The organism is Kitasatospora sp. NPDC001175 (genome assembly GCF_053598215.1).
Map to the genome: position 1 here is coordinate 1 of NZ_JBSFJU010000053.1, position 56,944 is coordinate 56,944.

At 72.5% G+C, this 56,944-nt stretch carries 47 protein-coding genes, 1 tRNA gene, 1 other RNA gene and 1 pseudogene (1 of these 50 cut by a window edge); 26 read left to right on the top strand and 24 right to left on the bottom strand.

Annotation, left to right across the window (positions count from 1 at the left end):
* Positions 1-147: 147 nt before the first annotated feature.
* The gene (locus ACWDAK_RS29615) at positions 148-2,193 is read right to left on the bottom strand and encodes a phosphocholine-specific phospholipase C (RefSeq protein ID WP_344636881.1); all 2,046 of its coding nucleotides are present in this window, start codon (positions 2,191-2,193) and stop codon (positions 148-150) included.
* Between the two features lie 301 nt (positions 2,194-2,494).
* Between ACWDAK_RS29615 and ACWDAK_RS29620 the strand changes: the two genes are divergently transcribed.
* A complete protein-coding gene (locus ACWDAK_RS29620; protein ID WP_344636880.1) occupies positions 2,495-3,838 on the top strand; it encodes an alpha/beta hydrolase family protein in 1,344 nt (447 codons plus the stop codon).
* Between the two features lie 563 nt (positions 3,839-4,401).
* Here the strand turns inward: ACWDAK_RS29620 and ACWDAK_RS29625 are convergent.
* Together ACWDAK_RS29625 and ACWDAK_RS29630 are read right to left on the bottom strand one after the other, a co-directional pair.
* Complete coding sequence (locus ACWDAK_RS29625; RefSeq protein ID WP_344636879.1) at positions 4,402-4,698, bottom strand: DUF1330 domain-containing protein; 297 nt, start codon at positions 4,696-4,698, stop codon at positions 4,402-4,404.
* A gap of 99 nt (positions 4,699-4,797) precedes the next feature.
* Complete coding sequence (locus ACWDAK_RS29630) at positions 4,798-6,081, bottom strand: tryptophan 2,3-dioxygenase (protein ID WP_344636878.1); 1,284 nt, start codon at positions 6,079-6,081, stop codon at positions 4,798-4,800.
* A 121-nt stretch (positions 6,082-6,202) separates the two neighbouring features.
* Between ACWDAK_RS29630 and ACWDAK_RS29635 the strand changes: the two genes are divergently transcribed.
* Positions 6,203-7,750 (top strand): preATP grasp domain-containing protein, encoded by a 1,548-nt coding sequence (locus ACWDAK_RS29635; RefSeq protein ID WP_344636877.1) that lies wholly within the window; start codon positions 6,203-6,205, stop codon positions 7,748-7,750.
* Here ACWDAK_RS29635 and ACWDAK_RS29640 read toward each other — a convergent pair.
* A complete protein-coding gene (locus ACWDAK_RS29640) occupies positions 7,716-10,700 on the bottom strand; it encodes a helix-turn-helix transcriptional regulator (RefSeq protein ID WP_427394548.1) in 2,985 nt (994 codons plus the stop codon). The genes ACWDAK_RS29635 and ACWDAK_RS29640 overlap by 35 nt on opposite strands.
* Positions 10,701-10,875: 175 nt before the next feature.
* Between ACWDAK_RS29640 and ACWDAK_RS29645 the strand changes: the two genes are divergently transcribed.
* Together ACWDAK_RS29645 and ACWDAK_RS29650 are read left to right on the top strand one after the other, a co-directional pair.
* Positions 10,876-11,238, top strand: coding sequence for a nuclear transport factor 2 family protein (locus ACWDAK_RS29645; RefSeq protein WP_344636875.1), 363 nt, complete (start codon positions 10,876-10,878; stop codon positions 11,236-11,238).
* Positions 11,239-11,417: 179 nt separating this feature from the next.
* Complete coding sequence (locus ACWDAK_RS29650; protein WP_344636874.1) at positions 11,418-13,304, top strand: S9 family peptidase; 1,887 nt, start codon at positions 11,418-11,420, stop codon at positions 13,302-13,304.
* An 81-nt stretch (positions 13,305-13,385) separates the two neighbouring features.
* Here ACWDAK_RS29650 and ACWDAK_RS29655 read toward each other — a convergent pair whose 3' ends face one another.
* The 10 genes from ACWDAK_RS29655 to ffs form a co-directional block, all read right to left on the bottom strand.
* Positions 13,386-14,195, bottom strand: a complete 810-nt coding sequence (locus ACWDAK_RS29655) for an SURF1 family protein (RefSeq protein WP_344636873.1) — start codon at positions 14,193-14,195, stop codon at positions 13,386-13,388.
* A gap of 126 nt (positions 14,196-14,321) precedes the next feature.
* The gene (locus ACWDAK_RS29660) at positions 14,322-15,602 is read right to left on the bottom strand and encodes a hypothetical protein (protein ID WP_427394549.1); all 1,281 of its coding nucleotides are present in this window, start codon (positions 15,600-15,602) and stop codon (positions 14,322-14,324) included.
* Positions 15,595-16,221, bottom strand: coding sequence for a SigE family RNA polymerase sigma factor (locus ACWDAK_RS29665; RefSeq protein ID WP_344636871.1), 627 nt, complete (start codon positions 16,219-16,221; stop codon positions 15,595-15,597). Before ACWDAK_RS29665 ends, ACWDAK_RS29660 begins: the two co-directional genes overlap by 8 nt.
* Positions 16,222-16,491: 270 nt before the next feature.
* Positions 16,492-17,544 (bottom strand): aspartate-semialdehyde dehydrogenase, encoded by a 1,053-nt coding sequence (locus tag ACWDAK_RS29670; RefSeq protein WP_344636870.1) that lies wholly within the window; start codon positions 17,542-17,544, stop codon positions 16,492-16,494.
* On the bottom strand, positions 17,541-18,821 hold the full coding sequence (locus ACWDAK_RS29675; protein WP_344636937.1) for an aspartate kinase: 1,281 nt from the start codon (positions 18,819-18,821) through the stop codon (positions 17,541-17,543). The genes ACWDAK_RS29670 and ACWDAK_RS29675 overlap by 4 nt, the downstream gene beginning before the upstream one ends.
* Positions 18,822-19,114: 293 nt before the next feature.
* A complete protein-coding gene (locus tag ACWDAK_RS29680) occupies positions 19,115-19,786 on the bottom strand; it encodes a DUF5063 domain-containing protein (RefSeq protein ID WP_344636869.1) in 672 nt (223 codons plus the stop codon).
* Positions 19,779-20,378 (bottom strand): recombination mediator RecR, encoded by a 600-nt coding sequence (gene recR / locus ACWDAK_RS29685; RefSeq protein ID WP_427394550.1) that lies wholly within the window; start codon positions 20,376-20,378, stop codon positions 19,779-19,781. Before recR ends, ACWDAK_RS29680 begins: the two co-directional genes overlap by 8 nt.
* A gap of 310 nt (positions 20,379-20,688) precedes the next feature.
* Positions 20,689-21,000 carry a YbaB/EbfC family nucleoid-associated protein gene (locus ACWDAK_RS29690; protein WP_425557625.1) on the bottom strand — a complete coding sequence of 104 codons (312 nt, stop codon included), beginning with the start codon at positions 20,998-21,000 and terminating at the stop codon, positions 20,689-20,691.
* Positions 21,001-21,098: 98 nt separating this feature from the next.
* Positions 21,099-23,246 (bottom strand): DNA polymerase III subunit gamma and tau, encoded by a 2,148-nt coding sequence (locus ACWDAK_RS29695; protein ID WP_344636866.1) that lies wholly within the window; start codon positions 23,244-23,246, stop codon positions 21,099-21,101.
* Positions 23,247-23,306: 60 nt separating this feature from the next.
* Positions 23,307-23,403, bottom strand: an RNA gene (gene ffs / locus ACWDAK_RS29700) — signal recognition particle sRNA small type.
* 129 nt (positions 23,404-23,532) lie between these two features.
* On the opposite strand from ffs, the gene ACWDAK_RS29705 reads away from it, so the two are divergent.
* From ACWDAK_RS29705 to ACWDAK_RS29725, 5 genes are all read left to right on the top strand, one after another.
* A tRNA-Ser gene (locus ACWDAK_RS29705) sits at positions 23,533-23,617 on the top strand.
* An 854-nt stretch (positions 23,618-24,471) separates the two neighbouring features.
* On the top strand, positions 24,472-25,242 hold the full coding sequence (locus tag ACWDAK_RS29710; RefSeq protein ID WP_344636865.1) for an SDR family oxidoreductase: 771 nt from the start codon (positions 24,472-24,474) through the stop codon (positions 25,240-25,242).
* Positions 25,243-25,267: 25 nt separating this feature from the next.
* Complete coding sequence (locus tag ACWDAK_RS29715) at positions 25,268-28,165, top strand: BTAD domain-containing putative transcriptional regulator (RefSeq protein WP_427394551.1); 2,898 nt, start codon at positions 25,268-25,270, stop codon at positions 28,163-28,165.
* Between the two features lie 35 nt (positions 28,166-28,200).
* A complete protein-coding gene (locus ACWDAK_RS29720) occupies positions 28,201-29,433 on the top strand; it encodes an FAD-dependent monooxygenase (RefSeq protein ID WP_344636863.1) in 1,233 nt (410 codons plus the stop codon).
* Between the two features lie 370 nt (positions 29,434-29,803).
* Entirely contained in the window at positions 29,804-30,931 is a 1,128-nt protein-coding gene (locus ACWDAK_RS29725) for an NADH:flavin oxidoreductase (protein ID WP_344636862.1), read from the top strand.
* A 124-nt stretch (positions 30,932-31,055) separates the two neighbouring features.
* On the opposite strand, the pseudogene ACWDAK_RS29730 reads toward ACWDAK_RS29725, so the two are convergent.
* Positions 31,056-31,277 (bottom strand): annotated as a pseudogene (locus tag ACWDAK_RS29730) (hypothetical protein); the annotation flags it as partial.
* Positions 31,278-31,280: 3 nt separating this feature from the next.
* Positions 31,281-32,363 carry an alpha/beta fold hydrolase gene (locus ACWDAK_RS29735; protein WP_344636861.1) on the bottom strand — a complete coding sequence of 361 codons (1,083 nt, stop codon included), beginning with the start codon at positions 32,361-32,363 and terminating at the stop codon, positions 31,281-31,283.
* Positions 32,364-32,472: 109 nt separating this feature from the next.
* Here ACWDAK_RS29735 and ACWDAK_RS29740 point away from each other — a divergent pair, with 109 nt between their 5' ends.
* From ACWDAK_RS29740 to ACWDAK_RS29750, 3 genes are all read left to right on the top strand, one after another.
* The gene (locus tag ACWDAK_RS29740) at positions 32,473-33,198 is read left to right on the top strand and encodes a TetR/AcrR family transcriptional regulator (RefSeq protein ID WP_344636860.1); all 726 of its coding nucleotides are present in this window, start codon (positions 32,473-32,475) and stop codon (positions 33,196-33,198) included.
* 172 nt (positions 33,199-33,370) lie between these two features.
* A complete protein-coding gene (locus ACWDAK_RS29745) occupies positions 33,371-34,378 on the top strand; it encodes an LpqB family beta-propeller domain-containing protein (RefSeq protein ID WP_427394552.1) in 1,008 nt (335 codons plus the stop codon).
* A 368-nt stretch (positions 34,379-34,746) separates the two neighbouring features.
* The gene (locus ACWDAK_RS29750; protein WP_427394553.1) at positions 34,747-36,756 is read left to right on the top strand and encodes a glycoside hydrolase; all 2,010 of its coding nucleotides are present in this window, start codon (positions 34,747-34,749) and stop codon (positions 36,754-36,756) included.
* 59 nt (positions 36,757-36,815) lie between these two features.
* On the opposite strand, the gene ACWDAK_RS29755 is transcribed toward ACWDAK_RS29750, so the two are convergent.
* Positions 36,816-38,021 (bottom strand): glycosyltransferase, encoded by a 1,206-nt coding sequence (locus tag ACWDAK_RS29755; RefSeq protein ID WP_427394554.1) that lies wholly within the window; start codon positions 38,019-38,021, stop codon positions 36,816-36,818.
* 33 nt (positions 38,022-38,054) lie between these two features.
* Positions 38,055-38,876: a MerR family transcriptional regulator gene (locus ACWDAK_RS29760; protein ID WP_427394555.1), complete on the bottom strand. Its 822-nt coding sequence runs from the start codon at positions 38,874-38,876 to the stop codon at positions 38,055-38,057.
* A gap of 330 nt (positions 38,877-39,206) precedes the next feature.
* Between ACWDAK_RS29760 and ACWDAK_RS29765 the strand changes: the two genes are divergently transcribed.
* Both ACWDAK_RS29765 and ACWDAK_RS29770 read left to right on the top strand, forming a co-directional pair.
* Entirely contained in the window at positions 39,207-39,905 is a 699-nt protein-coding gene (locus tag ACWDAK_RS29765) for a hypothetical protein (RefSeq protein WP_427394556.1), read from the top strand.
* Between the two features lie 187 nt (positions 39,906-40,092).
* A complete protein-coding gene (locus ACWDAK_RS29770; protein ID WP_344636854.1) occupies positions 40,093-41,007 on the top strand; it encodes a TolB family protein in 915 nt (304 codons plus the stop codon).
* 59 nt (positions 41,008-41,066) lie between these two features.
* Here ACWDAK_RS29770 and ACWDAK_RS29775 read toward each other — a convergent pair whose 3' ends face one another.
* On the bottom strand, positions 41,067-41,633 hold the full coding sequence (locus tag ACWDAK_RS29775; RefSeq protein ID WP_427394557.1) for a hypothetical protein: 567 nt from the start codon (positions 41,631-41,633) through the stop codon (positions 41,067-41,069).
* Between the two features lie 159 nt (positions 41,634-41,792).
* Here ACWDAK_RS29775 and ACWDAK_RS29780 point away from each other — a divergent pair, with 159 nt between their 5' ends.
* Complete coding sequence (locus ACWDAK_RS29780) at positions 41,793-43,115, top strand: hypothetical protein (protein ID WP_427394558.1); 1,323 nt, start codon at positions 41,793-41,795, stop codon at positions 43,113-43,115.
* A 137-nt stretch (positions 43,116-43,252) separates the two neighbouring features.
* Here the strand turns inward: ACWDAK_RS29780 and ACWDAK_RS29785 are convergent, their stop codons facing one another.
* Positions 43,253-44,092 carry an SDR family oxidoreductase gene (locus ACWDAK_RS29785; RefSeq protein WP_344636851.1) on the bottom strand — a complete coding sequence of 280 codons (840 nt, stop codon included), beginning with the start codon at positions 44,090-44,092 and terminating at the stop codon, positions 43,253-43,255.
* Between the two features lie 93 nt (positions 44,093-44,185).
* Here ACWDAK_RS29785 and ACWDAK_RS29790 point away from each other — a divergent pair, with 93 nt between their 5' ends.
* The 4 genes from ACWDAK_RS29790 (at position 44,186) to ACWDAK_RS29805 (ending at position 48,020) form a co-directional block, all read left to right on the top strand.
* Complete coding sequence (locus ACWDAK_RS29790) at positions 44,186-44,557, top strand: winged helix-turn-helix transcriptional regulator (RefSeq protein WP_344636850.1); 372 nt, start codon at positions 44,186-44,188, stop codon at positions 44,555-44,557.
* A 242-nt stretch (positions 44,558-44,799) separates the two neighbouring features.
* Entirely contained in the window at positions 44,800-45,888 is a 1,089-nt protein-coding gene (locus ACWDAK_RS29795; RefSeq protein WP_427394576.1) for a permease, read from the top strand.
* The gene (locus ACWDAK_RS29800; protein ID WP_344636848.1) at positions 45,876-46,637 is read left to right on the top strand and encodes a TIGR03943 family putative permease subunit; all 762 of its coding nucleotides are present in this window, start codon (positions 45,876-45,878) and stop codon (positions 46,635-46,637) included. Before ACWDAK_RS29795 ends, ACWDAK_RS29800 begins: the two co-directional genes overlap by 13 nt.
* A 138-nt stretch (positions 46,638-46,775) precedes the next feature.
* On the top strand, positions 46,776-48,020 hold the full coding sequence (locus ACWDAK_RS29805) for a hypothetical protein (RefSeq protein WP_344636847.1): 1,245 nt from the start codon (positions 46,776-46,778) through the stop codon (positions 48,018-48,020).
* Between the two features lie 55 nt (positions 48,021-48,075).
* On the opposite strand, the gene ACWDAK_RS29810 is transcribed toward ACWDAK_RS29805, so the two are convergent.
* Positions 48,076-50,094 (bottom strand): transglycosylase domain-containing protein, encoded by a 2,019-nt coding sequence (locus ACWDAK_RS29810; RefSeq protein WP_344636846.1) that lies wholly within the window; start codon positions 50,092-50,094, stop codon positions 48,076-48,078.
* A gap of 179 nt (positions 50,095-50,273) precedes the next feature.
* On the opposite strand from ACWDAK_RS29810, the gene ACWDAK_RS29815 reads away from it, so the two are divergent.
* Complete coding sequence (locus tag ACWDAK_RS29815; protein WP_344636845.1) at positions 50,274-50,891, top strand: HhH-GPD-type base excision DNA repair protein; 618 nt, start codon at positions 50,274-50,276, stop codon at positions 50,889-50,891.
* 10 nt (positions 50,892-50,901) lie between these two features.
* Here ACWDAK_RS29815 and ACWDAK_RS29820 read toward each other — a convergent pair whose 3' ends face one another.
* Positions 50,902-51,114, bottom strand: a complete 213-nt coding sequence (locus tag ACWDAK_RS29820; RefSeq protein WP_427394559.1) for a KTSC domain-containing protein — start codon at positions 51,112-51,114, stop codon at positions 50,902-50,904.
* 38 nt (positions 51,115-51,152) lie between these two features.
* Here ACWDAK_RS29820 and ACWDAK_RS29825 point away from each other — a divergent pair, with 38 nt between their 5' ends.
* Positions 51,153-51,833 carry a nucleotidyl transferase AbiEii/AbiGii toxin family protein gene (locus ACWDAK_RS29825; RefSeq protein ID WP_344636843.1) on the top strand — a complete coding sequence of 227 codons (681 nt, stop codon included), beginning with the start codon at positions 51,153-51,155 and terminating at the stop codon, positions 51,831-51,833.
* Between the two features lie 47 nt (positions 51,834-51,880).
* Here ACWDAK_RS29825 and pyrB read toward each other — a convergent pair whose 3' ends face one another.
* Together pyrB and ACWDAK_RS29835 are read right to left on the bottom strand one after the other, a co-directional pair.
* Positions 51,881-52,918: an aspartate carbamoyltransferase gene (gene pyrB / locus ACWDAK_RS29830; RefSeq protein ID WP_344636842.1), complete on the bottom strand. Its 1,038-nt coding sequence runs from the start codon at positions 52,916-52,918 to the stop codon at positions 51,881-51,883.
* A gap of 185 nt (positions 52,919-53,103) precedes the next feature.
* Positions 53,104-53,625 (bottom strand): YbhB/YbcL family Raf kinase inhibitor-like protein, encoded by a 522-nt coding sequence (locus ACWDAK_RS29835; RefSeq protein WP_427394560.1) that lies wholly within the window; start codon positions 53,623-53,625, stop codon positions 53,104-53,106.
* Positions 53,626-53,700: 75 nt separating this feature from the next.
* On the opposite strand from ACWDAK_RS29835, the gene ACWDAK_RS29840 reads away from it, so the two are divergent.
* The 5 genes from ACWDAK_RS29840 to ACWDAK_RS29860 form a co-directional block, all read left to right on the top strand.
* Entirely contained in the window at positions 53,701-54,405 is a 705-nt protein-coding gene (locus tag ACWDAK_RS29840) for a rhomboid family intramembrane serine protease (protein ID WP_427394561.1), read from the top strand.
* Between the two features lie 91 nt (positions 54,406-54,496).
* Positions 54,497-55,198: a hypothetical protein gene (locus ACWDAK_RS29845; protein WP_427394562.1), complete on the top strand. Its 702-nt coding sequence runs from the start codon at positions 54,497-54,499 to the stop codon at positions 55,196-55,198.
* Between the two features lie 99 nt (positions 55,199-55,297).
* Positions 55,298-55,798 carry a hypothetical protein gene (locus tag ACWDAK_RS29850; RefSeq protein ID WP_344636838.1) on the top strand — a complete coding sequence of 167 codons (501 nt, stop codon included), beginning with the start codon at positions 55,298-55,300 and terminating at the stop codon, positions 55,796-55,798.
* A 230-nt stretch (positions 55,799-56,028) separates the two neighbouring features.
* On the top strand, positions 56,029-56,325 hold the full coding sequence (locus tag ACWDAK_RS29855; protein ID WP_344636837.1) for a type II toxin-antitoxin system VapB family antitoxin: 297 nt from the start codon (positions 56,029-56,031) through the stop codon (positions 56,323-56,325).
* 244 nt (positions 56,326-56,569) lie between these two features.
* Positions 56,570-56,944, top strand: partial view of a LytR C-terminal domain-containing protein gene (locus ACWDAK_RS29860; RefSeq protein WP_344636936.1) — the 5' portion only. 369 nt of this gene lie beyond the right edge of the window; 375 of the gene's 744 nt are visible here — the first part of the coding sequence; its start codon is at positions 56,570-56,572; the stop codon falls past the right edge of the window.

Here is a 56,944-nt window from a genome sequence, read left to right on the forward strand (position 1 = left end):
TCGGGGTGAAGCGCAACTGCCTGGAGGCCGACGAGCTGATCCGCGCGGTGCACATCCCGGTCGCCGACGGCCCGCAGCAGTTCTCGAAGATCGCCGCTCGACCGCCCCACCGGGCTGCGGCTTCGGACGACGGCCCGAGAGCGCCGGTCAGTCGGCGACGATCGCCGGGTCGCTGGTGCTGGGCCGCCCGTTCTCGAGGTGTCCGGCCAGCCGGCGCAGGAAGGTCACGTCCTGGTCGGAGTGGACCGTGAGGTCGTACCAGCCGTGACCGCGGCTGGAGTTGGCGGTGTGCACCGTGTGCGCGCCCGGGCGGAGCCGGTGCTCGGACCGGCGGTCGCTGCCGTAGGCGTCCGTGACGGTGATCCGTACCGTCGCCGGGCCGTTGTTGGTGAGCACCAGCTGGAGCTGGCCGTCCCCGCCGCGCCGGGTGGTCAGTTCCACGCCCGCGCTGCCGGCCTGGCCCTTGAACTGGCGCAGGAAGCCGTTCGGCCCGTGCACCGAGTAGTCGTAGGCACCCTTGACGTCCCAGTCGCCGACGAGCCCCCGACCGGCCTCGACGGTGTACGTCCAGGGGCCGTTGCCGTCGGTCACCGAGGTCACGTGGAAGGTCGCCCCGGCGGCGCCGTGGCTGGCGAACTCGACGGACAGCCGGCCTGGCCGGACGACGGCGTCGGCGGTGAGGTCGTACGGCAGCGGGCGGGCCGGGCGCAGTCCGCGCTCCTGCTTGGGCAGCGCGGGGTGGGCCGGCGGGGTCGGGACGTAGTCCGGGTGGCGGCCACGGTCCGGCGGGAGGTAACCGCCGGTGTCCGGCAGTTCCGGTACCCGGGCGTCACCGTGGGAGAAGTCGAAGGCCGCGGTCAGGTCGCCGCAGACGGCCCGGCGCCAGGGCGAGATGTTCGGCTCGTGCACGCCGAAGCGCCGCTCGATGAACTGGATGATCGAGGTGTGGTCGAAGGTCTGCGAGCAGACGAAGCCGCCCTTGCTCCAGGGCGAGACGACCAGCATCGGCACTCGCTGGCCCAGGCCGTACGGGCCGGTCATCAGCGCACCGTCGGTCGCGTGGTAGATCTCGGTGGTGGTGTCGGCGGTGCTCTGCCCCTGCGCCGGGGAGGCGGCCGGGAACGGCGGGACGACGTGGTCGAAGAAGCCGTCGTTCTCGTCGTAGGTGATCAGCAGCGCGGTCTTGGCCCACACGTCGGGGTCGGCGGTGAGCGCGTCCAGCACCTGGGCGATGTACCAGGCGCCGTAGTTGACCGGCCAGTTGGGGTGCTCGGTGAACGCCTCGGGGGCGACGATCCAGGAGACCTGCGGAAGCCTGCCCGCCAGCACGTCGGCCTTGAGCTGGTCGAAGTAGCCCTCGCCCTTCCTGGCGTCGGTGCCGGTGCGGGCCTTGTCGTAGAGCGGGTCGCCGGGCTTGGCGTTGCGGTAGTTGTCGAAGTAGAGAAGGGCGTTGTCGCCGTAGTTGCCGCGGTAGGCGTCATTGAGCCAGCCCCAGCTGCCGGCCGCGTCCAGGCCGTCGCCGATGTCCTGGTAGATCTTCCAGGAGACCCCGGCCTGCTCCAGCCGCTCGGGGTAGGTGGTCCAGTTGTAGCCGGCCTCGGCGTTGGTGATGACCGGGCCGCCGCCCTTGCCGTCGTTGCCGACGTAGCCCGTCCACATGTAGTAGCGGTTCGGGTCGGTGGGGCCGAGCAGCGAGCAGTGGTAGGCGTCGCAGATGGTGAACGCGTCGGCCAGGGCGTAGTGGAAGGGGATGTCCTCCCGGGTCAGGTAGGCCATGGTGGTGGTGCCCTTGGCCGGGACCCACTTGTCGTACCGGCCCTGGTTCCAGGCGACGTGGCCGCTCTCCCAGTCGTGCGGCAGGTCCTGGAGGAACTGGAGGCCGAGGTTGTCGGCCTCCGGCCGGAACGGCAGCACGTCCTTGGTGCCGTCCGACTGGTACCAGACCGCCTTGCCGTTCGGCAGGTTGACCGGGTGCGGGTCACCGAAGCCGCGCACACCGCGCAGGGTGCCGAAGTAGTGGTCGAAGGAACGATTCTCCTGCATCAGGACGACGATGTGCTCGACGTCCTTCAGGGTGCCGGTCCGACGGTTCGCCGGTATCTCGGCGGCGCGGGCGATGGTGCTCGACAGCGCGGACATCGCGGCGGTGCCGCCCGCCAGCTGCAGGAAACGTCGACGGTTGATCTCGGTCATGTGGGCCGGCCCTCCAGGGTCGTCCGAGGTGCTGGTGCTGCGGGGACAGTGTCATCAAGCGTTCGACAACATCCCACGGCGCCCGGGGGAAACCAAGGGGAAGCCTGGGTTAAGACCGTCGACCTCGGGCGCCCGCAACTGCGGCCGGGGCCGCGGCTGCTGACGAGACGGGAGTGCGCCGTCCGGCAGCGGCCGCCGCACACGCGCTTGTGGTACCACCGCCGCTCTTCGGGATAACCCCACCCCATGACGGTGGCTGCCCGGGGCGACCTCAGGACGCCGGGCTCCTACCGTGGTTGCCATGAACTCGCCGCTCGCGGAAGAGGCCACTCGCACATGTCAACGTCGTTACGGCCCGGGCAAGTTGGTGGCCCTGACGGCCGCCTCCGCTCTCGCCACCGGGGCCTTCGCCGCCGGCGCCAGCTCGGCGGCGGCCGCTCCCGAGGGCACCCCGACCCGCCTGGCCGCCCACCACCGGGGGCAGCTGGTGTCCCACAGCCACCTGCGGTCCCTGACGGCGCGGGAGACCGCCGCCGAGCTGACCGGCACCGGGTTCTCCGGCGCCTTGGCCCGGTACGGGGTGGACACCTACCGGCTGGTGTACCGGACGGTCGACCCGCAGGGCCGTCCGACGACCGCGAGCGGGCTGCTCGTCCTGCCGCACGGCGGAGCGCGCACCCTGCGCACCGTGGTCTTCGAGCACGGCACCACCAGCTACCGGGGCGACGCGCCGTCGAAGCAGCAGCACGACTTCGCCACCTCGCCCGAACTCAGCTACGGCGCGGCCGGGTTCGCCGCGGTGGCGCCCGACTACCTGGGGCTGGGCACCGGGCCGGGGTTCCACCCCTACATGGACCTGCCCTCGGAGACCACGGCCTCGCTGGACATGCTCCGCGCCGCGAGCGACTTCGTGCGCGGCGCCCGCACCGACGCCGGCGGCCGCTCCCGGCGGACGCTGGACCGCGAGGTGCTGGTCACCGGCTTCTCCCAGGGCGCCTCCGCCGCACTGGGACTGGCCAAGGCGCTGGACCGGGGCGCCGATCCGCGGTTCCGCCTCGGCGCCGTCGCCCCGGTCAGCGGCGCGTACGCCCTGCGGGAGGTCGAGCTGCCAGCGCTGACCGGCGGCCGGATCACCGCGAAGATGGGTGTGCTGTACACGGCGTACCTGCTGGTGTCCTGGAACCGGCTGCACCACCTCTACGCCTCGCCCTCCGAGGTGTTCCGCCCGCCGTACGCCGACTCGATCGAGCGGCTCCTCGACGGGAACCACACCGGTGAGCAGCTCATGGCGGGCACCCCCGACACCCTCGACGCGCTCCTCACCCCGCGGGGTCTGAACTTGCTGCGCCACCCGGACGGCCGGCTCCTCGCGGCCCTCCGGACCGCCGACGGCGTGTGCTCCGGCTGGTCGACGCACGCCCCCGTGCGCCTGTTCGCCACCCGCTCCGACAGCGAGGCCGTCGCCGCCAACACCGACCACTGCGCCGCGGCCTTCCACTCCGCCGGTGTGCCGGTCACCGTCACCGACCTGCCCGCCGCCCCCTACCAGAACTCCACCCACCTCGGGTCCAACGTGGTCGCCACGGCCGAGATCGTCCGCTGGTTCAGCTCGCTGCGGCCCGCCGCCGGGGCACCGGCCTCGTAGCCGGCGCCCCGGAGATCAGCCGGCGGCGCGGACGGCCGCGCCGAGGCGCCGGGCGGCCGGCCAGTTCGGCAGGGTCCGCGGCGGCCGCGAAGCCGAGCCGGAGGTGGCCGGCCGGCGGCTCGGCCGGGAAGTAGCGGGTCCCCGTGTCGAGGGACACGCCGTGGGCCCGGGCGAGCTCGGCGACGACGGAGTCGGGCAGGCCCGGCGGCAGCCGGAGCCAGAGGTGGAGGCCGCCGGCGGGTAGCCGGCCGAGGGTCCAGTCCGGGAGTTCGCGGGAGAGTGCCTGGGCCGGGGCCGCGCAGCGCTCCCGCAGGGCGGTGGCGAGGGTCCGCAGGCGGCGGTGATCGGCTGGTCCTCTCCCTGGTGGTCCGGCTGCGGGCGCTGCCCACGGAGCCGGTGGTAGAGCCGGCGCCGGAACCGGCGGCTACCGGTTCCGGCGGCGAGGGCCTGTCCGGCGGCTGGGTCCGACAGGCACGAACGCGGCGGTGAAGGGCGACTCCGTCACCACTGTGCGGCCCGCGCGGCGGCGGGAGCCGTCGGCGAACCGAGTTGCCACTCGCCTCCTACCACTTCTCGTCCCGGACGATGTCCAGGTTGACGAAGCGCGGCTCGCCGTCGCAGAGCCCGCGCATCTCCTCGGCGATGTGCTGGGTCTCCGGCAGGGCGCTGTTGGCCATGGCCCTCTCGTAGCTGGGGAACTCGACGATGTTGACGAAGTGCGACGGCTTGTCCCGGTCCTGGCCGAGCATCTCGTGGGTCGCGGTGCGCTTGCCCTCGGTGGCCTTCAGCCACTCGTCCATCAGATCGTCGACCCGGGCCTTCTGCGTGGTCTCGTACTCGATGAGCTGGAGAAACGTCATCGTGTTCACCTTCTCGGGTGCGCGGACGCCATGTCTTCAGCTTCCCGCTACCGCCGGGCGGCCACCACCCCCTGCGCACCGCTCCCGCCCTGCCCGGGCCTAAGGGCGGCGGGCCGGCTCCCGGGACACGGGCAGGTACCGCTCGCCCAGGCGCCAGAACAGCCGGTTGCCGAGGCAGTCGTCCAGGTACGGGACCCCCGCCGTGTAGCCCGAGCCGGCGGCGTCGCCGATCATCCTGGCGGCGAGCGAGTGGTGCGTCGCCTTCCAGTGCTGGTGGCTGTGCTCCAGCCGGGCCAGTGCGGCATCGAGGGCGGACCACTGCTCCGCGGTGAAGGACTTCGACTCGCGGACCGCGAGATAGGCCAGCGAGATGCTGCCGGGGTCGGCGGCGGCCTGCTCGGCCACCGACGGCACGCTGCCGAACGCGGGCGAGAGCCGGCGCTCCTCGCGCGGGCTGCCGCAGAGCCACTCGAACCGCTTGTACTGCTCGGACTGGATGGCACTCGATCCCTCGGTGTACTGCCTGAACCGCCGGAACCCGCCGATGTCCATCGTGGCCAGCAGGCTGAACAGCAGGCTCGCCCGGTCCAGTTGCCCGGCGGCCTCGGTCAGCGCCGCCACCGCACCGCCGGGCCGCCCCCGGCCGAGCAGGTCGCGGGCCTGGCGGGCGCAGCCCACCAGAGCGGTGAACACCGTCTCGTAGCTCTGCAGGACCCGGAGGAAGAGGTACTCGTCGTGCAGCAGGTAGACCGGCTGCATGCTGAGCGCGATCCGCCGGCCGACCACCGGATCCACCTGCGGTGCCATCGAGTCGAGCACCTTCTCCAGCTCCGGCAGCTCCGACCCCCGGGCGTGGCTGAGCCGGTCGACGTCCGCCTTCTCGCTCCCGGCCGGCGCGTAGCCGCTCAACAGCCGCAGGCCGTACCGCAGCCGCTTGTGCCGGACCGTGGCGTCCGGGCGGCCCTGCGGCAGGGTGGCCGGAGGGTCGCGGTCCGCGGCCAGTTCGTACCGCAGTGCGTCGGCGACGAGCAGGCCGACCAGTTCGGTGCCGGCGACCCGCGGCCGGGGTCCGCGGACCAGGTCCTCCAGCAGGGGCAGGCAGAGGTAACTGCGGTAGCTGTAGCGGCCGTCATGCTTGTCGAGCGCACAGTCCAGGAAGGCCCGCAACACGGACCCCCCGCACGCGTCGCCGGGCACCGCGCCGCTTCGGCAGAGCGCGCGGGCGCCCTCCAGCGCGGTGGCCAGCGGCCCCGGGAGGAAGTGCTTTCCCGTGGTCTGGATCTCGCGCAGGACGGCGTCGAACGGGAACAGCTCGGGCTCGGGATCGCTGAGCCAGCCGTTCACGGCGGTGAGGGCGCTGTCGGACGGGGTGTCACGCATCATCGGCCCCAGACTGTCCGCAGCCCGGACGACCGGCGCGGCGGGCGGGTACGAAAGGGTGACGTCCCCCGCGCCGCCGGGTGGCCGACCGGGTGGCGGCCGTCCGCCGTGCTTGGCTGCGCGCATGCGCGACAGGGCAGGTGGCGACGGCGGGGACGGCACGACCGGTGGCGGCGGGGGCACGGGCGAGGAGAACCGGGGCGGCGGGGCTCCCGGAGGAGGAGGCCGGGGCCGCGGGCCGCTGCTGCTGTTCGCGAACTTCGTCTCCGACGTGGTCTGCGGCCGCCAGGCGGCCGACCTGAACCTGCACGGGATGGCGCAGTCCTCCCGGAAGGTCTGGCTGACGCGTCCCGGGGACGTCCTGGTGACGCAGTTCCCGGTGAGCCGGGACTTCCGGCGGTACGCCTGCGGCCTGCTCGGCATGACACCCGAATCGGTGACCGTGATCAGCACCGACGCCGATCCGACGCTGCCGCTCGCCGAGGCGATCGACCGCACCCCGGGGCTGAGCGGCCGGCTGCGCGCCCTGGTCGCGGAGCGGCCCGGCATCGAACTGCTGCCCATCGTGCTGGACCGGTCGACGGTCCGGCTCGCCGCCGAGCTCGGCCTGCCGGTGTCCGGGTACGGGGACGGGTACCGTCGCCGGGCCCGCGGCGCCGTCCCGGGGGGCGAGGCCGCGGAGGCGGTGCCGGAGAGCGCGCTCGAGGCGGTGGACCGGCTCAACACCAAGAGCGGCTTCCGTCAGGCCGCGCGGAGCCTGGGTATCCGGGTGCCGGCGGGCCGCTCCTGCCGCGACTGGTCCGAGGTCGTCGCCGGCGTGCGCGAGCTGCTCGACCGGTACCCCCGCGTGTTGGTGAAGCCCGCCAGGGCGGCTGGCGGAGACGGCCTGCGGATCCTCACCCGAGCGGACCTCCCACGCCTGGCTCGCCGTCACCCGCCCGGAGAGCGGCGGGCCGAGGGGTGGGTGGTCGAGGAGTACGTCCCCTTCGTCCGCGACGTCAGCGTGCAGATGGAGGTGGGTCCCACCGGCCCGGCCGTCGTCTACACCGGCGAGATGCGCACCCGGGACTGCAGCTACCACGGATTCGCCTCGCCGCTGACCGAGCCGGGGCCCGGCCGCGAAGGCACCGTCGACGACGCTGCGGACTCCGGCGCCGCGGGCTGCGGCGCGCGGGCCGGCGGAGTTCGCCGGGAACTGGAGCGGGCCGGGATGGCCCTCGGCGGCTACCTGGCGGACCGCGACTACCGGGGCAGGTTCAGCGTCGACGCCGGGGTGGCCGAGGACTCGGCGGTGTACGCGGTGGAGAGCAACGTCCGCCGTACCGCCACCACGGCGCGGCAGGCCATGGTGCAACGGCTGGCCTCGGTGAGCGGCCGCTCCGAGCTCGCCTGGCTGACCGACACCAGGCCCGGCCCGCACCCCACCGATCTGGCGGCCGTCCAGGCACTGCTGCGGGACTGTGGCCTCACCTACTCCCACGAGCGGGGTGAGGGCGTGGTGCTGTCCGTCGAGTCCGTCTCCCCCGACGCCGGCTGGCACTACGCGGCCATCGCGGCCGGCCCCGGGCGCGCGGCGGAACTCGAACGCTCCCTGCAGACCGTGCTGGACGCCGCGCTCGACGACCGTTCCGACCGCCTCACGTCCCCGTCAGCACACCGTCCAGATCGCTGAGTTCGGCACGCGAGGCGACCCCCAGCTTCGGGTAGGCCTTGTAGAGGTGGTGGCCGACCGTACGCGGGCTGAGGAACAGCTGCGCGGCTATGTCCCGGTTGGTGAGGCCCTGCGCCGCGAGCCGGACGATCTGCAGCTCCTGCGGGGTGAGGGCGGCGAGCGGACCGGCCGCCTGCCCCGCGGGGGCGGTGGAACCGGTGGCGGTCAGCTCGGCGCGGGCCCGGTCCGCCCAGGGGGCGGCGCCGAGCTGTTCGAAGGACTCCAGCGCGGTGGTGAGCCAGGAGCGGGCCTCGGTCCGGCGCCGCTCCCGGCGCAGCCACTCACCGAAGAGCAGCGCGGTCCGCGCCTGTTCGAAGGGGCGGTGGTCCCGCTGGTGCAGTTCGAGCGCGGACCGGTACGCCGACTCCGCCAACTCGGGGGGCGCGAGCAGCGCCTGGCAGCGCAGCACCAGCGCCTGCGCCCAGGGACGGCCGGTGACCGCGGCCCACCGCGCGAAGCGCTCGTACGGCTCGGCCGCGCGCTCCGGCTCGCCCAGCCGGACCACCGCCTCCACGAGATCGGGCACCGCGCGGGTGGCGGAGACATGGTGCCGGAACCGGCCGCCGGCCAATCGTTCCAGCCGGTCGGCGGCCAGCCCCGCCCGCCCCTGCCCGAGGTCGAGCAGCCCCGACGCCCACTGCGCCCACGGGTACCCGGCCGCCGGTGCGGAGCCCGGCCCGTCCAGCGCCGCCGCGGCCAGCTCCGTGCAGGGGCCGTCGGCACCGGCGAGCGCCGCCAGGTAGGCGAGCAGGCTCCTCAGCTGGCTCACCCACTGGCGCTGCCCGGTGTCTGCCGCCAGCGCCAGGCCCTCGGTCGCGGTGACCTCGGCATCGCGGTGGCGTCCGTGGAAGAGTTCGGCCTCGGCGAGGAAGTACAGCAGGGTCGGCAGCTGCCCGACCGCGCCCTCGGCCCGGGCCTCGGCCACCAGAGCGGCGGCGAGCCGGTAGGTCTCCTCGTCCCGTCCGAGGATCAGGGTGGCCCCGCAGACCTGCACCAGGTCCCTGACGGCGTCCGCGCCCGCCCGCCGGGCCGCCGCCACCGTCTCGTCCACCGGCGGCAGTTCCGGCGCGAGGCCGCCGACCACCGGCAGCGCGGCGGCGAGCAGATACCGGGCCGGCGGCTCGGCCGGATCCCCGATCGGCAGCTCCAGCGCGGCCAACCGGTCCAGTACGGCGGCCAGTTGCTCCTCCCCCAGGTACCAGGCCGCGTGGAACGCCTGGAACAGCATCCGGGCGGTGTGCGTGGCCTCGATCTCGGACGTCGCGGCCGCCATCAGGAGCTCGTACGCGGCCGGGTAGGCGCCGCGCCAGAACTGCGCGGTCGCCCTGATGTGCTCCAGCAGCGCCACCGCGAGCGGCCGCCCCCGTCCGTCGAGGTGGGGCAGGCCGTCCGTACGGGCCAGTGCGCGCTCGGCCAGTGCCGCCGCCCGGTCCAACTCGCCGGCGTCGGTGGCGGATTCGGCGGCCAGCACCAGCCGCCGGACAGCGGTGAACCGGTCCGGGGTCAACCGGGCGGCCCGCTCGTACGCCGAGGCCGCGCCGCTGGGACCGCCCCGGGCTCCGGCTCGCAGGGCCGTACGCTCCAACGCGTCGGCGAGGCCGGCGTCGGGGCCGGTCGCGGCGAGGGCGAGGTGCCAGGTACGGCGGTCGCCCTCGTCCAGCGCCTCGCCGATGGCCCGGTGCGCGGCCAACCGCTGGGTCAGCGGGGCTCGTTGCATGATCGCGGCGCGGATCAGCGGGTGCCGGAACACCAACCGCTCGTCGGCCGACAGCCTGAGCAGCCCCGGCCGCTCCGCCGGCGGCAGGCTCTCGGGGCCTGCACCGAGCGCCGCCGCGGCGGACAGTACGACCCGCAGGTCCCCGGTCTCCTCCGCGGCGGCGACCAGCAGCAGGGTCTGGGTGGCGGCCGGAAGCCTGGACACCTGGCCGTGGAAGGCGAGTTGCAGGCGGCTCGTGAGCGGGACCGCGCCGACGGCGCTGGACTGCTCGGCGGCGAGCGCGGCGGGCAGTTCGGTGAGCGCCAGCGGATTCCCCCGCGCCTCGGCGAGGACCCGCCGGTGGACGGCGGCGATCCTGGCGGTGTCCTGGGCGTCCCCGCTCCCTCTGTCCAGGTCCCGGCCTGGCGGCAGCGCGGCGAGCAGTGCGGACGCGGCGGCCGGGGGCAGTGCCGCCAACGGGAGTTCCGGCAACCCCGGTGCGGGAAAGGAGCCTTCACCGTCACGGGCGGCGAAGAGCAGCACCACGCCCTCGTTGCCGAGGCGCCGGGCGGCCAGCAGCAGCGCCTCCGCCGAGGCCCGGTCGAGCCACTGGGCGTCGTCCACCAGGCACAACAGCGGCCCACTGGCGGCGAGTTCGGCCAGCAGGGCGAGGGTGGCGAGCCCGGCGAGCAGCCGGTCGGCCGCCGGGGCGGCCGGCCCGGACGAGGCTCCCGAGGGGCCCGCCGGTCGGTCGGTCAGCCCGAACGCCGCTTCCAGCGCCCGCCGTTGCGGGGCGGGCAGCGCGGCCAGCCGGTCGAGCCCCGGGGCCAGCAGCAGGCTGAGCCCGGCGAACGGCAGCTCCGCCTCGTACTCGACTCCGGTGGCCCGGACCACCCGGAAGGGCGGCTGCCCGTTCGCCGGCCCCGAGCCGCCGGCCCCGAACTCGTCCTCGTACCAAGGGTCCGGTCCGGCCGCCCCTTCCCCGGCCTCCCCGGGGCCGGGCACACCCGGCCCGGTGGCGCCTGCCGCGCCTCCGTCCGCCCCGCCGGGCCCCGGGCCCGATCCCGCCAGCGCCACGCGCTCCGCGTGGTCCAGCAACGCGCTCTTCCCGATGCCCGGTTCGCCCCGCAGCACCAGGACCCCGCTGCGGCCCGCCCTCGCCCCGTCGAGCAGCCGGCCGATGGCCGCCTGCTCCTCCGCCCTCCCGAACAGCATGGCTTGCACCCTACCTACGCCGGTGCGGATACCGGTCGCCGCGATGACCTATCCGTGACTGATTCGCCGTCACCCCGCCCCGCCGTACCTTCATGCCATCGGAGGAACGCAGCGTCGGGAACACCCCGGCAGGCACCTCGGAAGAGATCACCGAACGAGCCGAAGGAGCAGGAAGATGACCGACCTCCAGCAGGTGGCCGAGCGCTACATCGCCGTCTGGAACGAGACCGACCAGGCCGCCCGCCGCAAGCTGATCGACGAGCTGTGGGCCGAGGACGGCGGCTACACCGACCCGCTGGTGGACGTCCGGGGGCGGGACGCGATCGACGCGACCATCGGCGCGGCCCAGGCCCAGTTCCCCGGCCTGGTCTTCACCCTCGGCCCGGTGGACGCCCACCACCACCTGGCCCGGTTCACCTGGGACCTCGGTCCGGCCGGCGCCGAGGCGCTGGTGGTCGGCTTCGACGTCGTCACCGTGGACGAGGACGGCCGGATCAGCGCGGTGCTCGGCTTCCTCGACAAGGTTCCGGCCGCCTGACCCCGGTCCCCGTCCCGCCCCTGCCCTGCGCCCGCGTCCCTCGCCGCCGTCCCACCGGGCGCTGGCCGGGCTCCTCGGCCGGCGGCGGCCCGGGGACGGCGGCGCCGGGCGGCGTGCCGGGCTCCGGCCCGGTTCCCACGGCATTCCGCTCGGCGCCCGACATCGGGTTGGATGGGGGAATGAGTGAGCAGCAGAGCGCAGCACCTGCGTGGGAGCAGCGGTTCCGGGCGGCGCGGGTAACGCTGCCGGACTGGGCCGAGGACGCCCCCGAGCGGGCGCTGTACGTGTCCAACGCCACCGGCACCTACGAGGTCTACGCCTGGGACCGGTCGACCGACCAGCACCGGCAGGTCACCGACCGCCCGAACGGGACCACGGACGCCGAGCTGAGCCCGGACGGCGAGTGGATCTGGTGGTTCGACGACACCGACGGTGACGAGTTCGGCGTCTGGCGCCGCCGGCCCTTCCCGACCGGCCCGGCGACCGCCGCCACCGGGAGCGACGGCACGCAAGGCGCGGACGGCGCCGGGCGGGCCCGGGGCACCGACGAGGAGGCCGTTCCCGGCGTGCCCGCCGCGTACTCGGCGGGCCTCGCGATCGGCCGCGACGGCGCCGTGGTGGTCGGCACCTCCACGGACGACGACGGCACCGCCGTCTACCTGCGCCGCCCCGGCGGCACCGAGGTCGAGAGGCTGTACCAGCACCCCGAGTACGGCAGCGTCGGCGACCTCTCGTACGACTCCGCGCTGCTGGCCATCGAGCACACCGAGCACGGTGACGCGATGCACTCGGCGCTCCGGGTGGTCCGGGTCTCGGACGGCTCCACCGTCGCCGAGCTGGACGAGGTGACCGGCCGCCGGAACCCTTGCGGTGTCACCTGCCTGGGCTTCGCCCCGGCCGACGGCGACACCCGGCTGCTCGTCGCCCACCAGCGCAGGGGCCGCTGGGAGCCGATGCTCTGGGACGTCGCCACCGGCGCGGAGACCGAGCTGGCGCTCCGCGACGAGCAGGGCCGCGAGTTCCCCGGCGACCTCTCCGCACAGTGGCGGCCGGGTGCGCGGGCGCTGCTGGTGGAGCACGAGTACGAGGCCCGCAGCGAACTGTTCTCGTACGACCTGGAGCGGGGTGAGCTGGTCCGCCTGGACACCCCGCGCGGCACGGTCGCGGGTGCGACCGCCCGCCCGGACGGGACGGTCGAGTTCCTCTGGTCCTGCGCCGCCGAGCCCCCCGCGGTGCGGTCCACCGCCGGCACGGTGGTGCTGCGCGCCGCCGGGCCGGTGCCGCCCGGGTCCGTCCCGGTCGAGGACGCGTGGGTGGAGGGCCCCGGCGGCCGGGTGCACGCGCTGGTCCAGCGGCCGAACGGCCAGGGCCCCTTCCCGACCGTCTTCGAGATCCACGGCGGCCCGACCCACCACGACAGCGACTCCTTCGCCGCCGGTCCCGCCGCCTGGCTGGACCACGGCTTCGCGGTGGTCCGGGTCAACTACCGCGGCTCCACCGGCTACGGCCAGGCCTGGACGGACGCGCTGAGCGAGCGGATCGGCCTGATCGAGTTGGAGGACATCGGCGCCGTCCGCGACTGGGCGGTGGCCTCCGGCCTCGCCGACCCGTCGAGGCTGGTGCTCTCCGGCGGCTCCTGGGGCGGCTACCTGACCCTGCTCGGCCTCGGCACCCAGCCGGACAGCTGGACGCTCGGCCTGGCCGCCGTCCCGGTCGCCGACTACCTCACCGCGTACGCCGACGAGATGGAGGCGCTCAAGTCGCTGGACCGGACGCTCTTCGGCGGCACCCCGGAGGAGGTCCCGGACCGCTGGCACGCCTCCTCCCCGCTGACGTACGTCGAGCAGGTCAAGGCACCGGTGTACATCAGCGCCGGGGTCAACGACCCGCGCTGCCCGATCCGCCAGATCGAGAACTACGTCGAGCGGCTGGAGCAGCTCGGCAAGGTGCACGAGGTCTACCGCTACGACGCCGGCCACGGCTCGCTGGTGGTCGACGAGCGGATCAAGCAGCTCCGACTGGAGATCGACTTCGCGCTGCGGCACCTGCCCGCCCGCGAGGGGTGACCGCCGGGCCCGACAGCCGCTCAGCCCCCCGGGGAGCCCAGTCCGCTCCCCGGGGGGCGGCAGTGAGCCCCCGGGCCCGCCTCAGTCCAGGGCCGGGTCGAGGCCGAGCGCCCGGTCCTGGAGCAGCTCCGCCTCCCGCCGGACCAGGCGGAACCACATGAAGACGACGAACCCCGCGAAGACGAACCACTCCAGCGTGTAGCCGAGGTTCTGGAAGGCCCGCAGGCTCAGCCCGTCCCCGCCCTGCGGCTGGACGGTCGGCACGGCGGTGAGCCCGCCCGGCGCCGCGTCGGCGGCCACCCAGCCGTCGTAGGAGCGGTACGGCAGCACGTTGACCAGGGTCGCCGGGCTGATCGTGCCCAGCTGGCCGGCCGGCAGTCCGCCGGCCACCGCACCGCCGCTGCCGCTGTTCTCCGGAGCCTGCAGCCGGCCGGTCACGGTCACCTGTCCGGCCGGTGCGGCGGGCACCGGGACCGCACTGCTCGCCGTGCCCGTACCGGAGCCGTCCGGCGCACCGGGTACCCAGCCGCGCACGACGGCCACGGCCGGCCCGTCGGCGGTGCGCAGCGGGGTGAGCACGTAGAAGCCGTTCCTGCCGTCCACCGTGCGGTTGGGAACCAACAGCTGGTGCGCCGGGTCGTAGCTGCCGGTGACGGTGACCTCGCGGCCGACCGTGTCGGTGCCGACCTCGGCCGTCCCGCCGTTCAGTACGGAGGACAGCGGGGCGGCCGCCTGCGGCGCCTTCGCCGAGTTGCCGCCGTCCTTGTGGGTGGAGACCCGGTCCTCGAAGCGCCCGAGCTGCCAGGAGCCGAGCCAGAGGCAGACCGCGATGGCGACCAGGGCCAGGACTGTGCCGCCCAGCCAGCGCGAAGTCAGGAGAAACCGGTACACGCCCACCACGGTAACCATTCCTCACACCCGTCCGGTCCCCCGGGGCCGTGGCCGGGCCGGCCCGGCCGCGGCCCCCGCAGCGCCGTACCGCTCCGCTCGAGGCCCGCGACTGCCCGCTACTGCCCGCTACTGCCCGGCCGAGCCCGAGGTCGGGCTGTCGGACGGCGGCTGCGCACCCGCCGCCGGAACGGCCTCGGGTGCGGTGCGGTACAGCGTCCCGGTGCAGGCCGCGCTGACCTGGGTGGTCGCGGCGGCCGGGCCGCCGGACTCCGGCGTGTGCGCCAGCGTGATGCTCGACGGCGTGCTGGGCGGCGGGGAGCTGCTGGGGCTCGGGGCGGCGCTGGGCGAGGCCGTGGCCTGGGGCGAGGCCTCGGCGCCCGGCGCGGCCGCGACCGAGGGCGCCGCCTGCGGGGCCGGTGCGACGGGGCTGGCCGGGCCCCCGCCGGCTTTCGGACACTGCAGGTCCGGCACCCAGCCGAACCGGATCTGGTACCCGCCCTTCGGCGGCAGCACCAGGAGCCCGGTCGCCGGGCCCGGGTCGGGCAGGCCGATCGCCGGGTCGCCGGCCTGGTGGTCCAGCACCCTGACCTTCGGCGCCGGGCCGCCGTCCGCCGAGCTGACCGCGACCGTCCCCGGACCGGTCAGCTCACAGCTGCGCCCGGAGGTGTTGAACACGGTGAACCAGCCGTACACCTTGCCGCTGCCGTCCGCGGTGGACAGATGGGAGCTGCCGTCACCGAGGTCGGCCCGTACGCAGTCGGGCACCGGTGTGTTCCCGGCCGGGCTGCCGTCGGCCCCGGGAGAAGGGCTGGCGGCAGCGGAGCTGGCGTCGCTGCCGGGCGCGGCGGTGCCCGACCGGTCGGCCGAACCGGCCGGCCTGGGCAGGTGCGAGCGGCCCGCCCCGCCGTCCTCGGACGGCGGGACCTGGCTCTGGCGGTCGGACTCCGCGACGGCGTGACCGGTGGCCGCGCCGTCGGAGAGGTCGAGGTGCTGGACGCCCTTGATGGTCGGTACGGCGGCGGCGACGAGCAGCACGACGGCAACCGCACCGGTCCAGAGGTTGCGCTGCCGGGCACGACGCCGCGGGACGGCCTGCCTGATCCGCAACAGCGCGGCCGGGTCGGGCTGCACCTCGGTGACGGACTGGTGGAGCATCTCCCGGAGCCGTCGCTCCATCACCTCATCGGCCGGTTCGGCCTCTTCGGCCCGGACGGCGGTGCCCAGTCCCGGACTCCCGGCACCAACGGCGCGGCTCGAACCGCCTGACTGCCGGTCAGCGGCTGCCGTCCGCCGCGGCTCCCGCTCGCTGCCGATCGCACCCCCGTCGGCCACTGCACTGCGGACCGCGCCTTCGTCGGCCGGCCCGTCGCCGGTCATCCCCTCGCCGGGCGTCCTCTCGTCAGTCATCCTCGGCCTCCATCAGGACTCGCAGGGCCGCCAGGCCGCGCGATCCGTACGCCTTCACCGAGCCGAGGGAGATCCCCAGCACGTCGGCTACCTGTGCCTCCGTCATGTCCGCGTAGTAGCGCAGGACGAGCACCTCCCGCTGGCGGCGTTGCAACCCTCGCAGTGCGGTCTTCAACTGGTCGCGCTCCAGCGCATCGTAGGCACCCTCTTCTGCACTGGCCATGTCAGGCATCGGCTTGGGCAGCAGCCGCAGGCCGAGGATGCGCCGACGCAGCGTCGAGCGGGAGAGGTTGACGACGGTCTGCCGGAGGTAGGCGAGGGTCTTCTCGGGTTCGCGGACCCGGCGGCGGGCGGCGTGCACCCGGATGAACGCCTCCTGGACGACGTCCTCGCAGGTCGAGAGGTCGTCCAGGAGCAGGGCGGCCAGGCGCAACAGGGAACGGTAGTGCGCCTGGTACGTCTCGGTGAGGTGGTCGACGCTGGCTCCCGCCGCGTCCTCTGCGGCCGCGCCCATCCGGCTATCGGCCAACAGCCCTGCTCGGGACGGCAGCGCCACCGCCGGCAGCACGGGCACCCCGGACACCACGGGCGCCGCCGGCACCACCATTACGGGTGCCATGGGCACCACCATCACGGGTGCCATGGGCACCACGGAGACCGCCCCCACTACGTTCGCCACGCCTGTTGGACACTCGCTCCCCCGTCATGGTTGCCCGGCCGAAGGCACATTCTCCCGCATACGCAGAATCCCCCTCCAACGCCCTGGAGGGGGATCCGGACCGTCCACTTCCGGACGACAGTTCCTCGACGGAACGGCAGTTCCCGCCCGCAGGCAGAACACCGGTCGGCGCCTCGGCCACGGCACCTCAAGGCGATGCGCTGCGCCGCCTCAGCCGCCGAGCTCCGCCGCGACCAGCTCCGCGATCTGAGCGGTGTTCAGCGCGGCGCCCTTGCGCAGGTTGTCCCCGCAGAGGAAGAGGTCCAGCGCATTGGGGTCGTCCAGCGATCGGCGAACACGTCCGACCCAGGTGGGGTCGGTACCGACCACGTCGTTCGGGGTGGGGAACTCCCCGGCCGCCGGGTTGTCGTAGAGCACGACGCCCGGTGCCTCCCGCAGGATGTCCTGTGCGTGCTCCTGGCTGACCTCCCGCTCGAAGACCGCGTGCACGGCCAGCGAGTGCGCGGTGATCACCGGGATCCGGACGCAGGTCGCGGAGACCTTGAGGTCCGGCAGGCCGAGGATCTTGCGGGACTCGTTGCGGACCTTGAGCTCCTCGGAGGACCAGCCGTCCGCGGCCGCCGAGCCCGCCCACGGCACCGCGTTCAGCGCCAGCGGCGCCGGGAACGGCCCGTTGTCGGTGATCACGGCACGCAGGTCGCAGGTCTGCTCGCCGACACCGGTGCCCGCGACCTGCTTGAGCTGGTCGCGCAGTGCGTCCACGCCCGACTGCCCGGCACCGGAAGCGGCCTGGTACGAGGCCACCACCAGCTCCCGCAGCCCGTACTCGGCGTGCAGCGCGGCCAGGCCGCACATCATGGTGAGCGTGGTGCAGTTCGGGTTCGCGATGATGCCGCGCGGGCGGAACCTGGCCGCCGGCGCGTTCACCTCGGGGACGACCAGCGGCACGTCCGGGTCCATCCGGAACGCGCCGGAGTTGTCCACCACCACGACGCCCTTGGCCGCCGCGATCGGCGCCCACTGGGCGGAGACCTCGTCGGGGGCGTCGAACATCGCCACGTCGATGCCGTCGAACGCCTCCTCGCTGAGCGCGACGACCTCGACCTCCTCGCCGCGCACGGTCAGCCGGCGCCCGGCCGACCGCGGCGACGCGATCAGCCGGATCTCGCCCCAGACGTCCTCCCGCGAGGAGAGGAGGCCCAACATCACGGTCCCTACGGCGCCGGTGGCGCCGACGACCGCGAGGTTGGGCTTACGGCTCATCGGCCGGTGCCGCCGTAGACGACGGCCTCGTCGGTGGTGCTGTCCAGACCGAAGGCGGTGTGCACGGCCCGGACGGCCTCGTTCACATCGTCGGCACGGGTGACCACCGAGATGCGGATCTCGGAGGTGGAGATCAGCTCGATGTTGACGCCCGCCTCGGAGAGCGCCTCGAAGAAGGTCGCCGTGACACCGGGGTTGGAACGCATGCCCGCGCCGACCAGCGAGATCTTGCCGATCGCGTCGTCGTAGCGGAGCGACTCGAAGCCGATGCCCTCGCGGACCCGGTTGAGTGCGTCGATCGCCTTCTGGCCCTCGGTCTTCGGGCAGGTGAAGGAGATGTCGGTGAGGCCGGTGGACGCGGCGGAGACGTTCTGCACCACCATGTCGATGTTGACCTCGGCATCCGCGATGGCGCGGAAGATGCGGGCCGCCTCGCCCGGCTTGTCGGGTACGCCGACGACCGTGACCTTGGCCTCGGACGTGTCGTGGGCGACTCCGGAGATGATCGCCTGCTCCATTTCGCCCCCTTCGGGCTTGATCGGGTTGGCCCCACTCACAATCGTCCCGGGAAGCCCCGAGAAGGACGAGCGTACGTGAATCGGGATGTTATAGCGCCGGGCGTACTCGACACACCGGTCCAGCAGAACCTTGGAGCCGGAAGACGCCAGCTCCAGCATGTCCTCGAACCCGATCCAGTCGATCTTGCGGGCCTTCTTCACCACCCGCGGGTCCGCGGTGAAGACGCCGTCCACGTCGGTGTAGATCTCGCAGACCTCGGCCTCCAGCGCCGCCGCGAGGGCGACCGCCGTGGTGTCCGAGCCGCCCCGGCCGAGCGTGGTGATGTCCTTGCTGACCTGGGAGACACCCTGGAAACCGGCCACGATCGCGATGTTGCCCTCGTCAAGGGCGTTGCGGATCCGGCCCGGCGTGACGTCGATGATGCGCGCCTTGTTGTGCGTCGCGTCCGTGATGACGCCGGCCTGGCTACCCGTGAAGGACTGGGCGTCGAAACCCAGCGTTTTGATCGCCATGGCCAGCAGCGCCATGGAGATCCGCTCTCCTGCGGTCAGCAGCATGTCGAACTCGCGGCCGGACGGAATCGGGGTTACCTGTTCCGCGAGTTCGATGAGCTCGTCCGTCGTGTCGCCCATCGCGGACACCACGACGACGACCTCATGGCCGGCCTTCCTGGTGTCGACGATTCGGCGGGCTACGCGCTTGATGCCCTCGGCATCCGCAACGGATGAGCCGCCGTACTTCTGCACGACAAGGCCCACGTGCGCTCCTCGACTTGTGTCGTTCAGGGGGACTTGGGTGGCCCCTTCTGCGGTCCGAGCCAGTCTATCCAGCGCTTTCGGCACCTCAGCCGTGCTCCATATGCTGAGACGCGTATATCGACTGGTGGTCAGCGGCTTTCGTCAGGTCTCCGGACCCACCACCGGTGGCCGACAAGAATTGCCGGGGCCGCCGCCGAAGGGCTCGGAATTTTTCCGGCCGGCCGATTGATGAATTCTTCGTCACACTTTCCGCGTGCCCCGCCGCCCGCACCCGCCGGGCTGCGGGGCACGGCTCACATACCCAGCTCGGCCGCCATGAGGTCGCCGGCTTGCTGTTCCAACTGCTCGTCCGTCAGCCCGTCGTCGTCGGTGTCCGCACCCTCCACGGCCGCGCCGATCGGGCTGTCCAGCCGCACGTGCGCGATCAGCGACTGCAGCGCCCGCAGCACCGCCGAGCAGGTCGAACCCCAGTTGGACAGGTACGAGAACTGCCACCACCACAGCGCCTCGCTGACCCGGCCCTCGCGGTAGTGGGTCAGACCGTGCTGCAGCTCGCTCACCACACCGGCCAGGTCGTCCGAGATCCGGAAGGCGTTCGGACGCGCGGGCGGACCGTACGGGTCGAAGACCTCGTGGTACACGTCGATCGGCGCCAGCAGCTCGGCCAGCCGCTCGCGCAGCTCCACCCCGTCCGGCTCGGGGCCGGTGTCCGGCTCGAACCGGTCCTCCGGAAGGACGTCCTCGATCGCCCCGAGCCTCCCGCCCGCCAGCAGCAGCTGGGAGACCTCCAGCAGCAGCAGCGAGATCGCGCTGCCGGGTTCGTCCCCCTTGGCGACCTCGGTCACCGCGAGCACGAAACTCTCGATGGAGTCCGCGATCTGCACCGCGAAGTCGTCCGGTGCCTCGGCCTTGGTGTGCGGGTGCCGGAGGTGCGAGTGCGCTTGGGCGCGGGTGTGGTCAGACATCGAGCAGTCGTCTCCCTTCGAAGGCCCGGCCGAGGGTGACCTCGTCGGCGTACTCCAAGTCCCCGCCGACGGGCAGGCCGCTCGCCAGCCGGGTGACCTTCAGACCCATCGGCTTGCAGAGCCGGGCCAGATAGGTGGCGGTTGCCTCCCCCTCCAGATTGGGGTCGGTCGCCAGGATCAGCTCGGTGACCGTGCCGTCGGCGAGCCGCCCGAGCAGCTCGCGGATCCGCAGGTCGTCCGGACCGACACCCTCGATCGGGCTGATCGCGCCGCCCAGCACGTGGTAGCGGCCGCGGAACTCCCGGGTGCGCTCGATCGCGACGACGTCCTTGGGCTCCTCGACCACGCAGATCACCGCCAGGTCGCGCCGCGGGTCCAGGCAGACCCGGCACTGCTCGGACTCCGCGACGTTGCCGCAGACCACGCAGAACCGGACCTTCTCCTTGACCTCCAGCAGCGCGTGCGCCAGGCGGCGGACATCCGTCGGGTCGGCCTGCAGGACGTGGAAGGCGATCCGCTGCGCGCTCTTGGGCCCGACACCGGGCAGCCTGCCCAGCTCGTCGATCAGGTCCTGAACCACGCCCTCGTACAACTTCGCGCCTTCCCTCGTGCCGTCGCGTGCTCTCGTCTTCGCTTCCGCGCGCGCTGCAGCGCCTGCTTCCACGCCTGCTCGTACGCGCGCTCGCGGTGCCATCATCCAACGAATCGGGCGCCGGACACACCGTCCGACGCCCGACTTACCCATAAATCACACAGCGTGGCTGCGCTTCTGCTACCTGTCAGCCACCTGGGCCGCGCGACGGCCCGAGGCGGCCGGTGACCGGCCCCGGGATTTGCCTGTCAGACCCCGAGCCCTGCCGTCAGGTCCGAGGCCCGCCTTCTCAGAACGGAGGCCCGCCTTCTCAGAACGGCAGACCGGGGATACCGCCGCCGAGGCCCTGGGTCAGCGGGCCCATCCGGTCCGCCTGGAGCTTCTGGGCCGCCGCGTTGGCATCCCGGACGGCCGCCAGCACCAGGTCGGCCAGGGTCTCGGTGTCCTCGGGGTCGACCGCCGCCGGGGCGATGGTCAGCGCCACCAGTTCACCGGAACCCGTCACGGTGGCCTCGACCAGGCCGCCGCCGGCCGTACCACTCACCTTCGTCTCGGCCAGCTCCCGCTGAGCCTTGCCGAGCTCCTCCTGCATCTTCTGCGCCTGCTTGAGCAGCTGCTGCATGTTGGGCTGGCCACCAGGGAACACGGCTCACTCCTGCCTGTGCACGGAAATGTCACCTTGAGCCTACGCGCCGCCGTGCGGCGCGCAGGCACCGCCGGTCACCTGTTGTGGTGGATCTCCTCCAACACCGTCGCCCCGAGCTCGCGGATGATCAACTCCTGGCCGGAGTACGCGTCCTCCTTGAGATCCGGGTCGTCGTCCTCGGGGATGTCGTCCTCGGGCGCCACCATCGGGGCGGGCGGCGCCTGCGGCGGCGCCATGGCCGGCTGCGGCCGCGCCGGCGGCGCGGCCGGGGGCGGCACCGGACCGGGCGCGGGCTGGACGGGAGCCGGGGCCTGCGGCGGTGCCGCAGGTACGGCCGGCCTGGGAGCCTGCGCCGCCCCAGCACCGCCGCCCCAGCCGCCGCCGGCCTGCGGAGCCGGCGGCGCGTACGAGGACCCACCGCCGCCACCACCGGAGGGGTCGACGATGCACTCGACCCGCCAGTCCACCCCGAGGGAGTCGGCCAGCGCCTGCCGCAGCACGTCGTCGCTGTTGCTGCTGACGAAGCTGTCCCGGGCGCCCGCGTTGATGAACGAGACCTGCAGCACGCTGCCGTCGAAGCCCGCGACCTGGCCGTTCTGGCTCAGCAGGATCCAGGTGAACCGGCGGCGGTTCTTCACCGCATCCAGGATCTGCGGCCAGAGCTGGCGCACCTGGGCCGCACCCTGTTGCGCGACGGCGGACGGCTGCCCGCCCGACGGCTGCGACGCGGGCGCCGGGGCCTGCACCGGCGCGGGCGCCGGCTGGGCGTACGCCGGAGCGGGCGCCGGCTGTTGCGGCGCGGGGGCGGGGACGGGGGCAGGCGCGCCCCCGGCGGGCGGGAAGCTGCGCGGAATCGGCCACGCGCCGGGCGCGGGGCCCGCCTGCGCGGGCCCGGGAGCCTGCACCGGGGCGGCAGCGGAGGCCGGCTGCTGCGGCGCGGGCGCCACCGGGGCCAGCGGCATCGCGGCCGGGGCCTGTGCCGCCGGGGCCTGCGGAGCCGCTGCTGCGGGTGCCATCGGTGCCATGGGTGCCATGGGTGCCATCGGCGCCGCCAGGGCTCCGGCCGCAGCCCGCCGCTCCAGCTTGTCCAGCCGCGCCTGCAGCGACAGCTCGTCGTCGTACGCGCCGGGCAGCATCACCCGGGCGCAGATCAGTTCCAGCTGCAGCCGGGGCGCCGCGTTCCCGCGCATCTCGGTCAGCCCGGTGTTGACGATGTCGGCGGCCCGGCTCAGCTCGGCCGCCCCGAACCGGTCGGCCTGCGCCTGCATCACCGCGACCCGGTCGGCGGGGACGTCGATCAGCCCCTTCTCCCCGGCATCCGGCACGGTGGCCAGGATCACCAGGTCGCGCAGCCGCTCCAGCAGGTCCGTCACGAAGCGGCGCGGATCGTGCCCACCCTCGACCACCCGGTCGACGGCCTGGAAGACCGTGGCCCCGTCGTGCGCGGCGAAGGCGTCGACCACCTCGTCCAGCAGCGCCGAGTCCGTGTACCCGAGCAGCGCAGTCGCCATCTGGTACGTCACGCCGGCCTCGCCCGCACCCGCGAGCAGCTGGTCCATCACCGACATCGAGTCACGCACCGAACCGGCACCGGCCCGGACCACTAGCGGGAAGACCGAGTCCTCGACCTCGATGCCCTCCCGGCCGCACACCTCGGCCAGGTAGTCGCGGAGCGTGCCGGGCGGCACCAGCCGGAACGGGTAGTGGTGCGTACGGGAGCGGATCGTCCCGATCACCTTCTCCGGCTCGGTGGTCGCGAAGATGAACTTGAGGTGCTCCGGCGGCTCCTCCACCACCTTCAGCAGCGCGTTGAAGCCGGCCGAGGTCACCATGTGCGCCTCGTCCAGGATGAAGATCTTGTACCGGCTGTGCACCGGCGCGAAGAAAGCCCGCTCGCGCAGCTCGCGCGCGTCGTCCACACCACCGTGCGAGGCGGCGTCGATCTCGATCACGTCGATCGAGCCGGGTCCGCCCGTCGCCAGGTCCCGGCAGGACTGGCACTCACCGCAGGGCGTCGGCGTCGGCCCCTGCTCGCAGTTGAGGCAGCGGGCCAGGATTCGGGCGCTCGTCGTCTTGCCGCAGCCGCGCGGGCCGCTGAAGAGGTAGGCGTGATTGACCCTGTTGTTGCGCAGGGCCTGCTGGAGCGGAGCGGTCACGTGCTCCTGCCCGATGACCTCCGCGAAGGTCTCGGGGCGGTAGCGGCGGTACAGGGCTAGGGACACGCCAACGACGATATCGGGACACGCGGACAAACGCGTGGTCCCACCGAAGCAGCCCCGGAACGCAAGGACCCCCCGTGCACCCGCCAGAGCTCTCCTACCCTTGCTGCCTTCCGGCCCTGGGGGGGTTCAGAGAGATAACGCCGCACGAGGGGCTGCCCCAAGAGTAGCGGATCCCGGCCCCGGACCCCGCACTCCACCCCGATCTCCGATCCGCAGGCAGCCACCCGTGACCACCTACGAGACTGCGGTTCGCGAGCACCCCTCAACATGTACTAAGCTCTCCCACGGAGGATTCGCCTAGAGGCCTAGGGCGCACGCTTGGAAAGCGTGTTGGGGGCAACCCCTCACGAGTTCGAATCTCGTATCCTCCGCCTCTGCCCAGCTGGGCAAACGAGGGGCCCGACCGCACTGCGGTCGGGCCCTTTGTCGTTCCGTGGTTGCAGTTGCCCAGATGCAGCGGGGGCATGGCTGACTGCGCGACCGCATCCGGCCGACAGGCTCCCGGGCCAAGCCACCGCGTTCGCGCCCGCCGGGCACCACTCCTCCGGCAGGGTGCAATCCATGGCTTTGTCCGAAAAGACCCGCAAGATCATCTGATGTGAAGCAGGCGGCAGGTGCACGATCCGCCGGGTGCAGGTCATCCGGGACTGACCGCGACGACCTTTCGGTCTTCGGCGAGGCGGCCCACATAGTCGCCCGCTCGAAGGGTGGACCGAGGGCTGGCGCGCTGGACGACGCGTCCGTGGGACAGTCATACGAACCTGGTCCTGCTGTGCGGCAAGCACCACAAACAAGTCGCCGACCATCTTCCCGCCAGGGCAGCTCGAAGGCCCCGACCGCCCCGGCGGTCGGGGCCTTCGGCGTATCGTTCGACCACGGCCTGGTCCCCGATCTCCAACACGATCGCGGCCTCCGGACAGCAGCACGCCTCGTACAGCAGGTGTGCCGCCGAGCCGCCTCCAGGCCGCGCCGGTCACCGCAAGGCTCCGGAGCGGGCCCACCGGCGCCTCCGGCCGGGCACGAGCACCGGCCGCGACGGTGCCGCATTCCGCACCCACCAGCAGCCCGCGTTGAAGCAGGGCGAACATTTGGAACAGACCGGAGGTTCCCGAAGCCCAGATCAGGAGCCCGGTGAGCGTGCGGTGAGCGTGCGGTGAGCCACCGCCGCCACTGTTGCCCCAACGCCGGATCCACGCAGGACCGGCCACTGGGCGAGGAGCAGACCATGGGCATGCTGACCGGCAAGACAGCACTGGTGACGGGCGGATCGCGCGGAATCGGCCGGGCGATCGCACTGCGGCTCGCCGCCGAGGGCGCGTTGGTCGCCGTCCACTACGGTGGCAACGACGCTGCGGCCGAGGAGACCGTCGCGAGGATCGAGGAGGCAGGCGGCCGGGCGTTCGCCGTTCAGGCCCGGTTCGGCGAAGACGGCGCCGTGGACCGGCTGTTCGAGGGCCTGACCGCAGGCCTGGCGGGACGCGGACTGGACATCCTCGTCAACAACGCGGGCATCAGCTCGGGCAACCCGATCGCGCAGGTGACCATGGAGGAGCTCAACAGGCTGCTCTCCATCAACGTCAGCACGCCGTTCTTCGTGATCCAGCGCGCGCTGCCGCTGCTGAACGACGGCGGCCGGATCATCAACATGGGCTCGACGGCCAGCCGGTTCGCCGTCTCCACGCAGATCGGCTACACCGTCAGCAAGGCGGCGCTGGAGTCGATGGCCCCATCGCTGGCCAACGAGCTCGGCAGGCGTGGTATCACGGTGAACACCGTCGCACCCGGCGCGGTGCGAACCGATATGACCGCCGGCTACACCGCGATCCCCGAGGTGGTCGCCGGCCTCGAAGCCATCACCGCGCTCGGGCGGCTCGGCAAGCCCGACGACGTCGCTGACGTCGTCGGCTTCCTGGCGGGCCCGCAGGGCCGGTGGGTGACCGGCCAGACCATCGATGTCTCGGGCGGGACCTTTCTCGGCCCGATCGCCCACGCGTGATCAACACCGGGGGATAATCGCCGGCATGTTGTTCGGAATCCTGGGCGAGACCCGGGCCTGGCACGAGGACGGGGCCGAGGTTCCGCTGGGCGGACCGGCCCGCCGCGCACTGTTGGCCCAACTGCTGGTGCACCCGGGAGAGGTCGTGTCGGCGGACCGGCTGTCCGACGCCATCGACCCGGCCGGGTCACTGTCGGCGCACGCGCTGCAGTCCCAGGTATCCAGGTTGCGCAAGGCCCTCGGCCCCGGAGCCGCGATCGAACAGGCCGGGGCGGGCTACCGGATCGTAGTTCCGCAAGACGACGTGGACGCCTGCCGGTTCGAGCGACTCGCCCGGGAAGGGCGGGCCGCCTTGCGTGCCGACGACGCCGAACGGGCGGTCGCGCTGCTGCGCGAGGCGCTGGGACTGTGGCGGGGGCCGGCGCTGGCGAGCCTCGCCGAAGCCGAGACGGCCCAGCCCGCCGCTGTCCGGCTGGAGGAGCACCGGCTCGGGGCACTCGAAGACCGGATCGAGGGCGAGTGCCGAATCGGCGAACCCCGCTCTGTCATACCCGAGTTGCGCGAGCTGGTCGGCCGCCATCCGCTGCGGGAACGACTGGCGGGGCTCCTGATGAGGGCGCTGTTCGCCGAGGGCGGGCAGGCTGCGGCCCTGGTGGTGTTCGAGGAGACCCGGCGACACCTGGCCGATGAGCTGGGCGCTGATCCATCCGCCGAACTCAGGGCGCTGCACCGGGAGTTGCTGAGCACCGACCCGTCGCCCGCGCCCACCGCGCCACCCGCCCAGCTGACGGCATTCGTCGGTCGCGCCGACGAAGTGGCCGAGGTCGCCGGTCTGCTGCGGGTGGCCCGGCTGGTCACGCTGGTCGGCCCCGGCGGTGTCGGCAAGACTCGGCTGTCCGTCGAGGTCGCGGGTGTCGCGGCCGACGATGTCTGCTTCGTGGAACTGGCTCCGCTGCACGATGGCGCCGGACTGACGCAGGCGCTGCTGGGCGCGTTCGGCCTGCGTGAAAACGGGCTCACCATGGGGGACAGCGGGCCGACGCCGGTCGATCGCCTGATCGCGGCGCTGTCGGACCGGCAGCTCCTGCTCGTCCTCGACAACTGCGAGCACGTCATCGACGATGTCGCGGCGCTGGCAGCGCGGCTACTGGCCCTCTGCCCACGGCTGCGAGTCCTGGCAACGAGCCGGGAGCCACTCGGTATCACCGGCGAAAATCTCTGGCAGGTGCGGCCGCTCGACGGCGAAGCGGCCGTACGACTCTTCACCGACCGGGCCGACGCCGTGCGGCGCGGTTCCGCCGCCGACCCTCAGGTCGTCAGTCGGATCTGCGCGGCTCTCGACAACCTGCCGCTGGCCATCGAGCTCGTGGCGGCACGTGTCCGGACTCTGGATGTCGGCGACCTCGCGGGACGGTTGGATGACGTGCTCGAGGTCGCTGCCCGTGGCGGCCGCGCAGCCGCCGAGCGGCATCGGACGCTGCGCTCGGTGGTCGCGTGGAGCTGGGACCTGCTCTCCGGCCCCGAGCAACAGGCCGCACGGCGGTTCACGGTCTTCGCCGGTGGCGCGACGGCCGAGTCCGCGCTGCGGGTGTGCGGAACCGACGGCGAGACACTGGAGTTGTTGGTCGACAAGTCGCTCCTGGAGTTCACGGGCGGTCGCTACCGGATGCTGGAGACGATCCGCGCCTACGGTGCCGAACGGCTCGACGCGGCCGGTGAGCGCGAGTTGGTGCAGCGCGCACACACCCGGTGGGTCCTGGAGCTGCTGCGGACCGCAGATCCCCATCTGCGGCGCTCCGAGCAGTTGGAGTGGCTGCCGGTCCTCAGGGTCGAACACAGCAACTTCTCTGCGGCTCTGTGCTGGGCGGTCGAGGCAGCGGAAGTGGAGACGGGACTCCAGCTGCTCGCCTCGGCCTCGAACTACATGTGGATCCGAGGCGTGTCCGCCTCGGTCGCACCGCAAGCGATCGCACTCCTTGAAGCCATGGATGACGCACCACCGGCCGGCCTCGGTGAGGAGTACGTGGCGTGCGTGCTGCTGGCAGCAGCCGGCGTCGCCGGGCGGCCGGTGTGGCAGCGGCACCGCGCGACCGCCGAGAAGGCGCTGGCCACCGCCTGGTCGGGGGCACGGCCGGGCCGTTACCCCGTCAGCCTGTTCCTGTGGATGATGCGGAACGCGGGCGAAGCCGACCCGCAGCGCGCCTTTGCCTTCGTCTCGTCCCAGCGCGACTGCTCCGAGCCGTGGGCGCGAGCAGCCGCCCGGTACGTGTCGGGATTCGGCCCTCTCGGGCAGGAGGACACCGCACTGGCCGCACACGCCTTCGGCACGGCCGTCGAGGGGTTCCGCTCGCTCGGCGACCGCTGGGGCACTGCCCTGGCCCTGGACGCGCTCGCCGGTCTGGCGGGCGGGCGCGGCAACCGCGCGGAGGCCATCGCGCTGACCGACGAGGCTCTCGCGCTCACCGAGCAGCTCGGTGCCCTGGAGGACAGCGCCGATCTGCTGGTCAACCGGGGCGATCACCGATTCGGCGAGGACGCGGCGGCGGCCCGCGCCGACTATGACCAGGCCGCCGGTATCGCCCGCCGCGCCGGCAGCTCCACCGGCGTGGCGGCGGCCCTGCGGGGGCTCGGTGACATCGCTCTGCTCGACGGCGACCTGGCCGAAGCGGGGCGACTGTACGAGGAGGCCCTCGAACGGATCGACCCGCACTGGGTCAAGAGCGTCGGCACCAGGGTGCGCACACTCGCCGGCCTCGGCGGTGTCGCCGCGCGCCTCGGTGACACCACCGGGGCCCGGACGCGCTACCGGGAGGCCGCCGAGGCGGCGGTCGTGATCGGGGCCGCCACCCCGGACGCGCTTCGCCTGCTGGGCCTCCCGGAGACCGTCATCGAAGCCGTCATCGAGGCGGTGAGTGCGCGGTGAGCCACCGGTGAGACCTCCCGCGCAGTCTTTCCGTCGTGAAGAACCTCAACGTCCTGATCTCCGGTGCCTCCGTCGCAGGCCCCGCGCTCGCCTACTGGCTCCACCGGCACGGCTTCAACCCCACGATCGTGGAGCGCGCCCCCGCGCTTCGGGACGGCGGCTACGCCGTCGACTTCCGGGGCGAGGCGCATCTGTCGATCCTCCGCCGCATGGGCCTGATGGACCAGATCGAGCGCGCCCGAACCGGCACGGGATCCATGTCGTACGTCAACAGCGCGGGCAAGCCGCAGGCCAAGCTGCCCGCCGATCTGTTTGCCGGCGACGTCGAGATCCTCCGGGGCGACCTGGCACGGATCCTCTACGACGCGACCGAGAAGTACACCGAGTACGTCTTCGGAGACTCCATCACCTCGCTCGCCGAAGACGCCCAAGGCGTGACCGTCTCCTTCGAACGCGGCGCGCCACGCAGATTCGACCTGGTGATCGGCGCCGATGGGCTGCACTCCAACACCCGCCGCCTGACGTTCGGGCCGGAGGAGCAGTTCGTGAGGCACCTCGGCGTCCACTGCGCGATCTTCACCACGGCCAACCACCTCGGGCTCGACCACACCGGACACGCCTATCGCACCGCAGGCAGACTCGTCGCGATGTACAGCGCCCGCCACAACACCGAAGCCAAGGCCGTCTTCTACTTCGCCTCCCCGCTCCTGGACCTCGACCGCCGCGATGTGGCGCGGCAACAGGCCGTCCTCATCGAGCACTTCAGTGGCAACGGCTGGCAGAGCGACCGGCTGCTGCAAGACATGCGGTACGCGCCCGACTTCTACTTCGATTCGGTCGCCCAGGTTCGTATGGACTCCTGGACCCGCGGTCGGGTCGCCCTGATCGGCGACGCCGCCTACTGCCCCTCCTCCCTGTCGGGCATGGGAACGGGACTCGCCCTGGTCGGCGCGTACGTCCTCGCTGGAGAACTGGCCGCCGCGGACGGAAACCATCGGATCGCGTTCGCCCGCTATGAGGACGGGATGCGGGAGTACGCGGCGGGCTGCCAGAGGATGGGCGACGGCGTGGCCGGACTCATGGTTCCCGGAAACCGGCTCCTGGCCGCACTCCTCAACCACTACTACAAGGTCATGCCCTACCTGCCGGGAAAGAACATGGCCGCCAGGATCGCCCGCAAGACCGCCGAGAACATCGCACTGCAGGACTACCCGGAGCCGAACCGGCGTCAGCCGGGGGACGCCGCGCTCTCGACAGCGGGCGGGTGAACGGTGCGGAGTTCCGGCTCGCGTCACACGGTCGCAGCGGTCGTGCTTACGCTGGCGCAGCTGCCCGAGCACTTACGCCACAGCACTCGCAAGTCCCGGATTCCGGTCCCATTCATCGCCGTCCAGGGCGGACCACCCGCCTCCCCCAGCGGCCATGAACGCGCCCCTGGCGCCTTCCGTGCAGTCGGGGTGGATGCCGAGGCCCGCAGCGGAAGTGAGCTGGACCTCGGCCTCCCCGCCCACTGGGCATGTGTCCGGGATCACACGGCGGCTCGCCGGGCGGGTGAAATGTCGTGGCCGCAAAAGTGGTTGGCATCTACACGTATTCAACGCGTGTGCACTCACCGTCTGGCAGCTGCGAGGAACACCTATGACCGTCACCGCATCCTCCGCCTCCCGCGCGGCCGGGATCCTGTCCCGGCCCGTCGCACTGAACGGCCTGACCGTCCCCAACCGCATCGTGATGGCGCCGATGACGCGCATGTTCTCCCCGGGCGGCGTCCCCGGTGAGGACGTGCGGTCGTACTACGCCCGGCGCGCCGCCGCGGGCGTGGGCCTGATCGTCACCGAGGGGACCTACGTCGGCCATGAGTCGGCGGGGCAGAGTGACCGTGTGCCGCGGTTCCACGGTGAGGAGCAGCTGGCGGGGTGGGCGAAGGTCGCCGAGGCCGTTCACGCGGCGGGCGGGACGATCGTGCCGCAGCTGTGGCACATCGGCATGGTGCGCAAGCAGGGTGAGCCGCCCTACGCCGACGCCCCCGCCGTGGGCCCCTCCGGCCTCCGTGTCGACGGCACCGAAGGCCATGGCAGGGCGATGACCCGGCTCGACCTGGACGACGTCATCGGTGCCTTCGCCGAGGCTGCCGCGGCCGCCGAACGCATCGGCTTCGACGGCGTCGAACTGCACGGCGCCCACGGCTACCTCATCGACCAGTTCCTGTGGGCGGGGACGAACCGCCGTACCGACGCCTACGGCGGCGACCCGGTGGCCCGGACGAAGTTCGCGGCCGAGATCGTGGCCGCGGTCCGTGAGGCCGTTTCGCCCGGCTTCCCGGTGATCTTCCGCTACTCGCAGTGGAAGCAGGAGGCCTACGACGCGAGGCTCGCCGAGACCCCTCAGGAACTGGAGGCGATCCTGGCCCCGCTCGCCGCGGCCGGCGTCGACGTCTTCCACGCCTCCACCCGCCGCTACTGGCTCCCGGAGTTCGAGGGTTCTGCCCTGAACCTGGCGGGCTGGACCAAGAAGCTCACCGGCAGGCCCACCATCACCGTCGGCTCGGTCGGCCTCGACGGCGACTTCATCGGCGGCTTCAGGGGCGAGGGCGCCCCGGTCCAGGGCATCGACGACCTCCTCGACCGCCTGGAGCGCGACGAGTTCGACCTGGTCGCCGTCGGCCGCGCCCTGCTCCAGGATCCGGAGTGGGCGGCGAAGGTCCTGGCGGACCGGTTCGATGAGCTGAAGCCGTACGACGCGGCGGCGCTGAAGACGCTGAGCTAGTCCCTGCCCGGCCCAGGAGACCGACACGGTCCGCCGGCCCGCACCACGGCGGACATGTCGGCCGCGCCGTCCCGCCCGCCCGGCTACGCCGGGGGCTGCGGGGTGGTGCGGGCCTCGGCTGCGAACGGTGCAGCGACGCCTTCATGGCCGTGATGAAGGCGTCGCGCTCCGCCGGGGCGAGGAGGTCCAGCGACAGGTGGGGGTTGAGGTCCTCCGGCTCGACCAGCAGCAGTCGGCCGTCGCGGGTGCGGCATGCGTCGACGCGCTGGATGCCGTGGTCGATCGTGTTCCAGTCGACGAAGCGCTGCGCGAAGGCCAGGTCGTCGTTGGTGGGGCGGTACGGCTCCGGTCACCCGACGGCGACGCTCCGGCGGCCGGTCACAACCGGCCGGACCTTGGTCAGCATCAGGTCCAGGAACTGCTCCGGTTGCCGGAACGACGCGAAGTGGGCGGCGCCGCGGATCAGCGCGAAGTCCTTGACCGGGGCCTGTACGTCGTCGAAGAAGCGCTTGGCGAGCTCGGGTGCGGTGAGCACGTCCTGGTCGCCCTGGAAGATGAAGAACGGCAGGTCGAAGGTGGTGCCGTCGGCCCAGTCGTCGAAGGCGGCGGTGGCGGGGACGATCTGCTCGGACAGCTTCATGCCCTTGAAGAAGTACTTCACGTCGCGCAGCGAGTGCAGTGGGGAGAACAGCAGGGACCGCACCACCACGGTCTTCATGGTGTCGAAGGTCAGCGGGTCGCTGGTCACGACCAGCTTGGCGTAGGCGCTGAACTGCTCGGCGGTCCAGGCGGTGCGGTCGGGGCCCATCCGCTCCACCACGGCGACGTCCTTGGACTTGCCGGCGGCGCGCAGCCGTGCCAGCAGCGCCTGTCGGACGGAGTCGTCCAGGACTCCGTCGTTGATGTTCTGGTCGGTGCCGACGTAGGCCGAGTACAGCTCGGGGTGCCGGCGGGCCAGCCGCAGCCCGAAGACGCTGCCGAAGGAGTTGGCGACCAGGATCACCTGGTCCACCCCCAGGCGGGCGAGGGCGTGCCGGGTGACCTCCAGGGCGTCCTGGTACAGCCGGTCGAAGCTCAACTCGCCCTGGCCGTCGACGCCGGTGCGGCCGAGGGTCTTGCTGGTGCCCCGCATGTCCCAGCGCACGATGGTGAAGTGCTTCTCCCAGGCGCGGGTGCGCGCCCCGTAGGGCGCGTTGGAGGCGCCGGGGCCGCCGTGGATCTCCAGCATCACCGGGTTGCCCAGGTCCTCGCCACGGATCGAGATCCAGTGGTCTAGGCCGCCGATGCGGACGAAGCCCCGCTCGTCGATGCCGTTCTGCGTGTCGATCCGCATCAGCCGGGCATTGCGGGCCTGCCTGATCCGCCGGTACCCCAGCGCCCCGGCCACGGGCGTGGCGAGAGCCGCGGATGCCGCGAGAGCGATGCCGAACATGGTTACCCCCAGAAACTGTTTATCGAATACGCAGTTTCGTGTATGTTATACACAGTTCTGAGCGGCCGTCAATCATCCGTCCGCAGGACCACGTCGAGGAGGGCCGGCCATGGCCGGGAGCAGGGAGAAGAAGCGCGATCCGAAGGCGAGCCTGGCTCTGCTGTGGGGGGAGCAGGAGCAGCCTCGACGCGGCCCGAAGCCCTCGCTGACCGCCGGGCGGATCGTGGCCGCCGCCATCGAGATCGCCGATACCGAGGGGATGGACGCGGTCTCCATGCAGCGGATCGCGGCCGAGCTCGACGTCACCACCATGGCGCTGTACCGGTACGTCCCCGGCAAGGCCGAACTGATCGACCTCATGGTCGACTCGGCGCTCGGCACGCCGGCCACGACCGACGGCATCCCGGACGACTGGCGTTCCCGACTGACCGACTGGGCCCGGCAGTGCTGGGCGAAGTACCGCCGCCACCCGTGGATCCTGACCGCCACTGCGATGCGCCGGCAGCTGATGGGCCCCAACCAACTGGCCTGGCTGGACGCCGCGCTGGCCGCCCTGTCGCGGACCGGACTGCCCGCGGCGCAACAGCACGACGCCTTCCTGCTGATCGTCGGTCACATCCGGACCCTCGCCCAGCAGTCCGCCGCCGCGGACGAGGCCGGCGAGGAGGAGTGGAACCGGCTCGAGGCCGACGTTCTGGAGCGCCACGGGCACCGCTACCCGGCCCTGACCGCCGCCATCACCGCCGGGGCCTTCGCCCCGCAACAGGGCGACCCGCTCGACTTCGGCCTGGAGCGGATCCTGGACGGGATCGCCGCCCTGGCCGACCGGGCCTGAACGGGGCGGGCGACACGACCGCGCGCCGGCCGCCCGGCGCGCGGACCCTCGCTCACCTCGGCCGGGCAGAGCGGCGCCGGCTGTTGCCCGCCTGTGACAGCGGTCGCACCGGTTCCGGACCGGCGTCTGACACTCTGTCTCCTGTCGTACGCAACAACAAGGGGGAACGTTCATGTCCGCTCGCAACCGGCTCGGCACCGTCGCCGCCATGACCCTGGCGGCCACCGCCGGCGCGATGCTGCTCTCCGCCTGCGATCCGAACGCCACCACGGGCGCCAACGGCCCGCAGAGCGCCGCTCCGTCCCAGTCGGGTGCGGCTCCGGCCCAGTCCGACGCGGCTCCGTCGGGCGGCGGCCAGGGCAAGCCGGCAGTGAACGGAACGTCCGCGGCCAACCGGCTGACCATCAGCACCGGGACGAAGAACGTGCTGATGAACGGAACCTCGGTCAACTTCGCCACCGACGTCCGGGATCTCGCCTGGTCCCCCGACGGGTCGAAGGCCGCGTTCGTCAACAGCAACGGCGACCTGATGGTCGTCGGCGCCGACGGCACCAAGGGGATGATCGTGGCCAAGAACCCCGGCGGCCAGACCTGGTCCCACCCCACCTGGCAGGTGTACGGGGCGGACGCCCAGAACAGCCACTCGGGCAAGCAGAACATCGTCTTCGCCGCCAAGCAGGACGGTGTCCTCAAGCTGGAGTCGGTCCCCGCCACCGCCGCGAACGGCACCCCGCAGCCGCTGGAGATCGGCAACAGCGAGGAGGGCAGCGTCCAGCCTCCGAAGACCAGCAACCAGTGGCCCAACTCCGGCGGCCCGCACGGGACCACGGCCTACGCCAACGCCACCGACGGCCAGGTCTACATCCGGGACGACTACCTGAGGCTGAGCGGCGCCGCGATCGCCAAGGGGTCCGAGCCCGCGCTGGCGCCCGACGGGCAGACCGTCGTCTTCGTCCGGTCGGTCAAGGGACACGACCACCTCTTCGAGAAGGCCGGCTACGGCACGCCCGAGAAGGACCTCACGCCGAACGCGACCACGGACTTCACCGAGCCGGCCATCTCCCACGACGGCAAGACGGTCGCCGCCCGGACGCCCGACGGCGTCTACACCCTGCCGATCGACGGCTCCGCCGCCCCGACCAAGGTCTCCGGCTACTCCGGCCTGCCCGCCTACCGCTGAGCCCGCCACGCACCCCATGACCGACCGGCAACACGGCCCGCGGCACCGTCGGGTACCGCGGGCCGTGCCGGGTTCAGCGGTACGGCGTCACCAGACCGGCCTCGTAGGCGGCGATGACGAGCTGGACCCGGTCGCGGGCGCCGAGCTTGCTCAGCAGACGGGCCACGTGGGTGTACGCCCAGGAGGCTACGGCACACCCCGGGCGACGGGTCCGGCCGGCCTTCGGCGCGTCCTCGTACGGGGAGTGGACGGGCGCCGGGGCAGTGGACCGGAGCTATTCTGCGGCGAGTCGAGCTCGATCCCCCTCCGGGGTGCCGCTCGTAAGGAAGGCTCTTAACCCGGGGCGCCACGATCCCGGGATGGACTCCATGACATCCCGTCAGTCGGCGGGGAAGCGGCGTCGCCGCCGTACCGCGCTGGCCGCAGCGCTCGTCGTGGCCGGTGCCGGCACACTGTGCGGCGTGGCCTGGCCGTCGGCTTCCGAGGCGAGCGCCCGACCCGAGATCCGGCTGGACGCCGGGAAGGTCGAGATACCCGTCAGTGGTGGCACGGCCGAGGTGCGGGCCGATTCGCTGGCCGTGAACGTACGCGCCGACGACGGCGGCGAGCTGACCCTTTCCGCGCCCGCCACCCAGCCGCTCGGCCGCCCCGGCCCCGTCAAGGTCTCCGGCAGGACGGCGAGTTGGACGCTGCCCGAGCACGGCCTGTCGGTGACGGCGGCCGCGGAGCAGGGCCGGCTGCGGATCACCGTGCACGGCACCCGGGACGACTCCACGCTCTCCTGGCCGGTCACCGGTACCGACCGGGCCGCCTCGCAGGTGCAGCTGCCGCGCGGCGAGGGACTCGGCGTACCGGTCGCGGATCCGTTCTGGAACTCGGACTCCACCGGTCTGGCAGGTCACAGCTACGACCTCACCGCCGACCTGACCATGCCGCTGTGGGGCTACACCCTCGGCGGCCACGGCGTCAGCTACCTGGTCCCGCAGCCCGCCGGGAGCTCCGTCGCCTTCGCCTCGGACGGCGGGCGGCTGCGCGGCACCGGCCTGCACACCTTCTCCCGGCGCGCGGACACCACCGACTACACCGTGACGTTCGCCCTCACCGACCCGTCCCCGGTCGCGCCCGCGCTGGACTACCGGCGCTGGCTCACCGACCACGGCCGGCTGGTCACCCTCAAGAGCAAGATCGCCGCCAACCCGGAGGTCGGCAAACTCCTCGGCGCCTTCCACGCCTACACCTGGGGCACCGCCCGGACCGCCCAGGGCATCGCACAGCTGCAGGCACTCGGGCTGAGCCGGCTCTGGCTCGGCTACGACGCCGACGGGCAGCCGATGGACGCCCAGGCGGTCGCGGCGGCCAAGCGCGCCGGCTACCTGGTCGGCCCGTACGACTCGTTCGCCAACGGCCAGGACCCGAAGACCTCCGACGCGCCGACCTCCTCCTGGCCGTCCCCGGTCTATCCGGACTTCTGCGTCCACGAGCAGAACGGCCAGGTGAAGGCGGGCTTCCACGACCGCGGTTGCTACCTGAGCTCGCAGGCCTTCGAGCAGAGCGCCGAGGGCCGGCGGTACCTGGCCGAGCGCACCGCGCAACTGACCGCCAACGGCGCGAACAGCTACTTCCTCGACGTCGACGCGGCAGGCGAGTTGTTCGACGACTACAGCCCCGCCCATGCCATGAACCAGTCGCAGGACCAGGCCAACCGACTGGCCCGGATGCGCCGGCTGTCCGGTCCCGACAAGCTGGTCCTCGGCTCGGAGAGCGCCGGCAGCTGGGCCAGCCCGGTCATCGCGTTCAGCCACGGCTCGGCCACCCCGGTCGCCGACGGGCTCTGGCCCCTGGAGCGGGACAAGGCGGCCTGGGGCGGCTACGCACCCGCCGGCGCACCGGGCACGTTCTTCAAGCCGGTCACCCTGCCGCCCGACCTCGCCAAGGCCATGTTCGACCCGGTGTACCGCATCCCGCTGTACGAGACCGCGCTGCACGACTCGCAGGTCAACCTCGACCGCTGGGAGCTGTCGTACAACAAGTTCCCCGCCCTGGAGACCGACCGGGCGCTGCTCGCCATGCTCTACAACACCCCGCTGAACCTGGTGCTGGACGGCCCCGCCATCACCGCCCAAGGCAAGCGGCTGGCCGAGCTGCAGCGCTACTTCGCACCCCTGCACCAGGCCGCCGGCACCTCGCCGATGACCGGCTTCCGCTGGCTCACCCCAGACCACCGGGTCCAGCAGACCACCTTCGGCGACGCGGTGCTCCAGGTCACCGCCAACTTCGGCACCACCGCGTACGGGTCCCTCCCGCCCGGCTGCGTCGACGCCGTCCTCAAGGGCGGCCGGCCCCAGCGGCTCTGCCCGACGGCCCTCCCGGCGGGGTAGCGCCAGCTCCGGCAGGCCGTGCCCGGCATCGCCCTGCCTGCCGGGCAGCGCCCGAGCGGTCAGCTCAGGGCCGCGACCGCCTCGACCACCCGGGCGAGGCCGTCCTCGGCGGTGATCCGGCCGGACGCGGCCCGGGCGCGGGCCCGGTACGACGGCTCGCCGACCGCGCGCCGCACCGCGTCGGCGAGCCGGTCGGCCGAGAGCTCGCGGAACGGGACGGGGGTGGTGGCGGCACCCAGGGCCGCCGCCCGGCGGGCCCAGAACGGCTGGTCGGCCGTCACCGGGACCGGGACGGCGGGTACGCCGGCACGCAGCCCGGCGGCGGTGGTACCGGCGCCCGCGTGGTGCACCACCGCGGCCGTCCGGGGGAAGAGCCGGGCGTGCGGCAGCTCGCCCACGGTCAGCATGTCGTCGCCCGCGGCCGACAGTCCGGCCCGGCCGGACTGGAGCACGCCGCGGACCCCCGCCCGGCGCAGCGCCCGTACGGTAAGCTCGGTCAGCCGTTCGCCCTCGCCGCCGCCCATGCTGCCGAAGCCGACGAACACCGGTGGCGGCCCGGCCTGGAGGAAGTCCTCGACCTCGGCGGGTAGCTCCTCGCCCGCATCGTGCGGCCACCAGTTGCCGACCACCTCGAGGCCCGCCGGCCAGTCCGCCGGTCGGGGCAGCAGGGTCGGGCTGAAGCCGTGCAGGACCGGCCAGGGGGCGTGCTCCCTTCGGCGGGCCTCGCCCGGGCCCAGGGCGGGCAGGCCCAGCCGGGTCCGCAGCTGCCGTACCGCGTCGGCGTGCAGGCGGTCCACCACGCGCAGCGAGAGCCGTCCGGCGGCCCGGTTGCCCCACCGTCCGAGCGACCGGCCGCCGCCGACCACCGGCGGGAACTCCCCGGTGGGCGCGACCGGCTGCAGATAGGCGCCCAGGCAGGCGGCGCCCGTCGCCTCCGCCACGTGCCGGCCCAGCGGGGCGGTGGTGGTGGAGAGCAGCAGCAGGTCCGCGCCCGGCGCGGCCGCCTCGGCGATCCCCTCGCCGAGTGCCCGGATGAACGCGCTCGCCCGGCCCAGCAGGCCAGTCCGGCCCTCCGCGGAGCCGCCCCCGCCGTACGGGTCGGCGGGCAGCGGGCGGAACTCCGCTCCGCAGGACGCCACCAGCGGTGCGAAGGCCTCGGGCGCGGCGAGGGCGACCTGGTGACCGGCCTGCCGCAGACCGGCGCCGAGACCGGTGTAGGGGGCGACGTCTCCGTACGAGCCGGCCGCCATGATCAGGATCTTCACGGTTCTCCTTGCGGGTGGGCTGCCGGCGCGGACTCAACCGGCTTCGCCGTGACCGGCGTTGGCGTGACCGGCGTTGGCGTGACCGGCGTTGGCGTGGATGGCGTTGGCGTGGACGGCGGTGTGCAGGAACTGGGCCAGCCCGGGGCGCTGTTCGGCCGGGGGCACCACCAGGGCGAAGGCGCGGGCGTCCGCCACGTAGTCGTCGGCGATCCGGCAGTGCGTCTCGGGCGGGCAGGGGGCGAACCAGCGGCCGACGTGCTGCCGGTGCTCCTCGGCGAGCGCCCTGGCCCGCTCGCCGTCCGGCGGCGCACCCGCGTCGAAGGTGGCGAGCAGCCGCTTCCGCCAGGCGGTCGCCTCGGCCATCAACTGCCGCCAGTCCTCCTTGGTGTGCGCCGCGGCCCGGGCCATCGACTCCCGGTGCGCCTCGCTGCGGCCCCACTTGAGATGGGCGTCGGTGGCGTAGCTGAGGTCGAAGACGACGTCACCGAAGACCTCGAACCGCTCCTGCGGCGTCAGCTCCACTCCCGTCTGCTGGACCGCCATGGCGTGCTCGGCGACCTCGACCAGCTTCTGCAGCCTGGCGACCTGCTCGGTCAGCTGCCGGTGCCGTTCACGCAGCTGCTCCAGGACGTCGGCCCGGGGATCCTGCAGGATCGACCCGATCTCCTCCAGGGAGAACCCCAGCTCCCGGTAGAACAGGATCTGCTGCAGCCGGCCCAGGTCGGCGTCGCTGTAGAGCCGGTAGCCCGCCGGGCTGCGGTCTCCGGGCGACAACAGCCCGGCCCGGTCGTAGTAGTGCAGGGTGCGCACGGTGACCCCTGCGAAGCCGGCCACCTGCCCGACCGAGTAGCTCATCGATCCACCTCTCGTCGGGCTCAGCCTGGGCCCTGACGTGGGGTCAGGGTCAAGCCGGAGCCCGCACCGGCGGCGGATCCCCCAGGTCCGTACCCGGGGTCCACCGCGCGGGCGCCGGGCGGCGCGCCGAACCTCTGTCCTCCCCCAGGTGAGCGCTGTTGCACGGCGGTGACACACAGAAGATCGATTGTGAACGTTCGCCCGACAGAATTTTCACATCGCACAGAGCGGCGGCAGCTCGAACGGGTGGATGAAATCCGGGGGGAATGGCAGCGCGGCTCACGCGAGAACCGACCAGCCGTCCTGTCCGTTCCTCGGGGGGAACCCGTTATGCGCAAGCTCCTTGTCTCCCGTGCCGCGAAGCTCGTCACCGCCGGCGCCCTGGCCATCGGCCTGGCCGGTGCGCTCGCGCCCGCCGCGCAGGCCGCCACCGCCGATGCCACGGCGTCCCCCTGGCTGAGCGGCAGCGAGGTCCCGCTCGCCGCCGGCCACCACTGGAAGGCCCAGCCGGAGAAGCGTTACACCACCACCGGCGAGTTCCAGTGGCTCCTCACCTGCGGCGTCGGCGGCCCGGCCAAGGAGCTCGGCACCAAGTCCATCTCGGTGATGCCGTTCACCGACTCCGCCAACAGCCACGACCCGGTTGATGCCGCCCAGATCCTGTTCAACTTCAAGGACAGCGCCGCGGCGAAGAAGGCCATGGCCACCATCAAGCGCGACTACGCGGGCTGCGTCAAGCGCCGCAACGCCCAGCACTGGGGCGACGAGACCACCGGCCAGCCGGTGCACTTCGCGGTCGGCCGGACCGCCATCACCGAGGACGGCACCGCCTACCGCTTCGCCGCCCGCAACTCCTCGGGCAAGCCCGCCGTCATCGACGACCTGCCCAGCGAGGCGCAGGAGCTGTTCGTCCAGAACGGTCCGACCATCTCGATGATCTCGATCAATGCCTCCCGGGTGAACATCAGCGACACCACCGAGGCGGCCAAGACCCTCGCCGCGATGTCCGAGCACCTGATCAACTCCTGATCCGCACCACGCCGCCGGGTGCTGTCGCCACCATGTACGACGGCAGCACCTTCGCGGATCCATGACGTTCAGCCAGCGCGTCGCCTCGGCCTTGACGACGGACCGTTGCGCAGTAGTCCGCCGGGCCGCGGATGCCGCCCGCGAGCACCGATCACCGCACCATCAACTTCCTTGGGGGGAAACACTCATGTCCACGCGCAACCGGCTCCGCAGCGCGGTCGCCGTCGCCCTCACCGCCACCAGCGCCGCCCTGCTCACGATCGGTGCGGCCACCGCCGCGAACGCGGCCACCGCGCCCAAGGGCCTGACCATCAGCAACGGCACCAAGTACGTGGTGATCAACGGCAAGCAGGTCGACTTCGGTGTCCCCGTCCGCGACCTCGCCTGGTCCCCGGACGGCTCCAAGGCCGCCTTCATCGACGGCGCCGACGGCAGCCTCGTCGTCTCCGCGGCGAACGGCAGCCACCGGGTCGTCGTCGCCAAGAACCCGGGCCACCAGATCTGGTCGCACCCGACCTGGCAGGTGGCCGCCGCCGACACCCGGAACCATGTCCCGGCCAAGAACAACATCATCTTCGCCGCGACCAAGGGCGGCGTCGCCACCCTGCAGAAGGTGCCGGCCACCGCGGTCAACGGCAAGCCGGTCAAGCTCCCCCTGAACACCTTCTCCGGCCCGGACGAGGATCAGCTGCCGCAGACCGGCAACCTGTGGCCCAATGCCGGCGGGAAGATCGGCTCCATCGCCTACGCGAACACCGGCACGGGCGACGTCTACATCCGCGACGAGTACCTGCGCCAGGAGGGTGGCTCGCTGACCAAGGGCTCCCAGCCCGCGCTGTCGCCCGACGGCGACAAGGTCGTCTTCGTCCGCTCCGTCGACGGTCACGACCACCTGTTCGAGCGGGATCTGCACAGCCAGGCCCCGACCGACAAGGACCTCACCCCCGGCTCCACCAGGAACTACGTCCAGCCGACCTGGTCCCCGGACGGCAAGACCATCGCGGCCCGCACCACTGGCGGCATCGCCACCGTCCCGGCCGACGGCTCCGCCAAGCCGGCCCTGGTGTCCACCCACACCGGGATGCCCGCCTTCCGTCGCTGACCGCCCCGGGGGGAGCAGCCAGCGACGGCACCTGGGCCGAGTCGGCCCGGTCGACCGGATCAGTCTCCGGCCGACCGGGCCAACTCGGCCCTCAGCTCGTCCAGGTGAGCGTCCGCGCTGTCGTGCGGAAGGAACTCGACCACGTCGATGAAGCGGAACAGCACCTGGGTGTCGGTGATCGCGTACTCGTAGTCGGCGAAGCCCACCACCGCGCCCGTCGAGCCGCGGATCGCACCGCGAACCACGTGCTCGGTCAGCTCGTCCGGCTGGGCGGCGGACGTACCGCGCCGCGCGTTGGGCCGGGCCAGGTAGGGGCAGACCATCGAGGCGTACAGCATGCAGGCGCGGTGGCCCGGCCCCTCCAGGGTCGGTGCGAGGTTGCGGTACGGCCGGCCGGCGGCCAGCGCCTCGGCGATGGCCGCACTCTCCGTGGCGCCCACCACCCGCCACACCGGACCGCGCGGCATCAGCGTGTTGCAGACCGAGCACAGCCGCCCCCGCGCGCAGTCGGCGCTGCGTCCGTAGTCGGTGAGTGCGAACTGCGGCTGGTCCTCCTGCCACGGCGTGATGGCCGGAACGGGATAGCCGCGGGTGTCGCGGGGCCTGGCATCGACGGTCGGGGGCATCGGAACGGAGTCGAATCGCACAGGTCATGCCTACCAGCCGGACCGCGTCGGGTGCACCACCGGCCCCTGGCCCACATCATGGCCGCCCGCCCGTCAAGACCGCGTAGCCGGTGCCGAATCGAGACCCGTGTCGCACCCGGCGTGGTGCAGGATGGCCGCATGACGGCTGGGAGCGGTGAACTGGCGGACCTGCTGCGGCGGACCGGTCTGGAGCTCGTGGACGACGGCAAGGCCGTGAACGTGCTTCCGCCGAAGGCGGCTTGGCGCCCGGTCGCGGCCGGGAACGCCCGACCGACGGCCGAGGTGCGAAGCGACCACCCGGATCTCGTCGCCGAGCTCAACGCGCAGTGGCGGCGACTGGCGACCGAGTACGAAGTGCTCGGCCCCGACGGGGAGTTCCTGATCGACATCCCTGCCTCCCCGCGCGGCTGGCTGAAGGTACGGCTCACCGAACGCTGGGACCTGGCAGGCGTCCTGGGCCCCAGACCCGGCCAACCGGAGTTCGTCACGCTCTCGCCCGACGGCGACAGCCTGCTGGGCGTGACGACCGAGGAGTACTCGGTCTGGCTGATCGCCGTGGACCGGCTGGGCGCACGACTCGAGGCCGAGGCCCGGGTGAAGGCCGCCGAGAGCGCGGAGGAACGGACGGCCGGCTGGCAGTCCTTCGGCCGTTGGCGGAGCGCTCCCTTCCGCCTGCGCCGCGCCTGGCTCGAGGGCCTGGCCGGCAACCCGGCGGCGGACGCCTCCGTCCTGCTGCGGCTGCTGACGGAGGATCCGGCCGAGCGGTTGTGGTCCGCCCTGCTCGACCGGGAACTGCCGCCGGAGGTGGTGGCCGCCTGGCTGTCACACCCCGAGTGGACGGTACGGCGGCGGCTGGTGGAGAGCCGGCACCTCGACGCCGCGGACCGGACCCGGCTGCTGGCGGACGCCGAAGACGGGGACCGGCCCGTCCTCGCCATGCTCACCGCCACCATGAACCAGCCGCTCACCGAGAACGGTTACACAAGCCTCGCGACGGACGCGGATCCGCGGGTCCGGGCCCCGATCGCGCGCCACCCCGGGCTGCCGGTACACCTGCTGGCCGCACTGGCCGCCGACCCCGACTCCCGGGTGCGGGAGTCGGCCGCCCTGCCGCCCCACCCGTGCCCCCGGACACCCGGACCCGCCGAATCCGAGCCGGAGTCGACCACGGCTGAGGTCGAACTCAGCAGCCGGGACCGGGATCCGGAGATCCGGTACCGGGCGCTTCGGGACGGCCGGCTCTCCGCCGCCTCGGTGGTCCGGCTGCTCGACGACCCGCAGGAGTGGGTCCGGAGCGCCGCAGCCGGTGACGCCCGGCTCCCGGCCCGTGTGCTGACCACCCTGCTGCACGACGTCGAGACCGCCCGCAGCGCCGCCGGGAACCCCGCCGTACCCGTCACCGCCATGCACCACCTGCTCGACCGCGCCGGGGTGGCGCACCCGCCGGCTCCGGGACGGTAGCGGACGTCCGTCCTGCCCCCGGGCGCGCGGCCACGTCCGGCCCGGAGCCGGTCGGGTGCGCCGCGCCCCGTCCCGGGGACGGAACCCACCCGGCTGACCGCGCGCCCGGCGCGAATTTCCAGCGGCGCTGACCCGTTTCAGCGGAACGCGGCGATATTGCGCGCGGCCCAGTCGGCGAACGGGCGCGGGGCGCGGCCGAGGACCCGCTGGACGTCCGGGCTGACGCGCAGCTCGGCCGGGTTCGGGGAACCGAGGATGGTCAGGGTGTCCTCGGCGAGCTCCGCCGGCATGCTCTGGGCCATGGCGGCCTTGGCTTCGTCGCGGGTGAGGTCGTGGAACCGCACTGGCGAGCCCAGCGCGGCGGCGATGGCCTCCGCCTGCTGGCGCGGCGTGATCACCTCCGGGCCGGTCAGCTCGTACACGCCGCCGGTGTGCTGGTCCTCCAGCAGGCAGGCCGCCGCGACCTCGGCGATGTCCGCCGGGTCGATGATCGGCACCCCGACGTCGCCGAAGGGCGCGGCGACGACCCGCCGCGCGCGGATGGACTCGGCCCACCACAGGGCGTTGGAGGCGAAGCCGCCCGGTCGCAGGACGGCCCACTCCAGGCCGGACTCCCGCAGCACGTCCTCGACCGCCCGCATCGCGATCCGCGTCGGGCCGAAGGGCCTGGTCGCCACGCCCTGCGTGGAGAGCAGGACGACCCGGCGGACCCCGCTGGTCGCGGCTTGGCCGATGATGTCGGCCGGGCTGGCTCCGGCGGCGTGCAGGTCGCCGGACAGCAGCAGGAACAGCGCTTTCGCCCCGGTCAGCGCAGGCTCAAGGCTGGTCGGCTCGGCCAGGTCGGCCGCCAGGTGGCGGACGCCGTCCGGCACCGCTGCCGCATGCCGCGACACCGTTGTCACCTGCTGGCCCGCCTCGGCCAGTGCCCGCGTCAGCGGCCGGCCCACGTTCCCGGTGGCCCCGGTCACCACGATCATGATCAGCTCCTTCGTCAGATGCCCTCTGTGGTCTTGACGCTAGGAGCATGAGCTAACTCTTGGTAAGGACATACCTTGAGGTAAGCTCATCACATGGTGGGAGGTTCGCAGCTCATGCAGGCCGAGGCGGGGGAAGGGTATGAGGTGTTTCACACCGACTGCCCCGCGCGCGATGTGGTCGACCATGTGACCAGCAGGTGGGGCATCTGGGTGTTGATCTCCTTGCGGAGCAACGACCTTCGGTTCTACGAGCTGCGCGAGAGCATCCAGGGCATCAGCGAGAAGATGCTCGCCCAGACCCTGCGCACGCTGGTCGAGGACGGCCTGGTCTGGCGGAGGGTCGAGCCGACGACGCCGCCCCAAGTCACCTACGGGCTGACCGAGTTCGGTCGGGACGTCGGCGAGCCGCTGGCGGAGCTGTTCGACCGGATCACACGGCGGCTTCCGCCGCGCAGCGCGGGATAGCGTGCTGGTGGTCGGCCACGAAAGCGCATCCAGCGTGAGCGAGCACCCCGCGACCCGAGGACCTGGTCCGGCTGGTCCGCCAGGAGGAGGGCTTGATCCACGCTCAACTCGCGCCGAGGCAGACGGTGCTGCGCGCCGACGGGCCGGTGAAGTCCGGGCTGACTGACCGGCAGCTGTGCGACGAGGCAACCGGCTGGTCCCGCCGCGCCACGCACTCGCCGTTTGACGCGCCAGCTCATGGGATGCCTGTCAACTCCCGCAAAGATTCGCCCTCTACACTTCGGCGCGTGGCTACCCCGGGCAGCCGAGCTGCCGATCCGACCGTCGCGCCCGAGCACCCGCCCGAAAGCGGGCCCACCCCACCGTCCAGGGCGACCAGACGCCGTGTCGGCTCCCTGGAACTGGCGGTCGCCGGGATCACGGCGCTGCTGCTCGCGCAGCGCCTCACGGGCGGCTGGACCGCTCCCGCCTGGATGCAGACCTGGACCACCGTCTTCGTCGCGATCTGTGTCCAGGCGCTGCCCTTCCTCCTCTTCGGGACGGTGCTCTCCGCCGCCATCGCCGCCTTCGTGCCGGCCTCCTTCCTGCAGCGCGCGCTACCGCGCAACCCGCTGCTCGCGGTGCCGGTCGCGGGCGTCGCCGGTGTGGTCCTGCCCGGCTGCGAGTGCGCGTCCGTACCGGTGGCGGACCGGCTGATCGCCCGCGGCGTGGCCCCGGCGGCGGCGCTGGCCTTCCTGCTCTCCTCGCCCGCGATCAACCCCGTGGTGCTCGCCGCGACCGCGGTCGCCTTCCGGGGGCATCCGGAGATGGTGCTGGCCCGGTTCCTGGCCTCGCTGGGGACGGCCGTGGTGATGGGCCTGCTCTGGGAGCGCTTCGGCCGGCCCGAGTGGCTGCGGCCGAAGGTCCGGCGGGACGTGCCGCCGGGGTCCGGCCGGTTCGCGGTGTTCCGCGCCACCCTGGAACACGATCTGCTGCACGCCGGCGGGTTCCTGGTGATCGGCGGGATCACGGCGGCCACCCTCAACGTCCTGGTGCCGCGCGCGGTGTTGAAGGGTGCGGCGGGCCTGCCGGCGGTCTCGGTGCTGGTGCTGGCGCTGCTCGCGGTGGTGCTGGCGGTCTGCTCCGAGGCGGACGCCTTCGTCGCGGCCAGCCTGAGCGTCTTCCCGCCCGCCGCCCGGCTGGCGTTCATGGTGATCGGCCCGATGGTGGACACCAAGCTGATCGCGCTGCAGGCCGGCACCTTCGGCCGGGCGTTCGCGTGGCGGTTCTCGGCCGCCACCTTCCTGGTCGCGATCGCGGCCTCGGCACTGATCGGGTGGTGGCTGCTTTGAGGCGTGAGGTACGCGCGATCCTGCTGGTGCTGCTGGGTACGGCGCTGCTGCGGATCTCGCTGTTCAGCGACAGCTACCTCAGGTACGTCCGGGCGGCCCTGCGGCCGTACCTGATCGCCACCGGCGCCGTCCTGGTACTGCTCGGCGTGGCGAGCGCGATCGCCACCGTGCAGGCCCTGCGCGCCGACCCGGACCAGGCCCACGCCGCCGCGGACGACCACGGCGGCGACCACGGGCACGGCCACCACGGCGGCCCCGGGATCGCCTGGCTGCTCACCCTGCCGGTACTGGCCATCGTGCTGATCGCACCCCCGGCGCTGGGTTCGTACACCGCGCAGCGGTCGGAGAGTACGACGGTCAAGCCCGCGGGCGCCCAGCCCACCTTCCCGCCGCTGCCGGCCGGGGACCCGTTGACCATGACGCTGGGCTCGTTCGACGTCCGCGCCGTCTGGGACACCGCCGCGCCGCTGCGCGGCCGCCGGGTGAGGCTCACCGGCTTCGTCACGGCCGGGAAGGGCGGCGGCTGGTACCTGACGAGACTGACCATCAGCTGCTGCGCGGCCGACGCGCTGGCGTCCAAGGTGGAGATCCGCGGCGCTGCGGCCAACCCGGCACCACCGGCCGGCAGTTGGGTGGAGGTGATCGGGACCTGGCTACCGGACGGCAAGGAGGCCGAGCCGGACACCATCCCGCTGCTGACGGCCGCCCAGGTGACCCGGATCCCGGAGCCGAAGGATCCGTACGAGTAGCCGCGGGGCCGGGCCGGCCGCCCCCCGCGCCCCGCATCTGCTCCCTCGACACATAAGGGTCAAAGTGTTCTCATATTCACACTGTATGACTGAATTTCCGAACACCATCTGACCGCTATTCGGAGAACGGGGGCGACGGTGCGGACAGCGCGCGGCGCGGCCGTCCTGCTCACGGTGGGGGTCGTCGCGGCCCTCGCCCTGGCCACCACAGGAGGTTCCGGCTCCAAGGACAGACCGACCGCAGCCGACGTCTCACCGAGCCCGGCCCCCGTCCAGAGCGGGGCTCCGTCCGGCAGTCCGAGCCCCTCGCCGAGTTGGGACGGCAAGGTGAAGGTGCTCGGTGACGGCTCCACCTCCGACACCGGGCCGCAGCCCAAGCAGCCAAAGCCCGAGAAGCTGAAGCCCGGCGAGAAGCCGCCGCAGTTCGTGGTGTTCTCCTGGGACGGCGCGCTGGAGAACGACGACCACCTGTTCTCGCGCTTCCGCGAACTGGGCGAGGAGAACAACGCCCAGATGACGTTCTTCCTGACCGGCATCTACACCGTGCCCAACTCCAAGCGGGCGCTCTACCACCCGCCGCAGCACGACGTCGGCGCCGCCGCCATCGACTTCCCCACCGACGCCCACGTCAAGGAGACCCTGGAGCAGCTGCGCCTGGCCTGGCAGGCCGGGGACGAGATCGGCACCCACTTCAACGGCCACTTCTGCGGCGACAAGGGCGGCAAGGACTGGAGCACCGAGGAGTGGAAGAGCGAGCTCGACCAGGCGGTCTCCTTCGTGACCAACTGGAAGACCAACACCGGCTTCAAGGACCTCGCGCCGCTGCCCTTCGACTACACCAAGGAGCTGGTCGGCGGCCGCGCCCCCTGCCTGGAGGGCCAGAACAACCTGCTCCCGGTCGAGAAGGCGGCCGGCTTCCGGTACGACGCCAGCTCGCCGGGCGAGTTCCAGGTCTGGCCCTCGAAGAAGAACGGTATCTGGAACTTCCCGCTCCAGATGCTGCCCTACAGGTCCTCCCAGGGCCTCTCGATGGACTTCAACTTCCTCGCCAGCCAGTCCGGGGACAGCACCAACGGTGACCCGAAGAAGTACGCCGGCTGGGAGAAGGAGGCCCGCGACAGCTACCTCGCCGGCTTCGAACGGGTCTACAACGGCAGTCGGGCCCCGCTCTTCATCGGCAACCACTTCGAGACCTGGAACGGCGGCATCTACATGCAGGCCATCGAGGACGTGATGAAGAGCGTCTGCAAGCGGGACGGCGTCCGCTGCGTCTCCTTCCGCCAGGTCGCCGACTGGATGGACGCCCAGGACCCCAAGGTGCTGGACAAGCTGCGCCAGCTGGACCCCGGGCAGCCCGCCGACTGGTCCCGCCTGGTCAAGTGACCCCGGGGCGTCTTCGGCGGATCCTTCCGGGCCGGAAGGATCCGCCGAGGACGCCCTACCGGCCGCCGGCCACCTTCATGTACGAGGTCCAGATCCGGGTCGGCAGCGCGGAGTCCGGGGTGTCCGGGCTCGCGCCGCCGAGGCCCTCCAGCGAGAGCAGCTTCATGTCCTTCAGGTCCGCCCGGAAGAGGGTGACGGCCGTGGACACCTGGCCGTTGTAGCCGACGAACCAGCCCGCCGTACGGTCCGCGGTGGTGCCGGCCTTGCCGGCCACGTCCGGACCTGCGGCGGCCGCCTCCCTGGCGCTCCCGGTGCGCACCGCTCCCTTGAGCGCGGCGTCCACGTCACCGGCGACCTTGGGCGTCAGCGCCTGGACGGCGGTCGGCAGCCGCAGCGCGATCGGCGCGCCATTGCGGGTGATCTTGAGCACCGAGTACGGGTCCGTGTGCCGTCCGCCCGCGGCGAAGGCGGCGTAGGCGTCGGCGGTCCTGATCGCGCTCGGTGTGGAGTTGCCGGCGGCGAAGGCCGGCACCAACTCGCCGATGCTGTCCGGGAGCAGGCCCAGATCGGTGGCGGTCTTCTGCACCCGGTCCAGGCCGACGTCCATGCCCAGCTGCATCATCGGCCCGTTGACGGACTGTTCCACCGCGGTCCGCAGACTGATCGGACCCCAGTTCCGCTTGCCGTCGTTGACGGTCTTCACGATCTGGCCGTCGCGTCCCCAGTACGGCCCCTCCGGCGTCATCACGTTCACACCGTTGTCGCCGTTGTAGATGGCGGTCGGCAGCACCGGTGTGCGGCTGCCGATGCGCTGGCGCTGCACCCCCTGGCCGAGGCCGGCGGCGTACACCAGCGGGGTGAAGGCCGAACCGACGGGCACCGTCGAGGTGTTGGCGTTGTCGAACCCCTGCTTCAGGTAGTCGGGTCCGCCGTAGAGCGCGACGATCCGCCCGTCGGGGGCCACCGAGGCGGCGCCGACCCGGACGAGTTTGTCCGAGTCGCGACTGTCGGGATCGATGTCCTTGGTGGCGTCCTGCACGGCCGCGGCCAGCGCGGTGACCTTCGGCTTCTCGAAGGTGGTGTAGATCTGGTGGCCACCGAGGTCGAACTGGGCGGGCGTGATGTCGGTGTGGCCCTCCACATAGGTCTTGGCCATGTCCACCAGGTACCCGACCTGGCCGGTCAGCCCGGCCGCCTTCGGCTGGGGCCTGGGCTCGGGGAACACCGTGTACTTGGCGCGCTCGGCGGCGGAGAGCTTGCCGACCTTCACCATCCGGTTCAGGATGTACGACCACCGCTCCACGGCCCGCTTGTGGTTCTCCGGGCTCAGCGTCGGGTCGAACTGCCCCGCCCCCTTCAACAGGGTCGCCAGGAGGGCTGCCTCGCTCGGATTGAGCTGCGAGACGTCCTTGCCGTAGTACGCGGCGGCGGCCCGCTCGATCCCGTAACTGCCGCGCCCGAACCAGCTGGTGTTGAGATAGCCGGCCAGGATGTCCTGCTTGCTCATCCGCTGGTCCAGCTTGACCGCGATGACGATCTCGCTGAGCTTGCGGGAGATGTCCTGGCGCTGGTTCAGGTAGATGTTCTTGACGTACTGCTGGGTGATGGTCGAGCCGCCCTGGGTGTCACCGCCCGAGCCCATCTTGTAGATCGCACGGCTGATGCCCTTGAGGGAGACTCCGGGGTCCGAGTAGAAGGTCTCGTTCTCGGCCGCCAGCACGGCCCACTGCACCGACTCCGGCACCCGGCCGAGCGGCACCTCCTGCCGGTTGATCTCCCCGACCCGCGCCATCTCGGTGCCGTCGGCCCAGTAGTAGACGTTGTTCTGCTGGGTGGCGAAGGAGTTCAGGTCGTCCGGCACCTCGGTGGTCACGTAGAACCAGGTCGCCCACCCGGTCAGCGCGGTCGTCCCGACGGCGAGCACCAGGAGCAGCTGCCGCCACGACGGCAGCCAGCGGCGGACCCCTTGCCGCCCCCGGCGCGGGTAGTCCAGCCGCCACACCACCCGCCGCCGACCCTGCGGCCGCCGACCGGGCAGCTCCTCCTCGGTCCCGCCACCTTGGTGAGCTCGCACAGTCCGGTCTCCGATTCGCTCCTGGGGACAGAGCGCCCCGAACACAGAGACGTGATGAGGGCTGCCCCTCGGTTACCGATGCGGGTGTGATCACCGTCATACCGAGTGGCGCCCGCGCATCCGGCCGGCTCGCGTGTTGAGCGGGGACGCGCCGCACGCGGGCGGGGAGAATCGCGGGTATGGACGACACCATTCGGCTCGCGCAGCAGCCCGAGGCTGACGAACTGCTCGGCCGCAGCCCGCTCGCCGCACTGACCGGCATGCTGCTGGATCAGCAGGTCCCGATGGAGAAGGCGTTCGCCGGCCCGCTGGCGATCGCGCAGCGGCTCGGTGAGGACGATCTGGACCCGCACCGGATCGCCGCGTACGACCCGGAGGCCTTCGCGGCCCTGCTCTCGGCGAAGCCCGCCGTGCACCGCTACCCCGCGGCGATGGCCAAGCGGATCCAGCAGTTGTGCCAGTACCTGGTGGAGCACTACGACGGCGACGCGCAGGCGGTCTGGCGCGACGCCGCCTCCGGTCGCGAGCTGCTGGACCGGCTCACCGCGCTGCCCGGCTACGGCAAACAGAAGGCGCAGATCTTCCTGGCCCTGCTGGGCAAGCAGTTCGGCGTGACACCGGAGGGCTGGCGCCAGGCCGCCGGCGCGTACGGGGAGGCGGGCAGCTACCGCTCGGTCGCGGACATCACCGGGCCCGAGTCGCTGGAGAAGGTCCGCGCCTTCAAGCAGCAGGCCAAGCGGGAGGCGAAGGCGGCCTCGGCCGCGAAACAGGCCCCCGCCGGCCGGCGGAAGGCCTGACCCGCCCGGGTCAGGCCACCTTCCGGTACTCGTACCGCCCCCTGATCGCCCGGTTGAAGTACCGGCCCAGGCTGGACGCGTCGAGCAGCTCCCGGTGGACCCGCCGGGGCACCGCCGTGTACCGGTACACGGCGCTGCTCACGAACTCGAGCTCCAGTACCTGCGCCCGGGCGTCGTAACCCACCGACCGCAGACACGAGGAAGCGACATGATCGCGCACCATCCCTCCATCCTGTGCCCGCCCGCGGCGGAGCGCCCGGCATGAGGCTCAGCCCGGTGCACGAACTGCTGCTGGCGGACCTGCTGGCGGTCGGCGCACCGTACGCCCTGGCGCTCGGCGGGGGCTGCGCGGTGCGGGTCCACGGCCTGGTGGACCGGCCCGCCGAGGTCCTGGGGGTGGCCACCGAGAGCCCGGTGCCGATGGCGGAGATCGCGGCGGAGGTCGGCGCGGGACTGGCCGCGTGCGGCTGGACGGTGCGGCGACTGGGGACGGGGCCGGTGTCGGCCCGGCTGGCGGTGACGGATCCGGTGACCGCTCAGGGGTGCGAGGCCGAGCTGCTCAAGGAGGTGTTCTGGCGTCCCGTGGTGCACACCGAGTACGGGCCGGTGCTGGCGCTCGAGGACGTGGTCGGTACCAGGGTCCGCGCGCTGGCCGACCGGGGCCTGGCCCGCGACCTGGTCGACGTGCACGCGGCCGCCGAGCACTGGAGCCACCCGGAACTGGAGGAGCTCGGACGCCGGCACGCCCGGGGCGAGTTCGACCTCACCGAACTGCAGGCTCGGCTCGCCCGGGCGGACTGGATCGACGACCGCGAGTTCGCCGCCCTCGGCCTGGACGAGGACGCCCGGACCGGGCTCCGCGCCTGGGCCCAGGCCTGGGTCGACGACATCGCCGAACGCCTCATGGAAGAGGCCCCGCCCCAGGACGACGAGACGGACTGACGGCGAGCACCCCCGAGGGCGCTCGCCGTCGAAGTGGCCCGTTCGCCTCAGTCCCGGTAGAACGGCGCGTCGTCGGGCCCGGTGTACTCCGGCCGGTACCAGGTGGACGGACGCATCGCCGTGCGCACCTGCCGGTCCACCCCGAGCACCGAAGCGAACAGCGCCATCCGCATCGGGATACCGGCGTCGGTCTGCCGGAAGATCGCCAGCCGCGGGTCCTGGTTCAGGTCGGTGCTCAGGTCGTTGGCACCCGGGCGGCTGTCGCGCGGCAGCGGGTGCATGATCACCGTGTCGTCGAGGCAGACCCGGTCCACCAGCGCGCGGTCGATCCGGAACTCGTCGCTGTACGGCAGCGGCTTGTCCTTGAAGCGCTCGGTCTGCAGCCGGGTCGCGTAGACCACGTCCGCGTCCTTGAGGCCACTGCTCGGCTGGGTGCTCTCCTCGACCCGGTGGCCCCGGCTCGCGACCAGCTCCAGCAGCTCTGAGGGCATCCGCAGCTCGGTCGGGGAGACGCAGGAGATGGTCAGGTCCTCGAACTGGGAGAGCAGCTTGATCAGGGAGTGCACGGTACGGCCGTGCTTCAGGTCGCCGACCAGGGCGATCCGGCGGCCGTCCATGCTCTTGCCCAGCCGGCCGAACTCGCGGTGCAGGGTGAACAGGTCGAGCAGCGCCTGGGTCGGGTGCTCACCGGCGCCGTTGCCCGCGTTGATCAGCGGGACGTTGGTGGCCGCCGCGAACTCGTTCATCGAGCTGACCTCGGGGTGCCTCATGACCACCAGGTCGCAGTAGCCGCTGACCACCCGGGCGGTGTCCGCCAACGACTCGCCCTTGGAGATCGAGGTCACCTCCGCACCGGTGGTGCTGGTCACCGCTCCGCCGAGCCGCAGGAACGCGGTCTCGCAGCTCAGCCGGGTACGGGTGCTCGCCTCGAAGAAGAGGCTGGCCATCACCGCCCCCTCCAGCACCCGGGTCACCTGCGCACCCCGGGCCACCGGCACCAGGACGTCGGCGAGTTCGAAGAGCCGCTCCAGTTCGTCCCGGTCGAAGATATCGCTGGACAGAATGTGCTTCCCGGTCAGTGACATGGCGGCTGTGACTTCCTCGGTAGTGCTGCTCGGCGCCGACAGTGTACTTCCCCTGGCCCTGCCGGACCCTGCCGAGCAGTTTCCGCACATTTCCGCACCGGCGAAATCCGGAAAACCCGGACCGCCCCGAATTCTAATTCCTGATAAGGGAATTCGGGGCGGCCTGCGAGGTGCTCCGGGCGGCCTCAGCCGGAGGCGTACTCCCCGGTGATCAGCGCGCGCGCGATGGTGTGGAAGGTGATGTTGAAGCCGATCGCCGCCGCCGGGGTGTCCGGGTTGACGTCGAGGGCCGGGACGTCCAGCGCGTGGACCGCGAAGACGTACCGGTGGGCCGGGCCGGGCGGCGGGGCCGCGCCGTCGTACTTGTGGCCGGGGAAGTCGTTGCGGCCGTGGAAGGATGCCTTGCCGGGCAGGGCGCCGTCCGACGCACCCGCGCCGCGCGCCAGTTCGGTGGTGTCGGCGGGAAGGTTCAGCGCCAGCCAGTGCCACCAGCCGCTGCCGGTCGGCGCGTCGGGGTCGTAGCAGGTGACGGCGAAGCTCCGGGTCCCGGCCGGGGCGCCGGACCAGGCCAGCTGCGGCGACTCGTTCCCGCCGGCGTAGGTGAAGGTGTCGGCGAGCGTGGCACCATCCGTCAGATCACGGCTGGTCAGCTCGAACGATGGGACCTGGGGCAGGAATTCGTACGGCAGGGGTGGGCGGACGTTCATCACAGCACCTTCTTCAACTCGTCGGGCGGTGAATAACCACCCAGCAGTGTAGGAGTCGGCCGTAGAGTCGAAGGCATGGCCACGGACAGTTCCCCCGACCCCGCCCGGATGATCGCCGAGGCCCGGCGGGCGTTCTTCACGATGTTCGCCCTGCTCTGCGCGGTCTGGGCGGTCCAACTCGCCAACTGGGCCGACGACTACCGCCTCACCGTCGACTACGGCATCGTGGCCCACCGCCCGAGCCGGCTGGCCGACGTCCTCGCCGCCCCCTTCCTCCATGTCAACTGGCAGCACCTGGAGGGCAATTCAGGACCGCTCTTCATCTTCGGCTTCCTCGCCGCGTACCGCGGGGTGAAGAAGTTCCTCGGCCTCACCCTGCTGGTCGCGCTGACCAGTGGTGCGGCGGTCTGGCTGTTCGAGCGCGACCACGTGGTGACGGTCGGCGCGAGCGGCGTGATCTTCGGGTACTTCGGCTACGTGGTACTGCGCGGCCTGTTCGACCGGAACCTGATCGACTCCCTGATCGGCCTGGTGATGGGCGCCTCCTTCGCCTACCTCCTGACCACCGCCGTCCCCGGCACCCCGGGCGTCAGCTGGCTGGCCCACCTGGGCGGACTGGTCGGCGGCCTCGCGGGCGCCTGGCTCTTCCGCGACCGGACCCGCACCCGCGGCGCCGCGGCCACCGCACCGGCCGCAGTCACCGCACCGGCCGCAGCACCCGGGAGCGCCGACCCGGACCGCGCCCAGCTGCTCAAGGAACTCGACGACCTCGGCCTCTGAGCACCGCCACTCGGGCGACTAGGTATAGACCAATCCCGGCAGCCCGGCTAGCGTGACAGCCCGTACCGCACCACCCAGCCGGAGCCGCCCCGTGGAGTCGTCCGTCCTCGCCTTCGCCACCGACCTGATCGACGAGGGCGCCGAGACCTTCTTCGGCAACCTCAACGACCGGGCCGGCGTCGGCGGCGTCACCCTGGCCTCCGTCTACCACCAGGCCCGCGACGTCTTCCCGCACAACCCACGCCGGGTGGTCCGCTACCTGGAGCCCGGCGCCGCCTACTTCCGTCCGGACCCGGCCCGCTGGGCCGGCCGCCGGCTCGCCCCTCTACCCGCCGCCGCCATCGGCGAGCGCGACCCGTTCGCCGAGGCGGCGGCCGAGGCGCGGCGGCGCGGCCTCAAGCTGCACGCCTGGACGGTCTTCTGCCACAACGACCGCCTCGGCTTCAGCCACCCCGACACCGCCCCGGCCAACGCCTTCGGCGACCGCCACCTGACCGAGCTGTGCCCGGCCAACCCCGAGGTCCGCGAGTACGCGACCACCCTGGTCGGCGAGTTCGCCCGGTACGGCGTGGACGCGATCCGCGCCGAGTCGCTGCACTTCCACGGCCTGCGCCACGGCTACCACCACGAGCGGTACTTCGAGGAGCTCGGTCCGGTGGCCGAGGCCCTGCTCGGCATCTGCGTTCCCGAGGTCGAGTTCTACAACTACGGTCTGATGCGGTTGTCCTCGCTGGACCGGATCGGCCAGGCCCTGCACGGCCGGCCCATGACATCCGTCACGCCGGATCGGTGACGCACCGGCCTGTCGTGCCGCACCGGCCGGACGGCAGAATCGTGATCACCGGCGGGGCGAGCGACGCGAGGCCGGGACCACAGTCTCCGGGGGAACACCATGAGCAGCACCGCCGCCACCGACCTGCCGCAGAACGACGCCGAGCAGCTGGTGATCGTCGGACAGCTCCCCGCCGAAGGCACGCCCGCCGCCGAGCCCCTGCCGACGGTCGCCGAGATGCGGCTGCCCGCCTGGTTCTTCGGCTTCGAGGGCGTCCTGGCCGGCGCGTACGACATCCTGCACGCCTTCCCCGCGGCCTGGCCCGCGCTGCTGGCCCTGCTCGCGGCCAACCTCATCGTCTCGTTCACCATGATGCGCAAGCGGCTCAAGCTGGCGAAGATGCTCTGGCGCGGCAAGGGCACCCGCAAGGTCGCCTTCATGCTGCTCGGCCTGCGCCTGGGCAGCCACGCCCTGCTGGCCGTGATCGGCGTCGTCCTCACCTCCGTCCTGGTGCACCTCCTGTTCGCCCTGGTGATGGCCGCCGTGACGGTCTCCCTGCTCGTCTACACCCAGAAGACCGCCCTGCGCGCCCTGGTCGAGGCCGGCAAGATCACCGCCTGATCCTGGTCCGCCCCCGCTCCCCGCGGCCCGGGTGCCCGACACGGCACCCGGGCCGCACGCTGTCCCGGCACCCGCCGCCGCTTCGCCCTCCTCCGAACGGCACGAGGAGACGAAAGGCGACAACTGGGACGACAAAAGAGTCCCAAGCCGACCAATCGCCACCCGTCCTCTCCCTCGGGGTTGCGTCGCGCTTGCTGCGCCCCCGGGCGGCGTGACGGTAGGCTTTCCGTGTGATCTTCAAGCGCATCGGCAACGGACGGCCGTACCCGGATCACGGCCGGATCAGCACCCGCCAGTGGGCGGACGTCGCGCCGCGTCCGGTGCGGCTGGACCAGCTGGTGACCACCAAGGGGCAGCTGGACCTCGAAACCCTGCTGGCCGAGGACTCCACCTTCTACGGCGACCTGTTCGCCCACGTGGTGAAGTGGCACGGCGACCTCTACCTGGAGGACGGGCTGCACCGCGCGGTCCGCGCGGCCCTGCAGCAGCGCCAGGTGCTGCACGCGCGCGTGCTCGAGATGGACTGACCTCGGGAAAACCGAGGAATCGAACGCGAACCGAACCCCGGTTGCGCGCGTCCTGATCATCAGTCGCACGCCGGTGTCCGACGCTCGGGGCTCCGGTACATCCTTTCGAGTGCCCTCGTACTCCAGATGATGATCATCCAGTACTCCGCAGCCGCTCCGGCACTAGTGTGCTGGGTACGGATCTGTCGCTGGCCGCACCAATCACCGAGCCTGCCCTGGCAAGAGGGGGAGACTGACCGTGAGCATGTTGACTCCGCAGGGGTTGAAGGGGAAGCAGTACCGGGTCACCGGTAAGTCCTATCCCCGCCTCGGGCGTCCACCTAGCAGGAGCCGCAAGGTACTGGCCGTGGTCGGCGCGGTGCTGGCGCTCGCCCTGATCGCGCTCGGTGGCGTCCAGCTGGTGGGGATCTTCACCAGCAAGGGCAAGTCGCCCAGCGCCCGGGCCTGCGCCTCGCCCAGCGCGAGCGGCAAGGCCCTGGCCGCACCGGCGGCCTCGGGTTCCGCCTCCGGCTCCCCCGCCCCGTCAGGCTCTCCCGCGCCCTCCGACGCCCCCTCGGCGGCCGCCTCCGGCTCCCCCGCGAGCAGCCCCGCCGCACCGGCCGCGACCAACACCGCCGTC

Coding starts and splice junctions, on each gene's coding strand:
- pyrB (WP_344636842.1), bottom strand. CDS start 52,918: ATGTCACTGACCGGGAAGCACATTCTGTCCAGCGATATCTTCGACCGG.
- ACWDAK_RS29630 (WP_344636878.1), bottom strand. CDS start 6,081: ATGATGCGTGACACCCCGTCCGACAGCGCCCTCACCGCCGTGAACGGC.
- ACWDAK_RS29770 (WP_344636854.1), top strand. CDS start 40,093: ATGTCCACGCGCAACCGGCTCCGCAGCGCGGTCGCCGTCGCCCTCACC.
- ACWDAK_RS29645 (WP_344636875.1), top strand. CDS start 10,876: ATGACCGACCTCCAGCAGGTGGCCGAGCGCTACATCGCCGTCTGGAAC.
- ACWDAK_RS29680 (WP_344636869.1), bottom strand. CDS start 19,786: ATGTCTGACCACACCCGCGCCCAAGCGCACTCGCACCTCCGGCACCCG.
- ACWDAK_RS29815 (WP_344636845.1), top strand. CDS start 50,274: ATGGACGACACCATTCGGCTCGCGCAGCAGCCCGAGGCTGACGAACTG.
- ACWDAK_RS29835 (WP_427394560.1), bottom strand. CDS start 53,625: ATGAACGTCCGCCCACCCCTGCCGTACGAATTCCTGCCCCAGGTCCCA.
- ACWDAK_RS29785 (WP_344636851.1), bottom strand. CDS start 44,092: ATGATCGTGGTGACCGGGGCCACCGGGAACGTGGGCCGGCCGCTGACG.
- ACWDAK_RS29780 (WP_427394558.1), top strand. CDS start 41,793: ATGACGGCTGGGAGCGGTGAACTGGCGGACCTGCTGCGGCGGACCGGT.
- ACWDAK_RS29850 (WP_344636838.1), top strand. CDS start 55,298: ATGAGCAGCACCGCCGCCACCGACCTGCCGCAGAACGACGCCGAGCAG.
- ACWDAK_RS29840 (WP_427394561.1), top strand. CDS start 53,701: ATGGCCACGGACAGTTCCCCCGACCCCGCCCGGATGATCGCCGAGGCC.
- ACWDAK_RS29660 (WP_427394549.1), bottom strand. CDS start 15,602: ATGACTGACGAGAGGACGCCCGGCGAGGGGATGACCGGCGACGGGCCG.
- ACWDAK_RS29765 (WP_427394556.1), top strand. CDS start 39,207: ATGCGCAAGCTCCTTGTCTCCCGTGCCGCGAAGCTCGTCACCGCCGGC.
- ACWDAK_RS29745 (WP_427394552.1), top strand. CDS start 33,371: ATGTCCGCTCGCAACCGGCTCGGCACCGTCGCCGCCATGACCCTGGCG.
- ACWDAK_RS29650 (WP_344636874.1), top strand. CDS start 11,418: ATGAGTGAGCAGCAGAGCGCAGCACCTGCGTGGGAGCAGCGGTTCCGG.
- ACWDAK_RS29635 (WP_344636877.1), top strand. CDS start 6,203: ATGCGCGACAGGGCAGGTGGCGACGGCGGGGACGGCACGACCGGTGGC.
- ACWDAK_RS29725 (WP_344636862.1), top strand. CDS start 29,804: ATGACCGTCACCGCATCCTCCGCCTCCCGCGCGGCCGGGATCCTGTCC.
- ACWDAK_RS29615 (WP_344636881.1), bottom strand. CDS start 2,193: ATGACCGAGATCAACCGTCGACGTTTCCTGCAGCTGGCGGGCGGCACC.
- ACWDAK_RS29690 (WP_425557625.1), bottom strand. CDS start 21,000: ATGCAGCAGCTGCTCAAGCAGGCGCAGAAGATGCAGGAGGAGCTCGGC.
- ACWDAK_RS29625 (WP_344636879.1), bottom strand. CDS start 4,698: ATGACGTTTCTCCAGCTCATCGAGTACGAGACCACGCAGAAGGCCCGG.
- ACWDAK_RS29775 (WP_427394557.1), bottom strand. CDS start 41,633: ATGCCCCCGACCGTCGATGCCAGGCCCCGCGACACCCGCGGCTATCCC.
- ACWDAK_RS29825 (WP_344636843.1), top strand. CDS start 51,153: ATGAGGCTCAGCCCGGTGCACGAACTGCTGCTGGCGGACCTGCTGGCG.
- ACWDAK_RS29715 (WP_427394551.1), top strand. CDS start 25,268: ATGTTGTTCGGAATCCTGGGCGAGACCCGGGCCTGGCACGAGGACGGG.
- ACWDAK_RS29795 (WP_427394576.1), top strand. CDS start 44,800: ATGCCTGTCAACTCCCGCAAAGATTCGCCCTCTACACTTCGGCGCGTG.
- ACWDAK_RS29735 (WP_344636861.1), bottom strand. CDS start 32,363: ATGTTCGGCATCGCTCTCGCGGCATCCGCGGCTCTCGCCACGCCCGTG.
- ACWDAK_RS29670 (WP_344636870.1), bottom strand. CDS start 17,544: ATGAGCCGTAAGCCCAACCTCGCGGTCGTCGGCGCCACCGGCGCCGTA.
- ACWDAK_RS29665 (WP_344636871.1), bottom strand. CDS start 16,221: ATGGCACCCGTAATGGTGGTGCCGGCGGCGCCCGTGGTGTCCGGGGTG.
- ACWDAK_RS29760 (WP_427394555.1), bottom strand. CDS start 38,876: ATGAGCTACTCGGTCGGGCAGGTGGCCGGCTTCGCAGGGGTCACCGTG.
- ACWDAK_RS29790 (WP_344636850.1), top strand. CDS start 44,186: ATGGTGGGAGGTTCGCAGCTCATGCAGGCCGAGGCGGGGGAAGGGTAT.
- ACWDAK_RS29750 (WP_427394553.1), top strand. CDS start 34,747: ATGACATCCCGTCAGTCGGCGGGGAAGCGGCGTCGCCGCCGTACCGCG.
- ACWDAK_RS29740 (WP_344636860.1), top strand. CDS start 32,473: ATGGCCGGGAGCAGGGAGAAGAAGCGCGATCCGAAGGCGAGCCTGGCT.
- ACWDAK_RS29820 (WP_427394559.1), bottom strand. CDS start 51,114: ATGGTGCGCGATCATGTCGCTTCCTCGTGTCTGCGGTCGGTGGGTTAC.
- ACWDAK_RS29620 (WP_344636880.1), top strand. CDS start 2,495: ATGAACTCGCCGCTCGCGGAAGAGGCCACTCGCACATGTCAACGTCGT.
- ACWDAK_RS29640 (WP_427394548.1), bottom strand. CDS start 10,700: ATGCTGTTCGGGAGGGCGGAGGAGCAGGCGGCCATCGGCCGGCTGCTC.
- ACWDAK_RS29710 (WP_344636865.1), top strand. CDS start 24,472: ATGGGCATGCTGACCGGCAAGACAGCACTGGTGACGGGCGGATCGCGC.